The sequence below is a fragment of the Dickeya oryzae genome (assembly GCF_009372235.1).
In the GTDB taxonomy this organism is placed as follows: domain Bacteria; phylum Pseudomonadota; class Gammaproteobacteria; order Enterobacterales; family Enterobacteriaceae; genus Dickeya; species Dickeya oryzae.
Genome location: NZ_ML762925.1, coordinates 25189 through 81233 on the forward strand (window position 1 = coordinate 25189; position 56045 = coordinate 81233).

The window sequence follows — 56045 nt, forward strand, 5'->3', positions numbered from 1 at the left end:
AACAATCAACAATCAACAATCAACAATCAACAATCAACAATCAACAATCAACAATCAACAATCAACAATCAACAATCTTAACAAGGTTATAAGTTACAACTCACACTTTATGCGACGGAATATAAATTTAAAATATACCGCAATAAATTTCATCTTATCTTTTTGAACCAGATCGGTCATGAAATTACAGCAACACTGCATAAATTAAAAATTTATGATGCAAGCCTTCTTTTTTTATCATAGAATACCATGATATTTATGAGAAATGCCATTGTTAGGAATAATCATGAAACCTCTCAAACAGAGCATCATTAATAAATTTCCCGACCAACATATCTATCAAACCATCGATGAAATTAGAGATCTATTAATAAATGGATTTGATGAATCACAAAAAACAATATTTTTATGTGGAAAAGATAAAACTGATAAAAAAAGCCTCAGATATAAATTCTCAACCTTTCTTTCTCAAGAGAAAGGAATAACTCTTACCTACCCAGAAGATTTATTTGAAGACCTCCTTGAAGGGCAAGGGAAAAATAGCCTGCTATCCCTTGAAACTCAACTTGCGAACTCTGTTGACCTGATAATTCTCATACCTGAAAGTCCTGGCTCTTTCGCTGAATTAGGTGCATTTTCCATGGATAAAGCCTTAGCAAAAAAAATGCTAGTAATGAGAATGGGTGAGTTCAAGTCAGGAAAAAGTTTTATAAATCATGGGCCTGTTAGGCTAGTTCGAACTCATGGCGGTGAAATATATGACATTCCAAAAAATTTCGATGAAAAGAATTCAATACATGTAAAATCAGTACTCAATAAAATTAAGGCAACACTTCCAAGCGGAAGAAAGAAGAAAGAGTTAGATAACATCTTATTATATTCGAAGCATGTATTGCTTTTAACTTACCTGTTTGATGATTTGAATTTATTGTCAGTGTACAAAACCATGGAACTTATCATGGAGAGAAAATTCGAAAGTAGGGATAATATTGCCTGTAAAGCTGCAACGCACTCACTCATAAGGGCTGGTATGATCAACCAGCAAGAGGGTTTATTCACGATAACTCAAATGGGTTATGATTCAATAATAAATAGTTTCCACTTAAAATCATCACTCACTGCACTAAGAACAAGAATCATGAATAAACAATATGCTAGACACTGATTAGTGTTTCATCATAGAATTCCGCAGTGTGCTAGTTTTTAAGCAGGTGACTTACTGGTTCGCTAGTCAAGTTCACAGTGGATGGAGAGTCTCTCCGTTCCCGCAGTTCATCACAGAGATAGCGCGATGATCGAGTCCCCCAATTCCCGCCCGCCGTGATTTGGGGGACTCGTACATCCGCCTTACGGAAGGATGCTTCGCATCCATACCTTCCTAGGTATGGATGCTCATTCCCCTTCCTCGCTGTAGTCGTTAAAAACTAGCACACTATTTTCGAGCATATAAATACAACGCTACTATGATGAAATAAATATGAATACTCATCAAGGAAAGTATACCCAGCAACTGTTATCTCTTCCAATTCTTGAGAATGTTGACGATTTGTCACAATCCCTCAGGCTTCCGAAAGAAGTTATCTCCAAATTCAGTTTAAATAATGATAAATACTACCACCGTATAGAAATGAAAAAAAAAACCGGTGGCATTAGGCACATCGAAAGCCCTCTAAGAGAGTTGAAAGCAATACAACGATGGATTCTTAGATATATTTTAGATAAATTAGCACCATCAATTTATGCAAAAGGCTTTGTAAGAAAAAAATCTATCATTGACAATGCTAAACCACATGAAGGAAATCAATACGTATTGAATCTCGATTTACAAGATTTTTTTACCAATGTACCAGCATCTCATGTATATACATTATTCAGAAATATTGGATATAACAATAATATAGCATTTATACTTACGTCCTTTTGTACTAAAAGTGGATATTTACCTCAAGGTGCACCAACTTCACCAGCCTTATCTAATCTCGTTTGCTTAAGACTCGACCATCGTGTATCTACATATTGTAAAAAAAGGGCTTTAACTTACACACGTTATGCTGATGATCTTTGCATATCAGGAAATAAAATACTTATCTTACAGAAAGCATCTTATTTAATAAAAATGATAATTGCCGATGAGGGATTTACCGTTAACACAAAAAAAGAAAAATTCCTTGGTCCTAAGGTGAGAAGGGAAGTTACAGGGTTAACTGTAACACCCAGGATTACTATCAGTAAAAAAAATTATTGCGTCTACCGAAAAAGAATATATGACCTAGTAAGAAATGAAGTCCAAAACAAAAATGAAATTATAAGAGGCATATTGTCTTTTGTTCAAAGTATCGATAAAGAAAAAGGAAAGAAACTTTCCACATTTTACCAAAAGCAAATATCCCTCATTACAGACATTTAACACCAATGGAGACCAATTTAATGGTCTCATAATTTATAGCCAGCTAAAAAACCATTGTAAGTACCCCACCCAAGCGGACCATGCGTTTTTAGATATCTGACCTAACGTGCCGTAACGTCCGAGATGTTCGCTTCTGGCGCAGAGCGGGAGAATGCATGTCACTGTAGGTCAGCTATGAATAGACCTCAGCACTGAGGACTATTGTAGATATAGAAAGTTGGTTGAAACAAAAATTTGATTGTCTGGTTTTGGCTGGCGACTCACCTGAGAGTCGAACTCAGAGCTACTCCTTCATAAGCACCCTATTGCAAGGCGCTTATGAAGGGAGTTGCTTTACCTATTAAGCGAGTGAGTCATAGAAATTTTCTATGATTTTATCTGCCTTGTCAAGATCATAAGAGTATTGTGAATGTATATAGGTTTTAGCAACTTTTTTTATCTTTTCGTGATCTTCACCATATTTTTTCCAAGTATTGAACGGGATGCTATCAAAAATCATTTTCTCCGTAGGTTCAAGGAGTTCTGCTATTTGTTCTGTAAAGTCTAAAAGAAATTGGCACCAAAACTTAATATCATGAAATGATAAGCTGTTTGGCTCATTTGGAGCCGAAATCATGTTGTATTTTTTTTGCAAGAAGTCGAGGGAGTTTTTCTTAGAGTTATAATATTCAATTGCTTTCTTTTTGCTCTCTATACTTGGATGAGCAATTGAATTGCGTAGTAGCCTAAAATAATCGGCTGAATCAGATTCATACCGGAAGTTTGTTTTATTTAATGGCGTTTTAGTGAAATTGTTTTCTAGTATTTTCAAAGGGGAAACTTTATCTTTTTTTTCCCACTGGAAGCCATAACGATTACATTCGGATTCAATTTCTTCCAAAAATAAGTCAAATCCACTATAAAGCGATACAATTGCGAGTCTATTCTGGCTATTTAGCACTATATCAGATTTTATACCTTCAAGTTTTATACCTGCCTCTTCAGCCTTTTCACTCCAATATTTCTCATTTTCAAGTTCGAATTTTTTGGACTCTAATAACGAAATATGGACTGCAGCTGCTTCTGCTGTAAGCTCACCTATGTACAACTTAAAATTTCTTACGCTTGGGGGCCTGTATGCGCACATCAGTGATGCCCTTTCTATTCTCAATCTTAATATATTATTTTATAAATAATAATAAGTATACAGGGAATATCCGCATTTTGCACAGAACTGCCTGTCAGGCAAGGCTTAGCTCTGTATCGTGACAATACTAGATCAAGTCTGAGCTAAATACACCTAAAGCTTTGTAACACGGTCGCAGTCCTGTTCGTATTCGAAGACGTTCGATACCCAAGGTTCTGAGTAACAATTTTAAAACAAGTAATCAAGTCAGCTCATCTCTCATAACAAATGGCACGCCATAATTTGGTCTGATACTCATCGACCTCGGTACACCTCGCATCTCAAGAGGAAAGTGCCAGATATTAAAGTCTTTGTTCGGATAGGTATCATAGTGAAAATGGTCCCACCCAAGCATTGCTGCCATTCGTTTGAATGCTATTTCCTTTGCTACCGATAACTGCAACTGAGAATTGAGAAATTTAAGGTAACCAGAGTTTACTGCCCCCGTTAAAATATCTACAACCTGTAAACCCAAGTGATGTTTGGAATCATGCATCGTTACAGACGTCACCAGTTTATCTATACCAGCTTTAGCCAACATATTATTGGCGATGATCCCAGTAACCTCATCATTTTTCTTATACTTATCAATTTTTTTGTCAATCATGACATCTATTGGACTCTTAAGCTGACGTGCTGCATTCTTAACAAGGAGAGTGTAAGTCTGATAGAACGCCATTTCCCTGTTCGTTTGCCAATTGTTATAAATATTCTTCACAACTACGATAGAGTGAAAACAGCATGAATTTTTTAGCACAAGAGCCAATAATTCAAGGCAGATGTTTGCTTGCCCAGCGCTGTTCTTAATCTTTGACCATTTCAATTCACCAACGATGCCGTACTTGTCTTTCAGTTTCCGAACACGCTCATTGAATATATCCAGTGTGTTTTTTCGTATACACAATAAGCCAATACCATAACAACGGTCACTCCCTGTCGTACCGCTTTCATCACCAAAAGCCACATATTCCATGAAAAGACTCGTGTATAAGCATTATTAATAACATGGGTATTTAATGTGCAACCCAAGCAGCTGGCAATGCTTTGACTATAACCGCTTAGCCAACCGTGATCCAGTTTGTTTGGTATAGTCACAGGGGTTTCACTACCGCTCTGTAGTGCCACACTGATTTTGGTCACATAAACCAAGGTATGAAATGTCCGTGTCTGGCACAGAGCAGGCTGCCAAGTTTTTCCTCGGTACAGTTCCACTATCGGGACAGGATCAACAATGCCCTTATAGATATGATCATAAACATGTCGAGGTTTGCTTACACCAAATTTATATAATCTGCAACTATTGGTGGTCATTCTGGTGGTCTTGACAGAGAGAGCTTTCAGGTTTAGCTTAATTCTTAGCCAGTTACTGGCAAAGGCGATCCCAGTCAGAGGAGCCAAATTCAGAAAAAGCAGATGTCGAAAGGCATCTGCTTTTTGCTTTTTATTTAGCGATATAGCATGAAATATCTTCCCGATGCATTTTCAGTTTTCCCTCTGCACGGGAAGAATGTGGGGGTCAGGTTGGTTCGATGACAGAATGACCCCCGTATGTCTCTTAATGACTCAAAAATCCTCAACGTAAAACCATCTGCAAAACCCCATCCCCAACGCTGCTAACAAACCATTGAGCCGCCCCATACTTGCCGATGTACGTGCCACCATCACGAAGCTCGGACCAGGGCTTGCTGAGCCAGCGGCGAGCGCCGTTGCAATTCCAATAATCTCGGGGAGATGTTGCATAGGTCGGCTCCTTTGTGAATATGAGGAATAGAATTCAATTTTTTAAATACATCAAATTACGCGGAAGCAATAGCATTGAATCTCGAACTCATTCGAGAACGGCAACGCCTTGATTTCCTGTGCTGCGCCAGTTCCCCTGCTGGGATTATCACAAACCGACGTTATTGATATAAGCCTGTAAGCCCTCTGCAAGAATATCGAACACTGTTTTACAGGCCTTACTGTGGCGCAAGTCCTCATGCATCACCAGCCAGGTATCGAGATGAAATGCAAAGAAATCAGGCATCAACCTCGCTAATGGAACAGGAAAATCGGCCAGTTGAACCTGGCACATCCCTATGCCAGCACCTGCGCGGATAAGGTTCAATTGCGCCACATCACTGTCAGTGCGCACGGTAAGGCGTTCACGATTTAACTGGGGATAGTGTTTCAGCGCCTGTAAAATAAAGGGCGTCGTTTTATCAAAGCCCACAAGTGTATGGGTGAACAACTCGTCAATACTTTCTGGTGCGGCATGACGTGCCAGATAGGACGGTGAGGCATGCAGACCAATTTCAATACTGCCCAACCGACGCGCAATCAGTTGTTCCTGCACCGGTGTGGTCATGCGTACCGCAATATCCGCTTCCCGGTTCAATAAATCCTGCATTCGGTTAGACAGCACCAGCTCAATGGTAAGTTGCGGATAATCTTCTTTAATTCGTGCAATCAGGGGAGGCAGCACTTCTGTACCGATAATTTCGCTCGCAGAAACGCGAACCACACCATGCAACCCGGCGGTGTGGGTACTGAAGCTGGCAGCCGAACGCTCAATCATACTGGCCGTGTTTTCCATCGCTTGCGCATGGCTCTGAATTGCTACCGCCGCTTCTGTGGCCTGTAGACCAGTTTGAGAACGTGTAAACAAAACCAGACCAAGGGCGGATTCCAGCGCCGCCACGTGGCGTCCCGCTGTGGGCTGGGTAATAGCCAGTTGACGGGCTGCCCCCGACAGGGAACCTTCTTTCATCACCGCCAGGAAGGTTCGATACCATTCCCATGGAATATTTAGCTTCATACAAAAATGCATACCTGCTGTCTGATGTTATGCAATTACATTTATCTTGTGTAGGCACTACGATGTCAAGCAGACATCCGGCAAAGGTAACACCATGAAAAGCAAAAACAAGGCTCTCATACTGGGCGCAACAGGCGGAATCGGTAGCGAAATCGCCCGTCAACTTATCCGCGAAAAATGGGACGTTCATGCATTGCGTCGCAACGTCCCGCAGAATGAAGAGCACGGGAGTATGACGTGGATAAGCGGTGATGCGCTAAATGCTGAGCAGGTCGCGGCGGCGGCATCAGACTGTAGCGTGATTGTCCATGCGGTTAATCCACCAGGTTATCGAAACTGGGAACAACTGGTTTTGCCAATGTTACAGAACACCATCGATGCCGCAGAGCGAAATGGAACATTAATCGTTCTCCCGGGCACCGTTTACAACTACGGTCCGGACGCCTTTCCACTCTTGCGGGAAGGCTCTCCCCAAAATCCTGTCACCAGAAAAGGGGCAATACGGGTGCAAATGGAGAAGGCATTGTTCGCCTACGCGCAGCGTGGCGGAAAGGTGCTGATTCTGCGGACTGGTGACTTCTTTGGCCCCGACGCAGGCAATAACTGGTTTTCACAGGGATGGATCAAACCGGGGCAACACCCACGGATAATTAAAAACCCAGGCAAAGCCGGGATAGGCCACCAGTGGGCCTACCTGCCGGACGTCGCCGAAACCCTGGTTGCGCTGTTAGCGCGTCGGGATCAACTTGACCCTTTTGCCTGTTTTCATATGCGAGGACACTGGGATGCCGATGGCACGGCGATGGCCGACGCCATACAGCGTGTCGCACAACTTGCGGGTGTTAATGCGAAGGTAAAATCATTTCCCTGGTGGCTTATTCTGGCAATGGCACCTTTCAACACCACACTGCATGAAATGCTGGAAATGCGTTATTTGTGGGAACAGGCAATACAGATGGATAATGCAAAACTGATCAATTTTTTAGGCCACGAACCGCATACCCCGCTTATTGAGGCTGTGCGTATCACGTTAATCGGCCAGGGCTGCATTAATCACAAGTCATTCGCACATTTGTGAACGGATCAGAGGGGCGCGCTTCTGGCATGAAGCGGCAAATCCAGACATCGCCAGGCAGCTATGAGCCAGGAGCAGACGTTAAAGTGGGTACTGCGACGCATCACAAAACACCGCACCCAGAGCCTGCACTGGAAGACTTGCCGGTTCGCGCGTCATTACAGCGTATTCTTTGCCGTCCGACAGCCTGAAGAAAGGGGCAAGGTGCTCCGGTCGGCGGCCTGCCGGGTACTTTTCAACAGGGCGCAACGGATCACTATCCGACGATTCAACTACCCGAGAATATCGCTCGTAACATCGAGCAACAGCAGGTAAACGACGCTTTTCCCGGTATTACCGTATATGGTGAATTGCAGGGTTAAAACGTCCGGTATTCATCGCTGAAACAGCCATTTTCATCATGAAAGCGATTTAATGCGTCGATGGCATGCCTGTTCTCTTCCTGCCATTTCTTCGCTTCATAACGACGAAGCTCCGCATCAAGGGTGGCACTCAGGTTAATGCCCGCCTCACGCGACCGCACCAGTAAGGCACGCTCTACCGTCACGGTCACGACCGGTAATAAAAACACCGTTTGCAGGATGCGCCGACTCTTTGCCGCCCGCAGCCTGCAAACTTCCCTTTCATTTCTATACGGCACCACTGCGACGCAACAGGTTTTCAGCCTGTAGAATGGCTCGAATGTCTCTGCGGGGCTAACAGCCTCAGTAGACAAGGAAAAGCCGTCAATTTGTTCAACGTTAAACACGGTGAAGATTTTCAGCATCGGGATAGTATCGATTTCTCCGTCTTCGTTTTCCCTCTCTAAGATAGACATAAAAACATAATAAGATGATAATAATTATTTTTATTGATACACTCCCTTTAATTTAGTTGGTCCTAACAAGAATCCTTTTCGCCATAAAAACGAAAATTTAGAACGCCTCTGCACCCCACTATCAGTGGCGTTTTGCAATATACAAACTCGTGAGGAATCCAAGTTTATGCGCTATCTCGTACTACCTTTTATGCTTTTCATTTTATCCGGCTGCCAGGCACTCACCACTTTTGACAAATATGCTACGCTACGTCTGTACGAAGTCTATAAAATTGACGGTGTTTCTGCCTGCGATTACAAACCCAAGTTCAATGAATGTACGGACGGTAAACAAGTATTCAATCTAAAAATTTCAGATGACAAAAGCAAAGTCGCATTAGTCACATACAATAAATACGCTTACTTCGGGTTCACTCGCGACGATTATCAAAGACAAACACAGCCATTGCGTGATTTCCTACTATGGGTAAAACAGCCCAAAGCTAAAGACCAAAAAACGACTATGCTACGTAAACGGGGAAACGTTGCGGGAACAATGTTTGAAAATGAAGAGGTTGAATACCAATTTGATTACCTGCACTCTCGCTCTGATGTCCAATTGCTGGTTATTCAACCCTATAAAAATGGCAGTTCGTACGCCATGACAGAAGCAGAGGTCAGGAATTTGTTATCTGCTCTGGATGCATGGTATAACGGCACATTTACCGGACAACAGTTAGCCAACGTTTATTAGTTAACCAATATTGCCAGATAATACATAGATTATCTGGCAATAAAGTCAGAATTGCTGGAATCGGGACTCGAAGACCTTGCAGTTCTTTATTGCAAGGTCGGTCACAGGTCTACGATCATAAAACCCTTTATCCGTTTTAAAAACCTCGTAAACAGCCAGGTGACGAGACGAATATGGGCTGACTAAAACGCCAGTGACATAATAATAATTTCCGATAACCGGTTTAAATGTTATCGTGTCAGCAACACCATTTGGTGCGATCATTCTCACTGCGATATTCCCTTTGGCACTCACCCAAAATTCACGTTTCATTGGTGAGGACTCCGGAATTTCAGGAAAACCCAGTTCCTTATTATTCAACTTTGTTTGAAAACCAACAGCATTATTAGTGTACCCATTGTCAGGTGCATCTAAATTAATACATTCATGGGTATTCGGATAAACACGAATGTAATCAAGATTTCGGTTATCAAAGGTCATTCCAACACGGTCACTTCCCGAATAATCCTCTAACTTATGGCTATAGGTTGCAACAGAACATCCACTCACACATCCACAAAGCATCCCTATCCAAAACAATCGTATAAACATAATTATCCCAATATGCAAGATGAAAAAATACAACCCATTGATAAATGTAAATGAATGTTATTCAGAAATACAATAATTTTGTTCCAAACCTGTGGCATGATTATCATTACTCACGGAGGCATTCACTGCTTCAGCATTTCCCCGCCGAGCACTCGACAGCAGTATGACAGTTCTGCCGTGATGAATTATAGCTACACAAGCTGATCCTCCCCACGCAACGTCCCCCTTCCAGAGTAATCTCCCCTACTTGAGAGTGACGTCACGTGTCCACTGTTGCTGGGTAAGATCACGTCAAGTCACTATCCATTTTTAGCAAATCAACTCATTGAATATCGCCATTCTCGCAACTGGCACGCGCCTTGCTCATCAGTAACGTGATGAACACTGCACCCGTATCGCCTCGAGTGAATAAGAAGACAATGAATATGGCTGAGAATATAACTGACATTGCTAATACTGAATTGAGCTCATTTTCCCTGACGCATATCCGATCCCAGAATATTGCTGAACATGTTGTCAATATCCCTGGTTGGTCACTGCACTATAACCAGTTTACTCAGGGAAAATTCGATGGTCAGTTGACCGTTCTGGAGTTAGAAGGCATCCAACTGATTCGCGAGCGCACGACCCAAGCACTGCTAAAGGAAGGTCAGGCTGTTAAAAATCAGCTATTTACCTTTCCACTTTATACGCCGTCAGACGCCTTTTACTGTGCAGGCCATCATATTCATCGTGAAAGCCTGCTGGTTGCGCCGTCAAACTCCTTGCCAGAATTACGAGCACCGGAGTCTGTTGATCTACTTCTGATCAGCGTGGATAGCGCCTGTTTCCCTACTATTTTTGACGCCGTTGATGAACGAACGCTACGCGCACCTCTCCTCTTTCCGCTGGTTAATCATGATAACCTCATGCGCTGGCGTATGCTCAGCGACAGTATTGAAGTCAATGAAAGCAATAACAGTAATCCTACATTATTGACATTCGCAGCGGTGCGTCAGGCGATTAAAGACACCATTCTTATCTATCTATCTGAAATAATTGAACCTGAATCTGCTATCGTCCTAACCAACAGTACCAAAAAACGCATTGTGGATCGTGCTCGTGAATACATGATGGCGCACTGTGATAGCCCCCCTTCTATTCTGGATGTGTGTAAATATGCAGGGGCGAGCCGCCGTAAACTTCAGTACTGCTTTCAGGAAACCCTGGGAATTAATCCCATCAGCTATCTACGCATATTACGTCTAAATGGTGTGCACCATGACCTATTAGAGGGCGCAACAACTGTGCAAGACACTGCGTGTCACTGGGGGTTCTGGCATCTCAGCCGCTTCGCGAACGACTATCGTCAGCTTTTTGGGGAATATCCATCAACAACATTAAATCGCTCCGGCAACAATTTTGCTAATTCCGGATAACAACAAGCCATTTCCATTGCCTACTCTGGATTCACAACAAAATCAGGAGATGGCAGCATGAAGATGAATTATCGCAGAAATATCACAGCAATTACCTTCTTTTCTCCGCTTTTCCTTGCCATGACCGTAACACCGGGCATGGCAACAGAAAATGGAACTCCCTCTACTGCCGCAGGAACCTATGACTTTGGTGCGGGCTTTTTACCGCATACCACCGACTTGGGAACGTTTGGCTCCCGCGTGGCGTACTACAGCGCACATGCCAATCTCGATAACGCTGGCAACAAAAAAAATGCCCCGTTCTCTCTGCAAGTACTCACTATGAGCCTGGCCTGGCTGAAGATGACAGATCAAACGCTATTAGGAGGGCGTTACGGTTTTGGTGTGATTCAACCGTTTTTCAAAATGGACACGGACATGGTCGCACAAACACCGGTTGGTCCATTATCACTCAGCAGTGATGTCTTCCGTCAGGCAGACCTTCAGGTCATACCGCTTATCCTTGGCTGGGTCCCCTCTCAAAACCTCTCTATCAACACCCAATTTCAGGTTCAGGCACCGACTGGCGATTACGATAAAAACCGGTTACTAAACCCTGGTCTCAACCATTGGGTTTTTTCTCCGATGCTCAATGCCACCTATATAACAAACAGCGGTTTTGAGGTTTCATCGAGCTTTCAGGTTGATTTCAATACAGAAAACCACGAGACAGATTATCGCAACGGCACGGAATATCGTTACGAATATGCCGCAGGTCAGCACATTGGTAACTGGACAGTAGGTATTGGCGGCTACTACTACAACCAATTCAGCGATGACCGGAGCAACTCGCTGACAGCAGGCAACCGATCTCGAACATTTGCCTACGGCCCTGCGGTGAGTTACTTCTCCCCAACCAGCCCCTCTTTCTGGATTCACGCTTACAAAGAAGATGACAGTCGTAACCGTACCCAGGGTTACACCATCGCTTTACGTGTTGCACAAAGTTTCTGAGGAACGTGCCATGTCGATAACCACATCATTACATCGCCCTCGCGCGAGCAAAGAAGGGCTGATTCTTATTCTGGGTAGCAGCCTGACCATTATGGGATCGGTCATGATTGCTGCGGTGATGCCGAAAATAGCCGCAGAATTTGGCACCACAACGCCTGGCGCGAATATTTTAATCCCATTAACCATCACAGGGCCGGCGCTAGCCATGGCAGTGTGTTCGCCAATGGTTGGCTGGTTGGCCGACCGCTGTGGTCGCAAAAATCTGCTTATTCTTGCAACGCTACTGTATGCCGTTACCGGCATGTTGCCTGCGTTGCTCAATAATCTAAGCGGCATTGTATTCAGCCGACTGGTATTTGGTGTCTGCGAAGCCGCTATCATGACCTGCAGCTCGACCCTGATTGCCGATTATTGGCATGCTCAGGAGCGAAGCCGTTTCGTTAATTTACAGGTTGTCTCGATTGGTGTTGTCGGCGCGATATTTTTCATCGTCGGCGGTGCGCTGGGCGAACATTCCTGGAGAATGCCCTTCTACCTTTATCTGCTACCACTGCTGTTAGTCCCATTTATGATGAAGATACTTTGGGAACCGACATCTCAACATCTTCCTCAGCCTCATTCGCAATCAGAATCCCAGCCGATAAATTTGGCGGCGCTGCTGGCCAATTACCTACTGATCTTTGGCGGTATGGTGCTGGCATTCGTTGTTCCTGTACAAACCCCTGCGCTATTGGTGCAGTCAGGGGTGACATCCAGCACTCTTATTGGTCTTTCTGCCGGAGTAGGATTACTGGCTTCATTGGTGGGATCGTTACTGTGGCCGCTACTGCGTGGGCAGTTTGGCATTATGGGCGTTAATGTCTTACTACTGACGCTGACAGGAATTGGGCTGTGGTTGTTGGTTCACGCAACGGGTTATCCACACATTCTGGTTGCGGTGTTTATCCATGGTGTCGGTATCGGCATACTGGTTCCTAACACGATGCTTCCCGTTATGAACGCATTGTCTGAAAAACACCGTGGGAAAGGCGTGGGCATGTTTACAGGCTGCTTGTATATCGGCCAGTTTGTTAGTCCATTGATTGTGGCAGTATTAGCAGGATTGACACAAGGAGTTGTGGCGGCAATTCAAATTTTATCTATTGCCAGCTTTGGCAGTGCCTTGCTGTGGCTGGTAAGTGCCCTAAAAACACGCGGCCCCCAAGTGACTATCAACCGATAAAAATCATAATCGACTAAGGAGTATTACCATGAAGCCAATCCAACAAATTCTGGATACTGAAGATGGACTGGGCCTTGCTCAGTACGTCAAATGTGGCGATGTGACGCCAGGTGAACTACTTGAAGGCGTTATTGAACGTTTGGAGAAAGTGAACCCACACATTAATGCCGTCGCTGAAACGCTGTTCGAAAGCGCACGAGAGAACGCCAGACAACCTCATGTAATGACGGGAACATTTGCCGGGGTTCCAACACTAGTTAAAGATTTATTTACCGCGGTAAAAGAGGCTCGAATGGCTAACGGATCACTCGCCTTGGGCGATGCACATCCAGGATTAGATGATGAGTTAGTATCACGTTACCGTAAAGCAGGTATTGTCATTGCGGGGACGTCAACATCACCTGAATTTGGTTCGTCCTATACGACAGAATCAACACGCTTCGGCGCAACACGCAACCCATGGAATCTGGCGCATAGCGCCGGAGGCTCCAGTGGCGGTGCTGCAGCGCTCGTCGCAGCCAGAGTCGTTCCTTTCGCACATGGCAATGATGGCGGCGGCTCCATTCGCGTCCCCGCTTCCTGCTGTGGGGTGTTTGGTTTGAAACCAACCCGTGGACGTATGCCTAACGGGCCATTAGCCGGTGAAGGCTGGGCAGGAATGGGCGTATCGCACGCCATTACCCTATCGGTACGCGACAGCGCAGCGTTACTGGATATTTCTGCAGGTTCTGACCTGGGTGCCCCCTATGCTGCCCCCTATCAGGCTGCCCCCTTCCTTGATGGTTTGTCGCGACCGACCGGAAAATTGCGCATCGCTATGGTCGAACACTTATCACCCTGGACCACCAGTAAACAGGCACTGGAGAGCGTTCGCGCTACCGCAGCCTTGTGTGAACAATTGGGACACCACGTGGAGGTTGTCTCGCTGCCCGTTGATGCCGAGCAGTTCTACAGTGATGTGTTTACCATTATCGGCGTTAACACACAGACTTATGTTGACATGCTGAGTCATATACGTGGCCAGCCAGTGTCATTTGAGGAAGTAGAGCCGAGAACCCGCGTGATGTTACGGGAGCGTGGTCGCATACCCGGGACTGACTATGTGATGGCAGTGAATGCCATACACGCGCTGGGACGTCGCTTCGCCCATTTCATGACGCAATACGATCTGATTCTCACACCAACGCTGACACAGGCCCCGCCGCTTATCGGCCAACTGGATGCCTTTGATGATACGCTGAGTGTGCGTGATGTTATTGAAGGGTTTCATCGTTATTGTCCGTTTACTGCATTATTTAACGCTACCGGCCAGCCCGCCATGTCTGTCCCGCTTTACTGGACGCCGGAAGGGTTACCTATTGGTTCACACTTTGCAGCCCGTTTTGGTGATGAGCAAACGCTGCTGTCACTCGCCGCTGAGCTAGAACGAGTGAAACCGTGGGCGAAACACATCCCCTCGATAAATGCGCTAAGTTAATTCGCTCATTTTAGGGTCCGGAAAAGCAGTAAAAGGCGCTCCCTACACACCGCTGCGGGAGCGCCTTTTTCATTGCTGAAACAGAAGAAGGCAAAACACGTCTTCTGTCTTAGATTCTCACGGTACGCAGTGATGACATGTAATACCCCGCCAGCGCACAGGCCGCAATAAACCACGGAATCGTCTTCACCACCACGGAATCACTGCCGCTCAAGGACTGCAGATTGGTGACGACCAGAATAATGGTGATCGACATAAAAATCACCGACAGCAGTGGAGCCCAGAATACCTGCAGACGGCTATCGTCGGTGGACATGCGGCGGAAGAACATCACCACCGCAGCCGATACACCCAATTGCAGAATGAGAATGCACAGGGTCGCGACGGCTGAACCGATAGCAAAAATATGCACCATCGGATCCAGGCCCGCGCTTCCTATTCCAAGCAGCAATATCAACAGGATAACGCTGTGCAGATGGCTGGCATTATGCGGGGTGCCGTTAGTCAGGTGGGTTTTGCTCAGTGCTTTCCAGATCAAGCCATCACGGCTGATGCTAAAGATGTAACGCGAAATGTTGTTGTGAAAGGCCAGAGAGGCCGCGAACAGGCTGGTGATCAACAGAACCGACATACTATCGACCGCCCACTGCCCGACATACTGGCGAGTAATATTGAAAACAAAATTACCGGGGTCCTTGCTGGCAATGGCGACGATGTCATCGAAGCCATACGCCTGTACCAGTGACCAACTGGTGAAACAGAAAAAAGCGGTGATCAGCAGCAAGGCACAGAGGGTGGCACGGGGTACGGTTTTCTGCGGGTCCCGGCACTCTTCAGCGTAAATGGCTGTTGATTCAAAACCGATAAAGGAAGCGATAGTAAAAATGAAGGCGATGCCAAGGTTACCGTGCATGAACACCGAAGGTTCAAACGATTCGACGGTGTAGGAACCGGCTTTCTTTACCAGCAGCATGACGTCAGTCAGCAGTACGATGGCAACTTCAGCCAGCATCAGCACGCCCAGCAGCTTGCCCCCCACCTCAACGCGCTTGATGCCCAGCACCCAGGCAATCACCGTGAATACCATGCTCAGCATCCACCAGGGAAGATGCAGGCTGACATGCTCTTCCAAAAACAACTGTGTAAAAAAGCCGAGCATGGCAACAATCGCCACCTGGATGGAAGCATAGGCCATCAGCGCCAACACAGAGGCTGATGCTCCCCAGTGGTCACCCAACCCTTTTGAGATGTAGGTATAGAAAGCACCGGCATTATTGACGTAGCGGCTCATGGCGATAAAACCCACCGCAAATGTCATCAAAATAATGCACGACAGAATATAAAACACCGGAATGCCGCCGCCGTTGCCGGAAATAATCGCTATCGGCAGGCCACCGACCACGCCAGTCAAAGGCGATGCGGCCGCGACCACAAAAAAGACCAGGGAAAATAAACCCAACGTATTTTTGCGTAAACCATTATCGTTGTTCATCGTTAGCGTCTCCGTGAAAGAGAGTGAAATTTTTCAGACAATCTGCGTCGCCTGAAGCAGGTAACTTCACTGAATCATTTCCCCGTATACGCGGATAGAAAAAATCGGACAGGGCAACGGTGCAGGCTTGCACCGTTGTAGTGCTTAGTGGTAGCGCAGGCGATGGAGTAACGCATCGTCGGCAATGTGCCGCTGATAATCGCACGGTGTAATACTGACGAACTTCTTAAACTCGCGCAGAAAGTGCGACTGGTCGCTAAAACCAAGGTCAAACGCCAGGTTGCTAAAGGAAATATCTTCTTGTGAATGAATGCGGTGCAGTGCGGACTGGCCGCGCAGAATACGGCTAAATGCTTTCGGTGATAACCCGGTGTCCTGGCGGAACTGCCGCTGAATAGTCCGGCACGTATAGCCGGTCAACGTTTCCAGTTGGTCGATACGGATATTCCCCTTCTGCTGCACCATTGCCCGAATAATGGACGTGGTGACGGGTGAAGACTTACGCACCAGTCGTGGCGTGAAATAGGCATTAAATAATGAAATTTGCCGTGAAAAATCGCGCTGTTGCACAATTTGTTCAAACGCCAACCGGGCATCTGGCACCACGTCAAGAAAGCTGAATTCACGATTGGCGATCTCTTCGGCCATCACATCAAGAAAATCAGGAATAACACCCGGCGCAAAACGCACGCCGAAATAATGATGGTTGTGCAGCATGTCTGCACCACGAGCTTCTAGTGTGGTACCGCACACGCGACCTTTAGGATTCAGCGGATCGCAATCAAAAACGATATCAACACAACCGTCAGGCACCGCCAGCGTCATCCCTGCCGTTTGCGCTACATCGAAGCTGTAAAAGTGTGAAATTGCCGGGTTTTCTGAGGCGGTCACCGAGTAATGCTGCGCAGCATTGAGCACAAACCACGGCTGTTCCGGGAGAAAACTTCCCGCAGGGCGACAAAGGGAATTTTCAGACATAACACGCTCCGATATCGACTAAGCCTATCGCTGGATAATGCAAACCCTGTGCCACGCCGATGTCGCAAATATTCAATACAGGCCGACTACCGTCACGTATTTCTATGGTCATTCACCTGCATGCCGGTCGCACTGTGTCGACGGCAATACTGAAAATAAAACAGAAAGGGGCCAGACCATGACTGATTCAACCCGGATTGATTTTATCTACTTGTCGGAGCAGGACATGATCCGTGCGGGGGTTACCGACATGCCCGCTTGCGTCGACACCATGGAAGAGATGTTTGGTTTGCTTTATCGGGGTGACTACCGCATGGCTGGTGCGAATAACGATTCACACGGCGCGATGGTGACGTTCCCGGAAAACTCGCCATTCCCCACCATGCCGAAGCCAACGGCCGATCGCCGTTTAATGGCGATGCCCGCCTACCTTGGCGGCAGTTTTTGTACCGCCGGGGTGAAATGGTATGGCTCGAACATCGCCAACCGCGAAAAGGGGCTACCGCGCTCCATTCTGATGTTCACGCTCAGCGATGCCGACACCGGCGCACCGCTGGCGCATATGTCTGCCAACCTGCTCTCTGCTTATCGTACCGGTGCGGTACCCGGCGTTGGGGCACGTCATCTGGCGCGCAAAGATTCACGGGTGATTGGCTTACTGGGGCCTGGCGTGATGGGGAAAACAGCCGTGTCAGCGTTTATCGCCGTCTGCCCGCAGATTGACACCATCAAAGTGAAGGGGCGCGGTCAACGTAGCCTCGATCATTTCATCACCTGGGTACAAACCACTTACCCGCAAATCAAGCATATCGATGTCGTCGACACGCTGGAGGCCGTGGTGCGGGGTTCAGATATTGTCACCTATTGCAGCTCGGGCGAAGTCGGCGAGCCTGACAGTTATCCGCTGGTGAAACGCGAATGGGTAAAACCCGGTGCGTTCCTTGCCATGCCTGCGCTGTGCAACATCGACGCCGGAATGGAACAACCTGACGTGCGTAAAGTACTCGATAACACTGGCCTCTATCAGGCGTGGTTTGAAGAAGTCCCTAAACCTGCACATAAAACGATTCCGGTGATTGGTGTGCGCTTTATGGACATGATTGCCGAAGGGAAACTGACGACAGATCAACTGGAAGACATCGGTAAGATCGTGGCCGGTGATGCGCCGGGGCGTCAGAACGACGACGAAATTATCATCATGTCGGTGGGTGGCATGCCGGTGGAGGATGTGGCCTGGGGAACCGTGATATATCGCAACGCGCTGGCTAACAACATCGGCGTGAAATTAAACCTGTGGGAAACCCCGGTACTGAGCTAATTAAGGGCAACCAGCATGACACGTATCATTAAAGTAAAAACTGGCTCGAAGTTTGAGGAAATGGGCAGCTACTCACGCCTTGTCGCGGTGGATAACTGGATTTATGTCTCTAATACCGCGGGTCGCAATCCGGTCAGCCAGGAAATCCCGGCTGACGTGAGTGAACAGACGTTGCAAGTGTTCGCCAACATTGAAGCAGCACTCGCCGCCATTGATGCCTCGCTGAAAGATGTCGTGTTCTCGCGGGTGTTTATTCAGAATCCCGACGATGTGCCAACAGTCATGACCATCATCGGGGATAAGTTTCGGGGCATCAACCCGGCCACCACGGTGACCTGCCCACCGCTGGGTTCGACGGTTTACAAAGTGGAATTGGAGGTCACGGCGTATCGCGGGGCCGCCAGAGCTGACGTTCAGGAAATCACCGTTGCGCGGTAAGGCGTACCAGGAGGCGCACTATGTCACCAGAAATTACCCCCGTTACCACGTCATCTGACGCTCCTGAGTCCACCACCGTCGTCATTATTGGCGGTGGCATTGTCGGTTTAACCGCTGCCCTGACGCTGGCAGAGCGCAATATTCCGGTGGTAGTGCTGGAGAAAGGACGTATCGCAGGCGAACAGTCATCGCGCAATCTGGGTTGGATTCGTAAAACCAGTCGTGCTGTCGATGACATCCCACTGGCGCAGGCGGCTGATCGCCTGTGGGCTGAAATGGCAGCACGCGTTGGCTGCGATGTGGGTTATCGTCAGGCAGGCATTATGTTCATTGCCCGCAGTGAAGCACAAATGGCGCTACATGAAAGTTGGTATAAAGCGGTCGCACCGCTTGCGCTGGATACCCTACTGCTGAGTAAAGCAGACATTGCCGAGCGGGTACCGGGTGGAAAAGGTACATGGGCTGGGGGAATTTTTACCGCTTCCGATGGTCGTGCGGAGCCGACACTGGCAGCCAGCGCGATTGCTCGCGCGGCTATCGCCAAAGGCGCGATCATCGTCGAGCAGTGTGCCGTGCGCACGCTGGAGACGAGTGGTGGCAAGGTGAGTGGTGTGGTCACCGAGCGAGGTGAAATTCGCTGCGAGCACGTGCTACTGGCGGCAGGTGCCTGGTCGCGGCGTTTTCTTGGTAATCTGGGTATTGCGTTACCCACACTGCCGCTGATTTGTTCGGTGATGCGCACCAAGCCGCTGGAAGGGCCGACCACTATTGCAGTCGGCGCACCAGATTTCTCATTTCGTAAACATCAGGATGGCGGTTTTATCATTACCCAGCGTGGCGCACTGGATGCACCGCTAACGCTCGATCATCTGCTGATTGGTATGCGCTATCTACCGCAACTGCGCCAGGCGCGTGACAACCTGCGCATTTCACTTGGCAAATACTTCGTTAAAGATTTAGCGCTGGCGCGCCGCTGGCGCAGGGATCACCGCTCGCCGTTTGAGCACATTCGCACGCTTGATCCTGCCGCGAATACAGCGCTGAATCAGGAAGCGATGCGTAACCTGCGTGCAGCCTGGCCGGTATTTGAGCAGGCTGAGCTGGCGCAGGCATGGGCTGGCGTCATCGATATAACGCCAGATTCCAACCCGGTGATAGGGGACGTCGCGGCACTGAAAGGCCTGACGCTGGCAACCGGTTTCTCCGGCCACGGTTTCGGTACCTCGCCTGCCGCTGGGCAGTTGGCTGCTGATCTGGTATCCGGCCATACACCGTTGATTGACCCGAAGCCGTATCGATTTGCTCGTTTTTGACCGCGTGCGCGATTTATCGCGCACCGCACGTTAACAGTACGGTGCCGTCATTATGCATTATGCCGTCCTGCAAAAGAGAAGCCGTTTTACGCACGACGTTGTGTATTACTCCTGAAAGCCATTGATGCCGAAAGAGCAACGCATGATCACCCCAATCACATTAGCGAAATACAAGGATGGGCCTGTGGAGGAATACCACAATCCGGGATAACGACATAATCAATCCAGGAGCCGGGAATATCGACGCGTGGTAAATCGGTTTCGTCATCCACCAGTTCATTCACCTGTGCGATGACAATACCGTCATGGAATGCAGCGGCTTCAACCAGCGCCGGGGTGTCTTCGGTGCTGGGGCCGGTGTACAGGTTGCCTTTACGGTCGGCTTGATACCCGGCCACCAGCGCCACATTCGGGATCAAATCAACATACAGACGGGAATAGAGTTCGATATAGGTGTGAATCGCGCCCACTTCCAGCGCACCGTCTTCCAGCAGCTGAGAAATGCGCAGACTTTGCGTACCCGAGAAGGAGAAATCGAGTTTATGGGCGATGCCTTTCTCGAAGATATCCAGATGCTCGCTACGCCCAACGCTTGGCATGATCATGTGCAGGTCATGCACCACCTGCGGGTTGACTTCCGCCAGAGTGCGGGAGAGGAAATCGGCCTGCTTTTGGTTATTCCCTTCCAGCACGACCTTATCGCCGGGAGCGATCAATTTTTCCAGCATCGCGGCCAGATGTTCCGTAGGTAGCACCTTGCCCGAAACGGGTATCGACGCTTTGCGCCGTTGCTTTTCACTGCGGCGCGTATTCCAGACCCGCGGTGACGTTTGCCCAGACAACATTATTAACCTCCTGATTCAGCTCATCATTTTGATTTGCCTTGGTCTGGGGAAAAGTATGTTCTCTGGCTGAAGCGGCTTCAATCAAGCAGCCGTCACGATCATTAGCTTTAGAGTAAAGATAACTGGCGCGCCAGCAATGATTGCCGTGCCAGCCCGCGCGGAGTGCGGGTTTTCATCTCGCCGCATACATCGCGCAAATTGTGATCAGCCCGGCGCTTTGCGCATCTGTCTCGTTAATCACAATGAGGTAAGAACGGGAAAACAGAGCGGGAACATCGTTGCGGGGAGGCAGGAATATCGGCACAAACCCGATACTGCATACGCATCGGCCCCATGCTGGATAAGCAACACGGGGCCGTACGAAATCACTGACGTTATGAGGTCAATGCCATTATCGATTTGGCATTATTAGGCTAATGACACTCGTCGGTTAATAACACGCGTCGGTTAATGCCTTTGCCTTATTTCGGTTTTACACGATCCACAACCTTGTGGATGGCTGCGGCCAGTTCATTGATTTCAAATTTCGCCACATACGAATCAGCACCGACATTGCGTACGTGATCTTCGTTGGCTGAGCCAGACAACGAGGAGTGGATGATAACGGGAATATGCTTAAGCGCCTCATCACGTTTGATATTACGTGTCAGCGTAAATCCATCCATCTCCGGCATTTCCAGGTCAGTCAACACAAAGGCAATCTTATCTGAAATGGGTCGACCTTCCGCCTTCGCTTCCTCCGCCATGGATTTGATCTTATTCCAGGCTCCCAGACCGGTGATATGCATGATGTAGGGAATATTCATCACATTCAGCCCCGTTTCGAGCATCGTGCGCGCGACTTTGGAGTCTTCGGCCACAATCGCTACCGCTCCGGGTTTCAGGTGGAACGTTTTCTCTTCCACGCTTTCAATTTTAATTTCACGCTCGGTGGGAATAATGTCGTGCAGAATCTGTTCTACATCCAATACCAGCGCCAGACGGTTGCTCGCCGGATCGCTGTCCAGACGCGCGATACTGGTGATATAGCTATTGCTGACTCCCGCCTCAGCGGTATTTACCTGACTCCAGTCAAGGCGGACAATATCATCAACCGATTCGACTGCAAAAGCCTGGGTGCTGCGTGCATATTCCGTCACCAGCAGGATGTTGCGCCCGGTACTCGCCGCACACCCTACCACCGCCGGAAGATCGATAACGGGAATAATCTGCCCGCGAATATTAATCATACCAAGCATCGGTGGTGTCATACCCGCAGCCTTGGTCAAGGTTGGCATCGGAACGATTTCACGAAGCTTGAACACATTGATACCGAACAGCTCGGATGGCCCTTCACCGGTGGCCGATCCCAAACGGAACAATAACAATTCAAACTTGTTGGACGAGGTAAGATTAGTTCTCTCCTCAATCTCTTTTTGAAATTTATCCATTCTGTCCTCAATGCAAATAATTATTAATGTATGGTTACAAGGCAACATCAGTCATGCAGGTAAATCAGGCCGGTGGCCTTACCCCACTCTACGCGATTGCTGACGCGCTTCAAATAACTCTTACTTCTTATACACCATTAAAAAGAAAAATATGTGTCTCACGTCATCTGCTGCATCTTCCTGTTTTGAAAAGCATAGACCACCGGTCATTTCTCCACCATATTCCCGCAACAAATGTTCTGCATCCTGTGATGAATGGCAGATTTGATTATGTGTGTTGTTATTACCTGCCTATATAAATAGGCATCAACTTAAAATGACCGAGGCGTGAGAGTTAACAGAAATAATCAATAGAATAATAAGAAGATCATAAGAAAATGATCTTTCTTCTGACGAGGTGAAACCCGTTGTCCCCTAAATGATTCGAGCCGCATAACGCAGGTTCACGGCTGCCGCTACGATGAACTATTCCCGCCAGGGCTAGCGGGCATAGCTGTAGACGGAAGCGCGTGAAATACCCAGATGCTGCGCAATCGTCTCCATCGATTTCTTCACGTCAAGTAAACCGCTTTCCCGCAGTTCCTGCATCAGCAGACGCCGCTCCGGTGCTTTCAGTGCGCGCGGTGTGGTCGCCAGACGCGCTGCAAATTGGTCGATACGCTGACGGATCGCTTCGGCACCGGACGGTTCCAGACTTTCAGTCAGTACGCCGCTATTGACCTGATTAAAATGCGCGAAGGCGTGCTGGATGCCGCGAAACAGTGTCATATCCACATTCAGGCACAAAGAGGCGACATATTCACCGCTGGCGTCCTTGATGCCTATCGAAGTGCTTTTCACCGGGCGGCCATCGGCAAACTGATTGGCATAATTGGCCACGACACGGGGGAATTCCGGCGATGCGATACGCGCCAACCCCAGCTCAGTGGTTGGCTGCCCGACTTCCCGACCAGACAAATTGTTGTAAATCGCCAGAATCGAGTGCTCCGGTTTTTTCAGGTCATGGATCACCACTTCGCAAAACGGTGCAAAGGTCTCCCCCAGCCCTTCGGCAATGGTACTGAGCTGTTCAAGCAGTATCGAGTCTGGCAGATGTGTCACCCTGTTTCTCCTTCACCCTTTGTTGCTGGATAAATTATTTATAAATAGACGTTATGTCAAACCGGTCCAGTACGGCATTCCAACAAAAAAGCTCGCCTGCCCGCGAAAAACGGTTGGCAATGGCTACAATACCGGCTATAAAAATAAGACATTTTGTTTAAAACTGGATAAATCGTTTATACAAAGGAGCCGCCATGAGCCAGATTGTTCTGCCTTCTTATGACGACGTCGTCGCCGCCAGTGAGCGAATTGCCGGATACGCCCATCGCACACCGGTTCTCACCTCCCGTACCGCCAACGACGCGCTCGGCGCAGAGCTTTACTTCAAATGTGAAAACTTCCAGCGCATGGGGGCGTTCAAATTTCGCGGCGCGATGAATGCGCTGTTGCAATTCACCCCAGAGCAAAAGGTAGCCGGTGTGGTAGCGTTCTCCTCCGGTAACCACGCGCAGGCGATCGCCATGTCGGCAACACTGTTGGGCATCCCCGCGACCATCGTCATGCCGCAGGATGCCCCGGCGGCCAAGATAGCTGCCACCAAGGGGTACGGCGCACAAGTGGTGACCTTCGATCGTTACACGCAAGACCGTGAAGCCATCGGGCGTGAACTGGCGCAACAGCATGGCATGACGTTGATTCCCCCCTTTGACCACCCACATATTATCGCCGGGCAAGGAACGGCAGCGAAAGAGCTGTTCGAGGAGGTAGGCGAGCTGGATGCCCTGTTCGTTTGTATGGGTGGCGGTGGGTTGCTATCCGGTTCAGCGCTGTCGGCACGTCAGCTGTCGCCCGGCTGTCGGGTATACGGTGTCGAGCCTGAAGCCGGTAACGATGGTCAGCAGTCTTTTCGTTGCGGCCACATCGTACATATCGATACGCCCAACACCCTCGCCGACGGTGCTCAGACGCAGCATCTGGGTCAGTACACCTTCGCGTTGATTCGCAAGCATGTGGATGACATTTTAACCGTCAGTGATGATGAACTGGTCACCGCGATGCGCTTTTTTGCCGAGCGGATGAAGATGGTGGTCGAACCGACCGGCTGTCTCGGCTTCGCCGCCGCCCGTGCCAGCCAGCACAAACTGCGGGGGAAACGCGTCGGTATTATCGTCAGTGGCGGCAACGTTGACCTGGCCCGCTACGGCCAGTTACTGGCGGGGTAAACCGTCAGATACCGCTTACCGGCACGACACCGCCGCCCATAACCATCGAGGCGGCGTGGCGTTCAGTTTGCGAGCCGTCTCCAGATAACGGGTATCCAGCAAACTGGCTGACCAGTACAGGGCCGATGCGGTTTTAGCAGGCCAGATGCCATCAAACCCAGCCACCCCTGCTTGTCGCCGTGCGATATCAAATTTCACCGTGGTACGGGCAAACTCCTGATGGGTCTTCACGCCATCCGCATACGGACTGAGCCACGCCAGCGCGCCACGCAGGCTCTGCCCCTCCGCGCCTTTCAGATCAAGCCAGTCACGCCCTTGCGTTCGCGCCGCCAGGGCGGCACGTACCAACGGCTCCAGGTCGTACACCACATAATGCAGCGCGTCACGCTGGCTGAAATCCAGCACTTCGCCATCAGGATGGATGTTGGCATTCAACTGGTGAATAAATGCCTCTTGCGCCGCCGCCATCAGATGGGCATCCCCCAGTGCGGCCGCGCCCATCGTCACCAGCTTAACGCGGTGGCTTTGCCAGTTATTAGTCCAGGTCCCGCGCTTATCCTGCTGATGCGCCTGCATCTGTTGCAGGTAACCGGTGGTTAGCTCGTTGAGAAAACGTCGGGTGCGTGCCTGTGTGGCTGTCGGCAACGCATCGTGAGTGAGCTGATAAGCGTCAATCAATCCATCCAGACTGGTTTCATCGATAGGGTTAAAGCTCAGACGATAAGTTGTCGTCCAGGCATCAAGATAGGTTGCCAGTCGGGATAGCGATGTCGCATCCCCGGCCATATGCCACGCCAGCGCCAAATCACGCATATAGCTAAAATCGCGTCGGGCGGCGTTCGAGATATCATAAATGCCCTGATGGGGGAGCGTTCCTTCGGTATGCATAACCGGGATAGCCTGCGGCTGCGCTGACGGCGGATGGGAAACGGTCGACAGCAGTGCGGAGGCCGAAGGCGCGGTCGCCGCCAGACACAACCGGCTGTCAGCCTGCGTGGTTCCCGCCTGTACTGAAGCCATCACACCGGCAGCAAGTGCGCCCACGGCCCATCGGGTCATGCGCTTCGGCATCATGATACTCATGCGTAATACTCCTTCTAAAATAGCGTGACGGGATGCTGATGACGCAACCAGTTCAGGTACGCCGACGGCCAGGCCGCGACCGGCGAGCCAGGCTCCCCCAGTCCAAAACCGTGCCCGCCTACAGGGTAGCGTTGCATCACTACCGGTACGTTAGCGCTCTGGCAGGCCTGCGCCATGATCAGCGTATTATGCGGATCGGACACCGAATCATCCTCTGCCTGCACCAGAAAAAAGGGGGGCGAGTGCTGTGAGACATAGGATTGCACCGACCACTCAGCCTCCATCGCCGCACTGGCATCCCGCCCCACCAGGACCCGGTGCGTCGCCGTATGTTGATAGGGTTTTTCCAGTGTAATGACGGGGTAAATCAGTGCGGCATGGTCAGCCTGAATCGGTAATGCGTCCAGCGCATCCTGCGGGGGATAGAGTGCTTCTTGCCTGAGTGCGGCCATCCCCAACAAGTGCCCACCGGCAGAAAACCCCAATACCCCCACCCGGCGCTCCCGATGGCGAATCAACCGTAATGCACGCTGCGCGTCCTGCAACGCCACCCGGTTGCCGTCATGCCAGCCTTCACCGGGCAAGCGATAGGCCAGAACATAGGCCGTATACCCTTGCGCCACCAGCCAGGCGGCGGCAGGCCAGGCCTCTTTGCCCATTTCGATACGCTGATAACCGCCCCCCGCCGCCACCAGGATAGCCTGACCATTGGGTTTTTCCGGCGTAAACACCTCAAGATAAGGTGTGGCGATGTGGCTAAGCGCTCCCCGGGCACTCAAGTGCGGCAGGTCAGCCGGGCCACCGCCGCCCGGCGGGGTGTGGTCCCACAGGTTGATACGCGGGTGTGGCGTCGGCAAGGACACGCCCAAGACCCGGCCTGCGGTCAGGAGCACAGTAACTGTTGAGAGAGCGGTAAGAAATCTTCTGCGATTCATCACTGGCCGACCTCTTTACTCGCGGGAATGGTGGGGCCGTATCTTTACGACCTGAGCGATACCATCACAGCATGGGTGAAGGGTTTCTTCAAGATAACAACACCAGATGGTCGTCGCCCACCTGCCGGTAACGGCGCACCGGCGGCTGGTAATCCAGCGGGCGCAGCGGACTATGCAGTTCATCCGCCAGCAGTGAGCGGTATACCCGCCGTTGCGGGTCAGGCACCGGCACGGCAGCCAGCAGGCGTCGGGTATACGGATGTTGGGGGTTGTTGAATACCGCCTGACGCGGGCCAATCTCCACAATCTCCCCCTGATACATCACCGCCACACGATGGCTGATGCGCTCCACCACCGCCATATCGTGAGAAATGAACAGATACGCCAGCCCCAGTTGTTGTTGCAAATCGAGCAACAGATTGACGATTTGCGCTTTGACCGTCATATCCAGCGCCGACACCGCCTCATCGGCGATGATCAATTGTGGATTGAGCGCCAGCGCCCGAGCAATACATAACCGTTGGCGCTGTCCGCCAGAGAACTGGTGCGGATAGCGCTCCGCCATGTCGGCCTGTAATCCGACCCTCTCCAGCAATTCCGCCACTTTCTGCGGTGCCTGCCGGGCGGATGCCAGACCGTGACTGACCATGGGCTCGGCAATCGCGCGCCCGATGGTCATCCGTGGGTTGAGGCTGTCATACGGGTCCTGAAAAATCATCTGTGCCCGCATCCGTAACCCGGCCAGCGCAGACTTATCGGCGCTCAGCATGTTTTCACCGCACAGCGACACCGTACCGCCAGTCGGTTCCAGCAATCGCAAGATAGCGCGCCCGGTGGTAGATTTGCCACAGCCGGACTCGCCCACCAGCGACAGCGTTTCTCCGGCTTGCAGGCTAAAAGACACGTTTTCGACCGCGTGTACCCGGCCAGTTACCCGCCGTAACCACCCGCTTTTCACCTCAAAACGCTTGACCAGATCTCGCACCGCCAGCACCGGTGTGCCCGCCATTACCGTGTTTTGCAGCGGCTCGCTCACGCCCGGTTGCCCGAATAACGCGAAGCGTTGCGGAAGGGGGCTGTCTGCCATGTCACCCAGTCGCGGTACGGCGGAAAATAACGTTTTGCTGTAAGGATGCTGCGGTGCCTGAAATAGCTGACGGGTCTCAGCCATTTCCACCCCTTCACCGCGATACATCACGATGGTGCGATCAGCGACCTCCGCCACCACCCCCATATCGTGGGTGATGAACAGAATCGACATACCCTCTTCATCCTGCAACGTCTGGATCAATGACAGGATCTGCGCCTGAATGGTGACATCCAGCGCCGTCGTCGGCTCATCGACAATCAACAATGTCGGGTTGCAAGCCAGCGCGATGGCGATCACCACCCGCTGTCGCATACCACCTGAAAAGCTCAGGGGATACTCATCCAGCCGGGCCTGCGCTGCGGGAATACGCACTTTCTCCAACAGACGTACGGCTTCGGCTCGGGCACTGGCGTGATCCATCCCCCGATGGCGTTGCAGCACTTCGGTTATCTGGGTGCCGATTTTCAGTACCGGATTGAGGCTGGTCATCGGCTCCTGAAACACCATGCCGATGCGGTTGCCGCGAATGTGCTGCATCTCACGGGCGGGTAACGCCAGCAAGTCTCGCCCTTCGAACAGCACCCGCCCACGGGTTTGCACCTGTGGTCCTGCCAGCAAACGCATGATGGACAGCGCGGTGACGCTCTTGCCAGAGCCGGATTCCCCCACCAGCGCCACGGTTTCCCGCTCGCCAATCTCAAACGACAAATCCTGCACCACCTTCAGCCACTCACCGTTCACCCGAAAAGCAGTATTCAGTTGTTCAACGCGCAGTACCGACTGATTCACCCCTCACTCCTCCTGTCTGGTATTGAGCGCATCACGCAAGGCGTCACCGATCAGATTGATGGCCACAATCAGCAACAACAGCATCACGCCGGGAAACAGGCTGATCCAGTAATCACCGGACAGCAGATAGTCAAAACCGTTGGCTATCAATAACCCCAGCGACGGTTCGGTAATCGGCAGGCCGATGCCGAGAAACGACAGCGTCGCTTCCAGCATGATGGCGTAAGCAATGCGCATCGTAGCGACCACGATCAGCGGCGGCAGGCAGTTGGGCAGCACATGGCGAAACAGAATGCGCGGGGTGGAAAAGGCCATGCCACGCGCCGCATCCACATAGTTGCGGCGATTTTCCAGTAGCGCAGAGGCGCGAAGGGTTCGGGCGTAATAGGCCCACTGGGTGATCACCAGCGCCAGAATAATTTTATCCACCCCCTGGCCGAGCACCGCCAACAGGATCAGGGCTATCAGTATCGGTGGGAAGCTAAGCTGGATATCAACGATACGCATCAACAACGCATCGGTTTTGCCCCCCAGCCAGGCGCTCAACAGACCGGCGACCATACCGATACACAACGCCACCAGTGCACTGCTGACGCCCACTACCAGGCTGGTGCGGGTGCCGTAGAGAATGGCGCTGAGTAAATCACGCCCCTGATCGTCGCTGCCAAGCCAATACGTCAACCCGCTCATACCACTGGAACCCGGCGGCAGGCGGTTATCCATGATCATCAACTGGGACAAATCATACGGATTCTGCGGCGCAATCCACGGGGCGAGCAGCGCCAGTGCCACAATCAACACCAGCATAAACAGCCCCAACCGCGCCAGTCGGTCTTGCCACAGCATCAATAGCACGTGGCTCAGTGCCGAGCGTGATACCGGCAGGGTGGACGGCGTATGCACTGAACGTTGTTGTGGCATATTCATTGCCCACCCCCTAAGCGGATGCGTGGATCCACCACAGCGTACAGTACGTCTACCAGCAGGTTGATTACGCTAAACATCACCACCGTCATCATCAGGTAAGCCAGAATGACCGGGCGGTCCAACACGGCGATGGCGTCGATAATGAGCTTGCCCATCCCCGGCCAGGCGTAAATCGTTTCGGTCACGACCGCAAAGGCAATCAACGACCCCAACTCCAGACCAATTACCGTAATCAGCGGTATCAGCGTATTTTTCAGCACATGCACAAACAGGATGCGGCTTTCTGACAGCCCTTTGGCGCGGGCAAAACGCACATAATCCTGTTGCAGGCATTCCCGCACGCCTGCGCGGGTCAGGCGAATAATCAATGAAATCTTGAATAGCGCCAGATTCAGCGCTGGCAACAGCAGGTGTTGCCAGCCATCGAGCGTCAGCAGACTCAGGGGAACGCCTGCTACCGTTACCGTCTCACCCCGTCCTGACGACGGCAGCCAGCCGAGCTTCACGCTAAACAGCATGATCATCATCATGCCGATCCAAAATGTTGGCAGGCTAAACCCCAGAATGGAGACCGTCATCACCGATTTTGCCGCCAGACTGTCTGGTCGCAGACCGGCGAACACCCCTAATGGGATACCCACCAGCAGCGACAGCAAAAACGCCACCAGCGCCAGCTCCAGCGTGGCGGGCATCCGTTGCAAAATCAGGTGTAATGCGGGTTGATTAAAAATAAAGGAGTTACCCAAATCGCCCTGCAAGGCATGGGTGACAAACAGCAGGTACTGCTGCCACAGGGTTTTATCCAGTCCGAAGGCACGGATCACCGCGTCACGCTCGGCAGGCGTCGCATTGCTGCCCAGCAGCAAATCTACCGGGTTGCCAACCAGATACACACCAGCGAACACCAACACTGACATGACCGCCAGCGTTATCAGGGTTTGCAAAAAGCGGCTGAGTAAAAAGCGGGCCATGACAAGTCCTTGTGGTTAGCAGTGACGATTACACAGGAAGCTACGGGGTATCCGCCCGGCCATAACGACTGAGCACCCGCACCAGCAACGACAAAAAGCCGGGTTCATCTACCGACTGCATGACCTGCGCATTGGGTGCCTGCGACAGCTTGCCATAAAAATCCGCCCAGGTGTGCCCGGCGGTTTCACCGCAAACCGTCACCCCAACCCGCGCTTCACGACCGGCGAACAGTGACGGTTGCAGTAACCACGCTACCGTCGTTGCATCATGTATCGGGCCGCCTTCGCGCCCGAAGCGTGCCACATCACTGCGGTCAAACGCCTCCAGCAGACGCGCAATAGCCTGCCCCGGTAACCCGGCATCACGTTGCAATTGGGCGATTTCCTGCTGGGTGATCAGCGCCTGAAAGGTCATATCCAACGGCATGATAACCAACGGTATACCGCTACTAAATACCCGGCTGGCAGCGTGGGGATCGGCATACACATTGAATTCCGCCCACGGCATGCGATGACCGAGTACGCTAAACGCACAGCTCATGGTCACCACCTGGCGAATGCCCCGCGCCACATCCGGATGTTGGACCAACGCCAGCGCCAGATTGGTCATCGGCCCGATGGCGCAAAAAGTGATTGGGTTGTGTTCCTGTGCCGCCTGCCGCGCGGTACGCACGATAAACTCCACCGCGTGCTCCTGCATCGTGGCCGGACACTCGCCCCCCGGCACCAGCGCATCGCTGAACGCGCCGATATGAACATACTTGCCATAACGCTGTGGACCAACCAGCGGCTTTTCCGCGCCGCCGAAGACCGGCACATCGATACGGCCAGACAACGCCACGATCCGCCGGGCGTTCGCCAGCGCATGTTGCAATGCCACATTGCCAGCTACTACGGTGATACCCAGCACGTCCAGCTCCGGTGAAGCCAACGCCAGCCATAACGCAATCGCGTCATCGACGCCGGGGTCGGTATCAATGATAATTCGCTGACGTGTCATCGTGTCATTCCATGAGCTGAAGGCATGTTATCGATTGAAAACCGGTTATCGGTCGAAGGCGTGTCATACGCTGAAAACGTTTCATAAGCTGAAAACAAGTGGCAGAACAAGCGGATGACCTCATCGACCTCCACGCCTGTCACCACGTCAACATTTGGCGTCAGGCCAGATTTGCCGTAAAGATCCATCACGCTCTGCCCCATACACAGTTCACTCTGATGCTCCACCAGTATCCGTGCCCGCTCAGTGCGAAACAGCTCGGGGCGCAGTAACCAGGCAATCACCAGCGGGTCATGCAACGGTCCACCACGAGAGCCGTAACGTTTGATGTCATTACGATCCCAGAAGGCCATCAGTTGACGCAGCGGGTCGCGTAATCGTCCGGCATGGGCAACCAGCTCATGAACGCGTTCCGGCGTCAGGATCACCTGATGCGTAGCATCCAGTGGTAACAGCGTCATCGGTACGCCCTGAGAAAAAACGATGTGTGCCGCGTGTGGGTCAGCCAGCAGGTTAAATTCCGACGTCATGGTACGGTTACCCAGCGCCCGGCAGGCACCGCCCATCGAAACAATCCGCTCAATACCTGCGGCGATATCAGGCGCGATGCTGAACGCGCTGGCCAGATTCGTCATCGGCCCCAGCGAACACAGTGTGATTCGCTCGCCACACTGCGCCGCCGCACGGCAACGAGCGATGATAAAGTTAACCGCATGCTGCGGTTCCTCGGTTTTACGCGGCGCGGGAAAATCGCTGTCACCCAGCCCATGCTGACCATGAAACTGGCCGTGGATAGGTTCACGTAACAACGGCTGCCAGCAACCGGCAAACACCGGAATATCGGTACGCCCACCCAGCTCAACTATCTGCAACGCATTACGCAGCGTGTTGGGTAACGGCTGATTGCCATTCACGACGGTAATGCCCTGAATCGACAATTGTGGCGCGACAAACGCGCTCAGTAGTGCCAGCGCATCATCAATACCAGGATCACAATCGATAATAACGGGAATGGACCTCACAATGCGCCCACCTCTTTTAACACGCTGGCTATCTCATCGCGGGCGTGATGCGTTAACGGCTGTTGCGGCGCAATCGGATTGCCAACGGCAAACCCCTGCATTTCCAGCGCTGCCTTAATACAGGCGGCCACGGAGTATTTGGCAAAAATTTCGTTTACCCGCCACAACGGACGTTGCAGCTCCATCGCCCGCGACCAGTCGCCTTGCTTAGCCGCGTCATACAAGGCCAGGCTTTGTCGCGGAACGATACAGGCCGGGCCCGCCATCCAGCCGACGCCACCAATCAACATTACACAAGCGGGAATATGGGCAGAGGCGGAGAAAACCTGCATGCGACCACCGGTACGCTCCATGATCGATAACAACCGGCCAGTATTGGTAGAGGCATCCTTAATGTAGCGAATGTTATCCACATGGCTTAAGCGCTCAATCACCGGAAGGCTCAGATCGGTGCGTTGAAATTGTGGGTTGGTGTACAACACTACCGGTGTGGGATGGGCGGCAGCGGCAATAGCCCGGAAGTAACTCTCTACACCGGCATCGGTCAGCGGGAAATAGGCTTCCAGTATCGCCAGAATACCGTCAACACCCAGTTCCAGGTAGGTACGCGTCTGCGCGACCGCATCCTGAATCGTTGTCGCTGCCACACCGGCTATCACCGGTACCCGGCCACGCGCAGCCTCTATCACGGTACTAACTACATCAACGCGTTGTTTTTGCGTCAGATACGCGAACTCACCGGTGCTGCCAAGCGGCGTCAGACCGTGTACACCACTACTGATAAGGTGTTCGACCAGTTCAGCGAGGACAACGCGGTCCACCTCGCCATTCGCTTTTATCGGTGAAACCAGATAGGGAAATACGCCGAAGAATCCGCTCATGGAGTGATCCTGAAGGTTGCAGGCTGGGTGTCCCGCCACGGAATGCAGCGGGACACGGCCTGATGGGAGAACCCTGGTGTTAACGTAAAAATCGCACTACATTTTTCTATCCACCACCAGTATCGGGTGAAACACTCACCGTTTACTGTTTGTGAACAAAATAGGGCAATGTGTAGCCGTCTGTGCGGCCCACGTAGCTATAGCCTTTTTTCATTGCCCAGGTATTGGAAAGAAACAGCAGTGGGATCACCCCTTGCTCTTTCATCGCCAATTCGCTTGCCTGCTGCAACAGTGCATCGCGTTGCTGTTCATTCAGCGTGGCGCGAGCCTGACTCAGCAGCTTGTCAAATTCAGGATTGGAATACCGCCCCCGATTCCCCTGCCCGGCATTCGGGCCAAAGGTTTCCAGCAACGGCCCCAACACACCGGACGCCTCGCCGGTTTCGATCGCCGCCCCACCCATCACCAGGCTGAACTCACGCTGCGCCGCCTTGGCGAAGTAGACGTTGCCGGGCATGGTGACCACCTCGGTCTTGATACCCGCCTGCGTGAACATCTGCCCTAAGGCCTGCGCAATTTTGGCGTCGTTGGGGTAACGATCGTTTGAAGCATGGAACGTCAGGGTAAACCCGTTCGGGTAGCCTGCCGCCGTCAGTTTTTGTTTTGCCTGTTTCAGGTCATAAACCGGTGCGGGTATGTGGGCGGAATAACCCGGATACCCTTTCGGTACTAGCTGTGACGACGCCAGACCCTGACCGTCGAGAATGCGCTCTACCAATGCGTCACGGTTGATAGCCAACGACATCGCCTGACGTACTGCCACGTTTCGCAGCGGGTTTTTACCGTCATCACCTTTCGCGAACGGCGATATCTCTCTGTCCTGATCCGGATGCAGATACAAAATGCGGTTACCCGGTACTGATTCGGTCACAAACGCCTGTTGACGGGCAATCGTGGCGCGATCCGCCGTTGGTACGCTTTCTATCATGTCCACATCACCGGAGAGCAACGCGGCGATACGGGCACTGCTGTTTTTGATGACGCGCAGCGTAACGGTGTCCCACTCGGCTTTGCCGCCCCAATAATGATCGTTTCGGCTCAACACCACCTTGTCATCCGGGGTATAGGAGACAAATTTGAACGGGCCGGTACCAATCACGTCTTTACCGCTGTTCAATACCTCTGTCGGCTGGTCAGCCAAACGAGCCGGTAGAATAGCGATACGGCTTAAATTGTTGAGCAACAGCGCCGCCGGGCCTTTGGTTTTGATTTCAACCGTCAGCGGATTGATTTCACGGATCTCGCTGATATCCGCCACGTAAGGGGTATAGGCACTGGGGCTATTTTTCGCCGCTAGCGCGACGCGTTTCACACTGGCTACCACATCCCGGGCGCTAAAATCGGTGCCATCATGAAATTTGACGTTGGGTCGCAGTGCAAACTGCCAGGTGGTATCGTCAATGGCTTTCCACGACACCGCCAGAGCAGGAACAATCTGTTGTTTTTCGTTTTGGTTAACCAGCCCATCAAATAGATTACGGGCCATGGCGCTGTTCGCACCGCCGACATAAAACTGCGGATCCATCGAGGTCGTGGATGACGCCAGTCCAATTGTCAAATCTGCTGCCTGCGCGATGGGCATCAGCGTCATCAAACCGGCAGCAAACAACATTCCTTTCATGGTTACTCCTTTAGATTCAGATCCATCTCGCATTCGTATTTATCACGTTTTGCTCAAACCTATGACAAACTGTAACCTTGCAGATGGAGTCTACGTGTTGATTAAAATAATTAAAAATCGCATTTTGTACCGAATACATAAATAAACATTATGATTGGTAACATCTATGAGCCGTATCAACTTAAGGCAGGTTGAAGCATTCCATAAAGTGATTTTGACGGGTGGCATCACACAGGCCGCCAACATCATGAATATTACCCAACCGGCGGTTAGCCGCCTGATTAAGGATTTTGAATACGCGGTTAAACTCAAGCTGTTTGACAGGGATGGTCGCGGGTTGGAACCCCGGGAAGAGGCGCTTAAGCTTTTTCGTGAAATAGAGCGGCTCTATCTGGGACTGGATCACATTCTGCGGGTGGCGGACGATATCCGGCACGCTAAAGGCAGTGTCCTGCGCATTGGTGCGGTGTCCGCGCTAGCCAATCTGTGTACCGAACGTATTTTCCCGTCGATGCTGAAAAAATACCCGGACGTGGCGCTGTCGATGGATGTGGAAAGTACATTATCGATCACCGAAATGGTGCTCAGTAATCAATACGACATTGGTTTTATCAACAGTACACCGGCCATCAAAGGGTTGCAGGCTGAACTGCTGGGCGTTGCGCATGCGGTTGCCGTTGTCGCCCCCGGCCACCCACTGGCGGAACGTACCGGCATTATTCTGGACGACCTGAACTACCACCGTTCGATACTGCCGGGGCGTAAAACCGTGTTACGTGAGCAACTGGCGCAGGCTATCACCGCGCAAGACATCGTATTGCAAAGCCCAATTGAAACCTCGCTGCGCCACTGTTGTGTCATGGCAGGTACCGGGTTGGGGGTCGGCATTGTCGATGCCATTACCGCCCGCACCAGCGAAGCCCAGCTTTTGATCAAACCGTTTGAACCCAAAATCGATGTTGCCTATATGGCGATTTTCCCGCCTCAGCATGCCCGCAGCCTGCTGGTTGAGGAGGTCGTTGGCGCTATCCGCACCCTGATTAACGAGAGCGCATAAAGAGCGCATAAGCGGTGTCGCCTCTATAGTGGTTGTCATCATAGCGCCATCTGTACGCGACACGATGTGACCAGGCATCACACGCTGAACCACCTGGCAACGACTTATCTTGAAACGATTTATCTTGATAACAGATAGCCGTGAAAACGCTCGCCTTGCGACAATGGCACTGTCACCCATACCCCGACAGCCCCCTTTGATGGAATCGCGCTATGACACGCAACGTTATGATACGTAAAAAGTACCTTATCGGTTTGATCGTTACGTTATTGTTGGTCGCCCTGCTGCTCTATTTCTGGCAACCTTTCGCCCGGCGCGGTAACGGTAATGCCTTGTGGCAGTTCGTCAGTCAACAGTGCGTTCCCAACCAGCAGAACAACCACTCGCCCGCCCCTTGTCTGGATGTCAATCTGCAAGGTCATTACGCCCTGTTCAAAGACCGGCGCGGCCCGTATCACAATCTGCTGATCCCAACCGACCGTATCAGCGGAATTGAAAGCCCGTTACTGTTGCAACCCGGCACACCGGCCTGGTTTGCCGCCGCCTGGAGTTACCGCGACAGGCTATCGAGCCAGATGGGTAAACCGATCAGCGACGATAAGCTGGGGCTGGCGATCAATTCACTGTATGGCCGCACACAAGGCCAGTTGCATATTCATATTTCCTGCCTGAAACCCGAGGTTTACCAAACGCTGCGCACCCAAAATGCACACATCGGCTACGACTGGGTCGCCCTTGGTCAGCCACTGCTGGAGCACGACTATCTGGCCACCAGGCTCAACGGCAGCGACCTGACGCGTTCCGACCCGTTCAAGTTGCTCAATCAATATGTACAGGCCCGTGGGGACAACATGGAAAACTACGGTCTGGCGCTCACCGCCAACGCGCAGGGCGAACTGATCCTGCTGGCAGTACGGCGTGACTTTATCGGCCTGTTCAATCGGGGTTCTGCGGAAGAAATTCTGGATGTGAGCTGCGCGCTGGCGCAGTAACGCTGAAGTGGCGGTGAAGCGGGATACACCGCATCAATAATTACCCTGTTAACGAGTCCCGGCCGGGCATCGCACCTGTTCTCTGCATCAGGCAAAAAACAGACGATGACCAGCCGGGGGAATAAGGGGGCCAGCCCGAGAATACCGTTTCAGTTATCTGTTCACACTATAACTGACTCCCTTCAGTGGCTGGCATAATGCTTTTCTAATTAATAAATACTATTCTGTTTTAGCCGGGTTTGATATTGTCGGTGTCGATTCTTTTTTCTCATCGGTGGTATTTTTCTTTTTCTCTGCGGTTATTTTATGCTCCGCTGTTTTTTCTTTTCCCGCTTTTTCTGCTGCCGTTTTTTCTTTTTCCTCTGTCGTAACTTTTTTATGCGTCACTTTTTTATCGCTATGCTTATTGAGCGATTTATCCGTTGCTGTTTGCTGCGCCGTTAGCGCTTTGTTGTTCGCCTCCTGACTCGCTGTAGCGTTTGCGACGGGTGTGGTTTTCACTTCCGCGCTAGTGGCCGTTCCGGTTACCGGTTTGGCGCTCACTTCAGTGGATGCAGCGTGAGCGTAAGAAGCAGCCAGGATAACGCCTAAAAACAGAGGTTTCATATTCATTATGAATTTCCTTTAACAAGTCATTTGCGATTAACCAGACATAACGTTTTATATTCTGGTTAATAACCGAAGCGTTCAGGTAACCGCCTCGTGAGTGATTAAAGCAAAGCTGGAAATAAAAAGAATATGGAATACTCCTAGAAATCACCAGACTCATCCGACCTGATTATTTTATATTCTCCTCCCTGCCGGGATAAATACCCTGTGCGTTGTTTGTTTTATGCAATTCCTACTCTCACGCAGTGGATAAACCCGCTACCTAGCTCAGGGTTATTCATAGCCAATCGATTGGATGCCAGCAATATCGTGGATAAGATAAAAAGATTACCGTCGGTAGGCCAGCCGACGTACCAGCCTGTCGCCCAGCGACTGCACCAGTTGCACCAGCAACACCAGTACGATCACCGTGCCCGCCATCACCTGTTGATTAAAACGCTGATAACCGTAGCGGATAGCCAAATCCCCCAGCCCGCCGCCGCCAATCACCCCCGCCATTGACGAAAAACCGATGAGCATCACGACCGTCAACGTCACGCCTGCCAGAATCGACGGCAACGCTTCCGGCAATAGCGCTTTGGTGATCACATGCCAGACGGTGCCCCCCATCGATTCAATGGCCTCGATCCGGCCGCTATCCACCTCGGCCAGCGCATTTTCCACAATGCGGGCGAAGAACGGAAACGCACCGACGGCAATGGGTACTACCGCCGCCGTACTACCCAACGTGGTACCTACCACCCAGCGGGTAAACGGGATCAGGGCAATCAACAACACGACAAATGGCAGCGAGCGTCCAACGTTGATTACGCTTCCCAGCACCGCGTTGACACGCGGCAGCGGCAAAACACCGGACTGTCGACTGATAAACAGCAACACACCGGTCGGCAAACCGACCAGCACGGTAAACAACGCCGCCAACCCTACCATATAGAGCGTTTCCAGCGTCGCGTTCAGCATAATCGGGAAAAACTCGTCCCAGCTCAGGCGACTTTGCATAATCCGTTCTCCTCAATGCCATGACGCCGTAGAAACGCGCGCTCAGCGGCTAAATCCGGCAGCAGCGCGTGTCGCAAACGGGAAGTCGGATCCGCCAGCAAGGTCCGTAACGCGCCGCTTTCCGCCACACGCCCTTGCTCCAGCAACGCGGCATGGTCGCAGATAGCTTTAACCACCTCCAACTCATGGGTAATCAGCACTATCGTCAGGCCCAGTTGTTGGTTGATCTCCGCCAGCAACGCCAGTATTGACGCGGTAGTCTCCGGGTCAAGCGCACTGGTGGCTTCATCACACAGCAGATAACGCGGTCGCGCCGCCAATGCGCGAGCAATGCCGACCCGCTGTTTCTGACCACCGGACAACTGCGATGGATAAGATTGCGCCTTGTCGCTTAACCCCACCAACGCCAACAATTCCGTCACCCGTTCCTCACGTTCGAGCTTGCCAACCCCGGCAATTTCCAGCGGTACTGCCACGTTATCCCGCACAGTGCGGGCATGCAGTAAATTAAAATGCTGGAAAATCATTCCGGTACGCTGGCGTTGCTGGCGTAGTTCTCGCGGCGACAGGCTGGCGATATCACACTCATCTATCAGAATACGGCCCGAGGTGGGCCGTTCCAGCAGATTGAGACAACGGATCAACGTACTCTTGCCCGCACCACTACGCCCGAGAATGCCGTACACCGCCCCTGAGGGAATCGTCAGCGACACATTCTCCAACGCAGGTTGTGCACAGCCCGGATAGCGTTTTCCCAACCGTTCGATGCGAATCATGCGTTATTGCCCCGCCACCGCAATCACCGACCCTTTATAATGCTGGCTGATGAAATCCGCCGTCGCTTTAGACTCCAAATCCTTCGCCAGTTGTTTAATGCGCGGATCGTCTTGCAACGCAGGTGTCGTCACCAGAATGTTGGCGTACGGGTTATGGCTGGCGCTTTCCAACCCCAACGCATCACGGGATGGAACCAACCCTGCTTCCAGTGCGTAGTTACCATTGATAACCGCCAGGTCGACGTCATCCAGCGAGCGGGGGATTTGTGCCGCTTCGATCTCTTTAATCTTCAGTTTTTTCGGGTTTTCGGCGATATCTTTCGGTGTCGCCTGATCTTTCGCCGGGTCGTTATAACCCGCCTTAAGTTTGATTAACCCCTGCCCTTGCAGCAAGTACAGTGCCCGACTAAGGTTAGTGACGTTATTTGGCACCGCCACGGTGGCATTCTCTTTCACCTCGTTAAGCGATTTGTATTTGCGGGAATAGATCCCCAGTGGTTCGATATGCACGGTGGCTACCACCACGAATTTTTTGCCCAACGCTTTTTCCTGATCGCGCAGGTAAGGCACATGCTGGAAGTAGTTAGCGTCAACATCGCCGCTGGCCAGTAACTCATTGGCGTTCACGTTACCACTGAGTTCCACCACCTTCAGTTTCAGTGACGGATCCGTCTTTTGAATCTGGGCCAGAATTTCTGCATGTGGCACCGGGTCCGCTGCCACCCGCAAGGCATCAGCCGCCTGAGCCGATACCGATAACCCCATTGCCAATGCCATTGCTGTCAGAGAAAAAAATTTATTATTTTTCATGTTGTTATTCCTTATTAATGGTAATTATTTTACGTCTCAGACGGTCTCTGCCTGCTGTTGTGCCTGCAATACATCGCCGTAATAGCGCTTCGCCACCTCTGGGTGGGAACGTAAGCGCCCTTTCAGGTAATTCCAGCCGACGTCACGCAACAGCGGGTTGTTCGGGTCGCTGGCAGGTCCGCGCGCCAGTGTTGCCAGCGCGGGTGACAGTGGAAATACCGGTACCACTGCATCCAGTTGCGCGCCAAGAAAGAACGCGATGGAGAGCCGCTCCTGACCTGGCGGCGGCGAGACGACCCGGTGCACCGTGGCACGCAGATAGCCATCGGTCGCCAGTTCCAGCAACTCGCCGATGTTGACCACAAATGAACCCGGCAATGGACGCGCGTCGACCCAACTATCCGGTTCAAGCTCCACCTGCAAGCCGGGCTGATCATCTTGTAACAGCAGCGTCAGAAAGCCGGAGTCTTTGTGCGCGCCAACCCCTTGCTGGTTGCCTACCACTGGTTGCCCGGGGTAGCGAATCAGCTTGATATGCTCGTTGGGTTTATTACCGTACAACGCATCAAACGCGGTGACCGGCAACCCCAGAAGCTCAGCGAAAGCACGCAACAGGCGCAGTGAAATTCGGGTCAGGGTTTGCTGCCATTCCAGCAGTGTACTTCTCAGCGCGGGTAGCGATTCAGGCCACTGATTCGGCCCCTGCAGTCGCCGCCAGGCCGGGTCGCCCGACAGCAGGCGCAGCGCCGGGCGCTCTGCCCCAATATCAAACTGCTCACGCCAGTCCGGCGCGCTGCGGGTTCGTTCGGCACCTGCCAGGGTATACCCCCGAAAATGGGGAGAGCGAATCATCGCCACGCGCTGTTTTTCATCATCCTGCAGAGAGAAAAAAGCTCGCGATACGCGCTGAACGCGTTGTTGCAATTCCGGCGAGACGCCGTGGTGGGTGAGATAAAAGAAGCCGGTTTCACGTGCGGCGTGATTCAGGCGTTGCAGAAACTCGGCGCGTTGCCGGGCACTGCCTTCAAGCAGAGAAAAATCGAGTACGGGCAAGGTTTCGGTGTGACTCATGGCTAACTCCAGTAATGAAATGTAGAGATGTCGTGGCATTCAACATGGAGCAAGCGCAACAAGACGAAGGGGACATGGTGATTCCTCATGGTCGATAATCAGGAAACCGGCTCGTAAAACGAACCTAAAACATGACATCATCACGCCATAGCAGCGAATGACGGCTGAAATGTATTAATCCTGATTTTCCCACGCAGGTAAAATATCAATAACGGCAAAGGTAAGACGAAAATCGGCACAACCATTGACGTCGATTTGCTGTAATTGGTAACAAATTTGTAAGCAGCTTTACCTGACAATCCATGTATTCGCCTGCGGGAACACAGTAGGATGACGGCGAAGGGTGTGATAAAACAGCCGCAGAACCGCCCACCGTGTGCCCGGTCTGCACTCCAATATCTCTTGAGGTAATCCTATGCAATCTGAAGAACAACGCCTTATTGATGGTCTGTTTAGCCGACTGAAGACAGCCGAGACCAACACGGGCCCTCGGGATCTCAAGGCAGAACAGCAAATCAACGACTATATTCGCCAGCAGCCTGCCGCACCTTACTACATGGCGCAGGCGATGATTATTCAGGAAGCGGCGCTCAAACAACTGGATCAGCGGGTGAAAGAACTGGAAGCCGAGGTTAACCGGCTCAGACAAGAAGCCGCTGCGCGCCCACAACAAAGTAGCGGTGGTTTTCTGGCCGGTCTGTTTGGCGGCGGCAGCCGTAACAGCGCGCCACAGCAACCAGCCCAGCCTTCTCAACCGGCGGGTTATGGTCAGCAGCCTGCGGGCTATGGCCAACCTGCCGGTTACGGCCAGCCGATGGGATACACTCCGCCGCCAGCAGGTTACGGCCAGCCAGCGCCAGGTTATGCCCAGCCAGCCCCTTCCCGCGCGGGTGGTTTCCTGAGTGGCGCGCTGCAAACTGCGGCTGGCGTGGCAGGCGGCGTCGTGCTGGCGGATATGCTGACGGGCATGTTCCATCGCTCACAGCCAGAAGAGATCGTCAATATCATCAATGAAACACCGATGATCAACGACAATCCGTTGGGCAATGCCAGCGATAATTTCCGCGATTTCAGCGCGAATAACCTGGATACCTTCAACGGCACTGGCAACAACGACCAGTGGACCAATGTCAGCAGCGAACCGCAGGGTAACGACTACGACGATTTCTCTGCCGACGACTCCTACGACGACGACGATTCTTACGTCTGATACCCCGTTTTTCCCGCCATCTGGCCGTCCCTTGTGTCGTCGTGCTGACTCAAGGGACGGCCAGATAAATAGATATGGATTATCCTGGCGCCGGTTTCAGGCTATCCTAAGCGCTCAGAAATCGGTGACGACTGGATAGCAGCCCCCTGTGGCAACGGCAGACCAATGTTGATTGCCCGCATCCGTTCGTAACGAATTGAAAGAAATAGAATAAAAGAGAAACAATGCGGAATGGGCTTTTTTCATATCATTTATCAATAACACTGTATGATACCGGCTCTACGTGTGAACCGTTGCAGCCAGATAGCGACAGAATCACAACGATTAGCGCCAGGGGAAGGCTCTGAAACCTGAAAGTGGACTGACGGCATGCATCTGAACGTAGCTTTATTTAAAAAAGGCAGCACCGGGCTGAACAGTTTGAATGTCTTCATGGTGACGCTGGTGGGTTGCAATATCGGCGCGCATGCCCGGTTATCCAACATTGATTTATCGGTATTCTGGCCGGTTAACATCATCATCGCAGCCTTGTTTTACCGCTGCCAATACCTGAATAACCCCTGGTACTATCTCGTCGCCTACGCCGCGATGATTCTGCAAGATACGATGTTCTACGGCTGGGGTGTCAGTGCGTTGACCATCAACTCCGCCAACATCGCGTTTATCGTTGTTCTCACCCAGTTGCTCAACTGGCCGGGACTCCTGACACGTCGGGAAACCGACATGGTCAGTTCACTTTATGTCTTCGCCGCCTGCATGATTGCCGCCGTGGCCTGTGGTTTTGTCGGTGCCCTGGCGCAACAGCCATGGCCTGCCTTCCCGGCTGCGGTATTTCGCAGTAATTTTCTCAATTGGTTCAGCGACCAGTTCTACACCGCGGTGCTGTTTCTGCCACTGCTGTTAACCCTGCAAAGCCGGATCCCGCTGCATCTCCCGGCTTCGCTGCAACTGGCGGACGCCCTGCCATTATTGTTACTGCTGTTGTCTATCTGCGTTGCTCCGCTGCTCGGCCCGGTGGCGATCATCGCGTTTCCTTTGCCGGCATTAACCTGGTGTGCGATTGTCTACCCGCTATGGTTGATTCGGCTTATCACCTTATGCGTCGGCGCGACTGAGTTAATCATGACCGCTGAGCATGTTTACGCGCTCTATAGCCCGCAAGACCCGATGTTTATGCATCAGGTCGTGATTGCGCGCATCGGCATTGCCGCCACCATCTTCAGCCCGCTGATGATGGCAACCAACGCACGAACCATCCGCCAGTTAAACGCCCGCCTGCTGCGACAGGCCAGCCATGATTTTTTGACCAACACCCTGTCGCGCTACGGGTTTACCGAAGCGCTGTCCACGCACGATCAGAACATCAAATCACAACAGGATGCGGTCAACATCATGTTGATTGATATCGATAACTTCAAAAACATCAACGACAGCTTCGGGCATGACTGCGGCGATGAAATCCTGCGGCAAGTCGCCAATGTGATACAACGGACGGTTTCTGCACAAGGGCTGGTCAGCCGTATCGGCGGGGAAGAGTTTGCCGTCGTGTGCTTTAACTACAGTCCATCTGCATTTTATCGGCTGGCCGACGAACTGCGTCAAACCATCCAGCACACCGTATTTCTGTTCAACCAACAGCACGTGCCGGTCACCGTTAGCATTGGCATTGCCCATGCGCAGGTAGCGGGTAAACACCTGGTGGATACGGTGCATGAGCTCTTTCCGCTGGCAGATAAAAACCTCTATACCGCCAAACGCGAAGGGCGTAACCGTACTATTCAGTAAAACGGCACTCAGTAAAACAGCACTACTCAGTAAAACCATCGCCGAAGGACATAGGCAGGACATCGCCCGGTAACTGTACTCTGGCCTGACGATATATTCAGCATGTTGACCCTGGGTAGAATCTGGCAAGGTGCAGGATACGCACATTGCTGGTTGGTATTATCCGTCCGGACAGCGGCCGGTATGCCGTGGCCATTCTCAGTGCGAAAAACCCGGCACAAGCCTGGCACGACTTTGAATTGTCAAACGGGAAAACCGTGCCATCGTTCCCGGACACTACACCGCCCGATGTCGTGAAAAAGCTGCAATACAACCAGCAGTTGCTTGAAGAACTGGGGGCTAACGTTACCCCGGCTATCTACTACATGAACGCCGACAGCGCCCTGCAACAGGTCGTCGGCCTGCCCGATGAAAAGCAACTGGCCGACATGATGGGGAAATAAACCGCTCCACCAGGAAGTACAAAAGTGGGTGCTCAGTGGCGCGCCATCAGCGTCTGGACCGTTGCCTGATTACGCCATCGCCTGCGTCATCAGTGTCCAGGCCTGCATACCACCCGCCTCTGGCTGCCACGGTGTGCCCCGGATCATAGTGACCGGCGCATCGACCGGTTGCAGCCCGCACTCCACCAGCCAGTGCCCGAGTCCGAGAGCAGCGTCTGTGTCGATACGAACAAACTCACCGCCAACCTCGCTCATCAACGAACTGATCAACAAGCGGGCATGTTCGGCGCTGTCGGCAATCACCGGGCCGATAACATACCCACGGCCAAAAGGTCGCAACGCGCCAAACCCAGCGATACGGCCATGCTGCTCGAGCACCTGCATCGACGTTGACTGCCGCAATAGCCAGGCGATCAGCGCCGGGCGTGCTAACCCATGCGCCTGTTGATCCAACGTCGAGAGGTGAGAGGCATCCGCCAGCGTAGCAGCTCGCAGCCGTTGTCCATTATCCAGACTCGGTGCAGCGATTGTCGGTAACTGCGGGCACTGATACTGATGGATTTCACCCACCGGCGTAAATCCCAGCCGGGTATATAACCCCTGCCCCGCCGCCGTGGCGTGTAGTCGCACCTGATATCCCTCAAGGCCAGCCAGCAGCCCTTCCATCAGCCGCCGACCGATGCCACGCCCTTGCTGCTGTTCATCCACCACCACCAGTCCGATAGTGGCCCAGCGTTCTCCCCAGCGCCAGCATACGGCGGTTCCCAACGGTTGCCCGTTTTCTTCCGCCAGCAGCCCGTCCCCCAGTTGCAACGCGTCCAGCCAGTCCTGTAGCCGATGCGGCCAGTTCGTCTGCTGGGTTAGCGACCAGCCAAAATCAGCATCCGCTGCCGTCATGGCGCGTAAGGTTATCGTCATCTCATGTTCCTCACATCATGCCCGGCGCTTTCAACCCGGAACCGTCTACCAGTCGGGCGTAGCGGAACGGAGTTGGATCCACGATCGGGGAATCCCCCGTCACCAGATCTGCCGCCAGTCGACCGGCTCCCGGCCCGATACCGAAGCCATGCGCGCTGAACCCGGCAGACAGCACCAGCCCCGGCAGGCTATCCACCGGTGAAATGACCGGAATCGCGTCCGGCGTGCTGTCGATCATCCCTCCCCACGCCTGTACAGCGCGGATGGCGGCAAGCGCCGGGTATTCACGCCGCATCGCCGCCAGCCCGTCGCTCACTATCGCCATATCCGGTAACGGGTCGAGAATACGGGTTTTCTCAAACGGTGACACCCCATCGAATGACCAGGCTGCCCGTGATTCCGGCCCGCACAGAAAAGGTTTAACCCCCGGGCGGAACGACAAATTTTTACGCCGCGCCCGAAAAGTCGGATAAAACTGTCGGGCATACCGCAGGCTCTGGAAGCCCGGTTCCAGGCGACCGCGCCCGGACACCGACACGGTATAGCTGCCGTCTGACTGTGGACGACAGGCAAACCCTGCGGTGTAAAACGGCAGGCTGATGACCTGCTCGATCGGTGCGGTGCGAAACGCCGTACCAATCACGTTGCCCAACGGTAGCTCGATACCGTGACGACGGCAGAACAGCGAGCTCCAGACACCGCCAGCGCAAATCACGGTGGAGGTTTTTACCCGGCCACGCTCGGTCCACACGCCGCTGACCCGTCCGCCGCTGATATCCAGCCCGCGCACCGCGCACTGTTGGATAACACTGGCACCAAGACGTTGCGCGGCGATAGCCAGCCCGGCGCAGGCCAGCGCGGGTTCGGCATGACCATCCGTCGGCGACGACACGCCCCCCAGCCACGCGGTGGTACTACCCGGCGTCATCGCTTTGGCCTGCTCGGCATTGAGAATATCGCTGCGCACACCGTAGGCTTTCGCCATCTTGCCCCAGTTGTCCCAGGCATCGATTTCCGCCTGATCCAACGTGGTGTATAGCAGCCCGGAACGGTGAAAGCCCAGATCTTCACCGGTCTCCTGTTGCAGTTCTTCCCAGCGACGCAACGCGTAGATGATCAGCGGTAATTCGCGTTCATCACGGTTTTGCTGTCGGCACCATCCCCAGTTGCGGCTGGATTGCTCTCCACCCACCAGCCCTTTTTCCAGCAGCAACACGCTGACGCCTTTTTTCGCCAGCTCATAGGCTGCCGCCGCGCCAGCGATACCAGCTCCAATCACCACCACGTCTGCCTGATCCGGCAACTGTCTACTGTCCTGAACATATCTGATCGGTGCAGGCATGTTGTTCCTCTGTGATTGCCTAAGAATAGAAAATGTATCTCTAACGCCAGTGCGCTTACCAATAGCCTGGCTTCTTCATGGCATTATCGCACATTTGATAGCAGCCTATCGTAATCAGCAACGGCACTGGCGTCACGGTCTGCCTGCCAGCATCAACCGCCTGTTGTGCTGCCGACGGCGGATTGGCTGCCAGTCGCGATAACACCGCACTCACATCCTGCAACAGACGATCATCAGTCAGTCATCTTCTCTCAACCCATTCCGATAGCTGAATACCCCCCATCGCCGACAATGGACAGGAACCCTACCATCAGGAGAGCAATGCTATGTTAACCAAAAGACGTAAATCCCGACTGGGCTACATTCCCGATACCCCAGACATTCGTGACCACCACTACACGCCAGACCCCAGCGTGTTGAAAGTGCTGCCCGCCAAAGTGGACCTGACGCCGACGTTTGAGGTCTACGATCAGGGCCCTATCGGTTCATGTACCGCCAACGCGCTGGCAGGCGCGGTGCAGTTTGAACGATTAAAAATGGGTGAGCGACCTAACTTTATACCGTCACGGCTGTTCATCTACTACAACGAGCGTACCATTGAAGGCGATGTCAAGTATGATGCGGGCGCTACGCTGCGCGATGGCATCAAAACCCTGCATAAACTGGGAGTCTGTCCGGAAGAAGAGTGGCCCTATGTAGCAACCCCCGCGCAGGAAGAAGGCGGTGAGTTTCCTCCCGGTGCCCCGGCTGCAACCCGGCCACCGGAACGCTGTTATCAGGACGCATTGAAATACACCATCACCAACTATCAGCGTTTGCATCAGGATTTGTCACACTTACAAGGCTGCCTGGCCTGCGGCTTTCCATTTGTGTTCGGTTTTACGGTCTATTCCAGTTGGATAGACCTGAAAAACCTGCCGGTGGTGGTACCGCTGCCCTGCGGCAAAGATAAACCAGAAGGCGGCCATGCCGTTCTGTGCGTCGGGTATGACAACGCCACCCAGCTCTTTAAATTCCGCAATTCATGGGGGAAAAACGTGGGAGAAAACGGCTATTTCTATATGCCTTACGCCTATCTGCTCGACCACCGGTTGGCGCAAGATATCTGGGCTATTAATACCGTTAAAAGTTAGTGCCGTTAGCCGCTAGCGCACTTAAAAATGATGAGAAGTGAGATAAGTGAAACCAAACCTGTGAGATAAATTATGGGATAAACCGGGTCGAAGTGGGAAGAATGAGGACGGTTAGTGTAATTCTCTTTCAGCATGTGAAAAAATCAGGCCGTCGAAAAATTCAGAGAAAATTTGTGTTCGGCCTGTCGTGAATGTTATTCCGCGTCCTGGTCATCGTCAAACAGCCTGCCTTGCATCCGCGCCAGTTCTTCTTTTCTGACACGTTTCACAACGCTGTATACCCATTGCAGCGAGCATCCGAATTGACGCGCCAGTTCGTGATGGTTATGGCCATTGAACGCAGCGAAAATCTGGCGGTCGCGCTGGCTGACTTTCCATGCCATCCCCATAGGGAAATAGACATTTTGCCCGCCCCACACCTGCATCATCTTGCTTGCTACAGCCTCGCCGATCTGCTCCGCCACTTCAGGGCTGATTGTATCAACGACTTCACGAGCCGTGATTGCTGTATGCTGCGCCAGTTCAATCAGCAATTCTGGCCCCTTGCTGCGGAAGTTGTTATCACCGTTCATGATACTTTCCTCGCGTTGAGTTCCCGATGTTGCCACTTCTTCAGCTTCTCAATTACATGGCTGGCCTGTTCTGAATTAAGCCATTGCAAACCATCAATACCTGTTTCCCGTCGTACAAACGCCGCCAGGGCGGCCTCAGAGCGATCTCGGACAATGCCCTTATCTGCCATTTCCAGCCACAAAGACCGGATTTTTCGAGACTGGGGCGCATCGTCCAGTTTGCGGCCAGTTACAGCCTTTTTAGCGGGCTTAACCTTGAAACCACGTCTTTTCATCGCTTCAAGTACCACAACTAACTGCGGGACTGTCATGTCCCGCGTAGAGTTTTTCTTTGTCGTGTTGGCCAGTAACTGGCGATAGGTATCATCGTCCAGTTGCAGGTCGCGCTTTGCGATGTGGATGAGCTTGATCAACTGGTTCTTATTCATGGCCTACCGCCATCCGCATCCGCACCGGGCGGTCATCACAAATCTGGTAGCCGTCCTTATCCATGCGCGGTGTGATGCCAGAACCCCCAGCACTGATGTACTGACAGCCCGTTGCTGCGTCGGTATACAGCGACAAACCAGAACGGTTCACACCGTCCGTATCATCGCCAGTCAGGCCCGCTTTAAATGCCAGCCAGGAAACCGAGGTGACAGCTACAGCGCCGACAGTCAGATAAATGCAGGCTTTCTTTGCGGCTTTGCGACCAGCGCTGATCAGCCCGGCGTAAATACATTCAGCTAAGTAGGTCATGATTTAACCACCGTGATTTCAATCGGTACTCGTGGCGCGCACCATTTCAGCCATGTTTGCAAGGCTTCCAGTGCCTTATCGCTGTCCGATGCCTCTGGTATGCCAGGGACGAGCAACTTTCCCTCACTGTTTCCTTTCCCGTGCCTGGCAACAACTTCAAGCCAGGTTCTCAACGCATATTTTGGGCCTGTTGCAATCTGAATAACGCCAGAACCATCGGCATCATTTGCTGGCAGAGCATCACCAGTCTCGATCAGGCCACTGGCCCAGCACCATGCAAATTGCGGCGTCAGGTCAGAATAACTTTTGCAACCACAACGCGGACAAACAGAGTTATATACACGCAAAGAGCCTTTGTATTTAGGGTCACGTTTTTCTTTTCTGTTTGACTCGTAATGTTTATGGCGACACCGTGTGCACTGAATATAGAGGCCTTTATTACTTTTCTTCGGCATATTCCACCCCCAATCTTCTTGCCAACCTATCCAGCTTTACTTGTTTGGCCAGTTCAATCATTCGATCCATACCATTAAGCCGGAACTGTTCGATCATGATTTCGACGTCAGCGAGTTCTTCCGCTAAATCGACCTCATTGCCTATGCCATTCATGTTCCGAGCAGCGGCAGCGGCGAGTTCAGCGGCTTCTTCCATTAATTTCAGTGACTGAGCATCTGGGCCGAATTTCTTCAAGACTGTGCGATAAAGTTCAGCACGACTATTAATAATCAGCGCCATCAAACCACCTCCTGCTCAAAAGGAATAATAGAAAAATCCTCCACATCTTTTTTGATGGTGATGCCGGGAATATTTTTTACTGCTGTCGGTTCATTCAGAATGGCATCTTTATTGATTTCCTCTTTCACGCGGATAAAGCGATCTAATTTCAGGCGCTTCAAAAACTCGATAACAGATTCAACACCGCGAATGCTGACCGAGGGCGGGCGGTTGCGCCACTGCACCTCACCGGTAGTCAGGTTGGCGAACTTGACCTTGCCGCCGTTGGTCAGTTCATCACGGTGAGCCTCGCACCATGTCTGGATGCCGCTTTGCAGCTCCTCCATTTTGGCTTTCAACTGCTCAATAGTCGGGGAATGACTGGCAGTAATCTCGGCGATTGAGTCATTCATTTCTGTTTCAACACGGATTAATTCACGCTGAATATCGCCGAGCTGTTTAATTCCCGCGATAACCTCGTCTTTCGTCTGCGCGACGTACGGGGCCGCCGCAGCTTTAAGCCGCTTTTTACCTTTCATGTTTATTTACCTTATTACTGATGACTTAATTAATGGCTTCTTTCTTCCCACACGACGCGGCAATTATTCAGATGACACTGATATTTCTGATACCTCCCGTTGTTATCAATACCCGTTGAATAACGAACCGCCTGACCGTCATTCACCATTTTTCTGCACGCCGGGCCTGATTTAACAAGGATGGTCGGGCGTTTACCAAACTCAATAGACAACCCTTCTACCGGGATTTGCAGCGCTGTCAGTCGCGCTATTGCTGCCTGTGTTGCAACGATAGCTGCTTGTAATTCCGGGTTAATATCAATCGCTATTCGTTTACTGAGGCCCATATATTTACCTCGCTCAGTGATAATTTTTCCTGTCCGTTTCTGCTCCGGTTTCTGTTACTAATTTTACTGACTGCACCTGGCGCAATAACTGTGCATTGGCAGCGCGAGTGAGCGCGGGCAAGCCTTCGTGAATCAGGCACATCATGAGCAACACCAGAGCGTTGTCATTTTTCGCTTCTTCTGTTGTGGTTGTAATAGCGATATCTACATCCATCATGCCGTTCGCCAGAATGTCTTCGCTTTTTTGCTCAATACTGATGACGATTTTTCCCATGATTAAATTCCTTTCACTACGTCCGCATTAACCACAGGAACACCGATATCGGCAGCCAGATTCATCGCTGCAATCACGAGATTGCTGACGGCCAGCGGATACAGCAAGCTGACGCTTTTGCGCCCGCCGAGCTGATTACTCAGTCGTGCCCGGATGGCGTCGATAGCGCTGGCATCGATAATGTCAGCCAGTTTTTTCCCGGCCCGTGCAAGCTTGAATGTCAGGAACTCTTCCAGGCTGTTATCCAACGGCAGCAGTTCAACAACTTCACAGCGCTGGACGACTTCACGCACCTCCATATTGCGTTCAGAGAGCTTTGTAGCCAGTTCGGGCTGACCAATCAGCACGATTGACAGCAGTTTTTTAAAGCCAGACTCCAACTCAAAGAAACGTTTGAGATGCTTCAGCGTCGGGATAGGCAGGCTGTGGGCTTCTTCAATCACCAGAACATGGCTATAACCCGCATTGCTGCTGTCCTTCAGTACACGGTGTAACTGACGATAGCGTGCCTCCTGCGACCGCTTGACGCCCTCCAGCGGGGCGATGGTGTTGATAATCGCTTCTGCAATGGCGGCGGCCTTCAGTGTTTTGCCTTTAACGTCGTTGTCTTCCATTGCAATGATGTACGGCTCGACCACGATAACTGGCGCATTCTCGCGGTTGATGCGTTCGATAAGGTCACGGCGCAACGTTGATTTACCCGCACCGGATTCACCGATAACCGCCATAAATCCACCGTGCCTGGCGGTCTGGTAAAGCGCTTCGCGCACATAGCGGATATCCGGTGTGGTAAATACGTCGTCGGCACCTTGCATGGCATCGTCTGCGAACGGGTCACGGAACAGCCCGAATACCTTTTTTGTTGCTGGAAACAGCACTTGCTTTTTGAGTAACATATTCTCCTCCGTTGTATCTGTGGTATCAGCAGTGCGGGGTGTGTCCGCATCCTGCACTGCGTCAAAACTCCTGTTCGTATCAATCCCTTTTGCTGCCAGAAATCTGGTTAATCTCTGGCGAACTTCCCCGGCGTTGGTGCGTGGCCACGTATTGTGATTAACAATCTGTGCCAGTGTGGCTTCTGACACGGCGATTCCTCTTGCGACAACGGCCTGCGGCAGTCGCGCATCCTTCAATTGTTCTTTCAGTACCAACATGCTCACCCCTTAATTGCCGTTGACGATGTTGATAACGTTGGATGCCGGAGTCATCAGTGATGACACAACATCATCCAACTGGTCTTCAGGTACGCCGTCCGGCCAGCGTGAAGCCATCAGGCGGAAGTGCTCGGCTGTCCACTTTTGTCCGCGTTCAGTAAAGCGTTCTCGCAGAATTTTGGCGGCTTCAACGTGGGTCAGTGGGCGTTGCTCAATACGCGGCCCGCGTACCTCTGATGCCTGGCCACGACGCGGCATAAATGTCGGTAGCGTGGCGTCGTCGATGTGTTTATACGGGTCAAGTTTTCCGCCGAACGGCAGCGCCTTCGCCTTGCGTGCTGCTGCCGCGTCGGTAGCGTTATCTGTACCTGTCACCAACTGTTCCAGCTCCTTGGCTGCGGTCTGGGCGGGCGTGTCAGACTGGGCTTTGTAGCGCTCGCCGATAACGGCAGCGGAATCAGCGAAACCGAATTCGTTCTTGGTGACTTCATCAACCAGGAAAAACGTTTCATGGCCATCTGCGCCAGTCAGCACCACCTGAGCAGCGTCAGTGCGCCACGGGTTGCGGGTGATCAACAATTTTTCGCCAACCATTACGCCGGGCACGGTAGACACGTCGTATTCAATGCCCCGGAATGAAACGCGAAGTTTTGGCGTGACTTTGCGCTCTTCCGGCGTTGCCACGGCAAGCTCCCGGCAGACTTCGACGGATGGTGCTTTGACCAGTTGCTCTGCGGTGATTTTTAGCCAGACGTCGGTGCGGGTTCTGTTGTGCCTGCTGTGCTCCACCGTGGCGTTAAAGTGTGCACGCCACTTTGCTGCCAGTTCGTTCAACTCTTCCAGGCTGTGTACTGGCTGGAACTTCAGGCCCGGCTCAAGCTTGCGCTCGATAATGTCACGCGCCTTCTCAACACTGCCTGTCGAGCGGGCCGCATGGGCTTTGTGCGCTATTAGTTCAATGCCCAACGCCCGGCACAAATTTTTGGTCATCCCAGCGGTGTTGGCCGAGCCGGGGTCGAGGTAGAGGATTTTCGGTACGCCGTGCAGCACATCGGCCCCGCCACGCTCCTGCATGGCGTTAATCAGCACAGAACACAGGTTCTCGCCAGATTCAGCGCCCATCACATACTCGACGTAGATCCAGCCGCTGGTGTGGTCGGCTATTTCGTAGCTCCAAACCCGGTCACTGGCGATGCGTGCCAGATTTGCGGGTTTGTTCTTGTAGAACCTGGCGCTATCCATCACTTGCAACCCTTTACTGCCGTTGCTGAGGTAGTACAGCGTGCAGAGCGAGGCGTCGATTTGCCATACGTGGTTGGGATGGAGGCTGGCCAGCTCCGTGACCGGTGCTGGCTGGCTTAACTGATCAGGGTGCAGTCCATAATTGCGCAGTGCACGGCTGATGGCGGTTTCGGACAACGGGAGAAATTCACCGGTGGATTCATCCAGGCGGCCTGCCGTAATCATGCCGTTGGCCCGCAGGGCTTCAACGGCATCCGCGATGGAATAAAGCCGCTTGCCGTTTTTACGTGTGGCTTCCCTCAGCGTAGTGGATATCACGGCGGCATCGTCACGCGTCAGCGTGCTTTGCCCGGCATCAGTGCGCTTTTTGCGTTTATCCGTCACTGTGACCTCCTTCAGCTTGCGTAACAACGTGGCGCGGGACATGCCCAGTTCCACACAGGCAGCGTCATAAATAGCGCCACGTCCACCGTGCCCCGCCTCGCGGGCGGCGCGGGCGATGGCGACCAATCTTTCGGTCAGGGCAGCACTCATTTATGCGTCCTCGCCATTCATCCAGTCCGGTTTTTGTATCTGCGGTTCGGGTTCATCAAGAAAGGCAGGTCTGTCAGTACCTGTCGGCAAATCGTGCAGGTCAAACGTTTCCCGCAGAGAGCGCACCTGCATTTCCAGCTCGCAGAGCAACCCAGACATAAAGTTTTTGGGGACATCAATAAAGTTTTCAGCGCAATAAGCGACCAGCGTTTCAAACGCATTGGCCAGTCGAACGGTAATCGCCGATTCGGCATCGGTAGCAACGCCTGCAACCTCGGTACGCAGGCGCTTGACTTCCTCGTCAGGCTTGGGGGGCTGTAGACGGGATTTCTTTTCCAGCTTTGTTGACAGTGTGTCAATTTTCTCGTTTTTATCGGCCAGCACGCGCTGCTGTGCAGCGTTGGTTTCACGGGCTTCGCGCAGAGCGGCTTTTAGTTCCCGGCTGGTCATGCGGTCGATATCGTCGAGAGTCATACCTGCAACAGTGCCACCATCTGCTAATGCCGCTAGTTCCTCGTCATCTTCTAACATCAGCTCATACAGTTTTGTCTTCCCCAAATGCGAAAGCGCTTTCGCATTTGATGCCAGAGCGGGAGAAAGAAACTTTAGTGAGGCTTGCATCATTTTTTGAGCGATACGAGGCGCAATGCCTAAGCTATCCTCAACGATTTCGATAAAATCACCGTGGGGTTCATTTTCTTTGAGAATAACCAAACGTTTACCAGCTTCCAGCATGGCTTCAGCTGATTGCGCCATATAAAAACGCGCTTCGTGAACGATGCGATCACGTTCATACGGCAACCCATCACCAAATTGCTGCATCACCTGCATCCGGTGTTCGGTCATTGCATTCAGTTTTACATTCAGTTCGCCCGATAACGGAGCATCTTCCACTAATTGAGACGGTTCTTGTTTTGTACGTGCCATCGTTCTTGATCCTTATTAGCGGCTGCCAGCGAGAAGGCGCTGGTTCATTTCGTTGATTCTGTCCTGCGCACGCGCCACTTCGCTGGCGTGCGCGTGGGCTATTTGCAGTGTCTGCATGGAGAGGGCAAAACGTCCGTTGTCCAGTTTTTGCGCTAACCCTTCCTCGATCAGCGTATTCAGTGCGCGGTTAATATTGGCTGGCGAGTCGTCTAACGCAGCGGCTAACTCGCTGTTTGACAGCCCTGTGAGGGTGTGGCCCTTGAGAGCTTTAAACACCTTGAGAATGCGGGTGCCAGCGCTGGAAACGTTCAGTTTGCTCATACATTCCCCTTTTTCTAATATGTGATAATCTGTTTCCTATAATGAAAGGTTGGTCAGGCGGCGGGCTTTAGGCCGAGCTTGACGGCAATCTCGTGTGACTTGCCGTAGCGGGCTTTTACGAAGCCGTTGAGAACGCGGTATACAGCTTCGCGTGAATAGCCGTTTTCTGCGGCCCACGCGGTGACTGTGATGCCGTGTTGCTGAAAGCGTTGTTTCACCTGTTCGGGCGTCATGTTATGGCCTCCGATTGTGCAATGATTGTTGATTGATATGTGTTAGATTATGCGACCGATTGGGTACATAGTCAAGGGACCGAATGGGTATCATGGATAATTTAGAGCTTGCTTCGATTGGTGTGCGAATTCGTCAAGTGCGTGGAAATCTTTCTCAGACTGAGTTTGCATCAA

General features: G+C 52.1%; 59 protein-coding genes, 1 tRNA gene and 4 pseudogenes (1 of these 64 running past the window's edge). 20 read left to right on the forward strand and 44 right to left on the reverse strand.

Annotation, left to right across the window (positions count from 1 at the left end):
- Nucleotides 1-286 precede the first annotated feature (286 nt).
- Nucleotides 287-1165 carry a retron St85 family effector protein gene (locus FAZ14_RS11395; protein WP_153508562.1) on the forward strand — a complete coding sequence of 293 codons (879 nt, stop codon included), beginning with the start codon at nt 287-289 and terminating at the stop codon, nt 1163-1165.
- A gap of 312 nt (nt 1166-1477) precedes the next feature.
- Entirely contained in the window at nt 1478-2407 is a 930-nt protein-coding gene (locus tag FAZ14_RS11400; protein ID WP_153508563.1) for a retron St85 family RNA-directed DNA polymerase, read from the forward strand.
- 253 nt (nt 2408-2660) lie between these two features.
- On the opposite strand, the gene FAZ14_RS11405 is transcribed toward FAZ14_RS11400, so the two are convergent.
- The 3 genes from FAZ14_RS11405 to FAZ14_RS11415 form a co-directional block, all read right to left on the reverse strand.
- A tRNA-OTHER gene (locus FAZ14_RS11405) sits at nt 2661-2762 on the reverse strand.
- Entirely contained in the window at nt 2748-3494 is a 747-nt protein-coding gene (locus FAZ14_RS11410; protein WP_201765541.1) for a hypothetical protein, read from the reverse strand. The genes FAZ14_RS11405 and FAZ14_RS11410 overlap by 15 nt, the downstream gene beginning before the upstream one ends.
- A 280-nt stretch (nt 3495-3774) precedes the next feature.
- The gene (locus tag FAZ14_RS11415; RefSeq protein ID WP_153508564.1) at nt 3775-4545 is read right to left on the reverse strand and encodes a DUF3800 domain-containing protein; all 771 of its coding nucleotides are present in this window, start codon (nt 4543-4545) and stop codon (nt 3775-3777) included.
- Between the two features lie 294 nt (nt 4546-4839).
- Here FAZ14_RS11415 and FAZ14_RS20470 point away from each other — a divergent pair, with 294 nt between their 5' ends.
- Entirely contained in the window at nt 4840-5034 is a 195-nt protein-coding gene (locus FAZ14_RS20470; RefSeq protein ID WP_153508565.1) for a hypothetical protein, read from the forward strand.
- Nucleotides 5035-5135: 101 nt separating this feature from the next.
- Here the strand turns inward: FAZ14_RS20470 and FAZ14_RS11425 are convergent, their stop codons facing one another.
- Both FAZ14_RS11425 and FAZ14_RS11430 read right to left on the reverse strand, forming a co-directional pair.
- Nucleotides 5136-5312: a hypothetical protein gene (locus tag FAZ14_RS11425; protein ID WP_202959046.1), complete on the reverse strand. Its 177-nt coding sequence runs from the start codon at nt 5310-5312 to the stop codon at nt 5136-5138.
- A gap of 148 nt (nt 5313-5460) precedes the next feature.
- Nucleotides 5461-6369 (reverse strand): LysR family transcriptional regulator, encoded by a 909-nt coding sequence (locus FAZ14_RS11430; RefSeq protein ID WP_153508566.1) that lies wholly within the window; start codon nt 6367-6369, stop codon nt 5461-5463.
- 94 nt (nt 6370-6463) lie between these two features.
- Between FAZ14_RS11430 and FAZ14_RS11435 the strand changes: the two genes are divergently transcribed.
- On the forward strand, nt 6464-7447 hold the full coding sequence (locus FAZ14_RS11435; protein WP_153508567.1) for an NAD-dependent epimerase/dehydratase family protein: 984 nt from the start codon (nt 6464-6466) through the stop codon (nt 7445-7447).
- Between the two features lie 78 nt (nt 7448-7525).
- On the opposite strand, the pseudogene FAZ14_RS20295 reads toward FAZ14_RS11435, so the two are convergent.
- From FAZ14_RS20295 to FAZ14_RS11450, 3 genes and pseudogenes are all read right to left on the reverse strand, one after another.
- Nucleotides 7526-7800, reverse strand: a pseudogene (locus FAZ14_RS20295) (CcdB family protein).
- 2 nt (nt 7801-7802) lie between these two features.
- Nucleotides 7803-8027 (reverse strand): type II toxin-antitoxin system CcdA family antitoxin, encoded by a 225-nt coding sequence (locus FAZ14_RS11445; RefSeq protein WP_050544616.1) that lies wholly within the window; start codon nt 8025-8027, stop codon nt 7803-7805.
- A 52-nt stretch (nt 8028-8079) separates the two neighbouring features.
- Nucleotides 8080-8267: pseudogene (locus FAZ14_RS11450) on the reverse strand (DNA primase); the annotation flags it as partial.
- A gap of 160 nt (nt 8268-8427) precedes the next feature.
- Here FAZ14_RS11450 and FAZ14_RS11455 point away from each other — a divergent pair.
- Nucleotides 8428-8994 (forward strand): hypothetical protein, encoded by a 567-nt coding sequence (locus tag FAZ14_RS11455; protein WP_016942654.1) that lies wholly within the window; start codon nt 8428-8430, stop codon nt 8992-8994.
- Nucleotides 8995-9039: 45 nt separating this feature from the next.
- Here FAZ14_RS11455 and FAZ14_RS11460 read toward each other — a convergent pair whose 3' ends face one another.
- Nucleotides 9040-9585, reverse strand: coding sequence for a hypothetical protein (locus FAZ14_RS11460; RefSeq protein WP_029456491.1), 546 nt, complete (start codon nt 9583-9585; stop codon nt 9040-9042).
- A 425-nt stretch (nt 9586-10010) separates the two neighbouring features.
- Between FAZ14_RS11460 and FAZ14_RS11465 the strand changes: the two genes are divergently transcribed.
- From FAZ14_RS11465 to FAZ14_RS11480, 4 genes are read left to right on the forward strand one after another with little or no spacing between them, the layout of a single operon-like run.
- Entirely contained in the window at nt 10011-11003 is a 993-nt protein-coding gene (locus tag FAZ14_RS11465) for a helix-turn-helix domain-containing protein (protein WP_020477056.1), read from the forward strand.
- 57 nt (nt 11004-11060) lie between these two features.
- Entirely contained in the window at nt 11061-11996 is a 936-nt protein-coding gene (locus FAZ14_RS11470; RefSeq protein ID WP_016942657.1) for a SphA family protein, read from the forward strand.
- A 10-nt stretch (nt 11997-12006) separates the two neighbouring features.
- A complete protein-coding gene (locus FAZ14_RS11475) occupies nt 12007-13218 on the forward strand; it encodes an MFS transporter (protein WP_153508568.1) in 1212 nt (403 codons plus the stop codon).
- Between the two features lie 28 nt (nt 13219-13246).
- Complete coding sequence (locus tag FAZ14_RS11480) at nt 13247-14695, forward strand: amidase (protein WP_016942659.1); 1449 nt, start codon at nt 13247-13249, stop codon at nt 14693-14695.
- Nucleotides 14696-14804: 109 nt separating this feature from the next.
- Here FAZ14_RS11480 and FAZ14_RS11485 read toward each other — a convergent pair whose 3' ends face one another.
- Complete coding sequence (locus FAZ14_RS11485) at nt 14805-16187, reverse strand: APC family permease (protein ID WP_016942660.1); 1383 nt, start codon at nt 16185-16187, stop codon at nt 14805-14807.
- 144 nt (nt 16188-16331) lie between these two features.
- Entirely contained in the window at nt 16332-17165 is an 834-nt protein-coding gene (locus tag FAZ14_RS11490; RefSeq protein WP_016942661.1) for a helix-turn-helix domain-containing protein, read from the reverse strand.
- A 178-nt stretch (nt 17166-17343) separates the two neighbouring features.
- On the opposite strand from FAZ14_RS11490, the gene FAZ14_RS11495 reads away from it, so the two are divergent.
- Genes FAZ14_RS11495 through FAZ14_RS11505 form a run of 3 tightly spaced genes read left to right on the forward strand, consistent with a single transcriptional unit; the run spans nt 17344 to nt 20234 of the window.
- A complete protein-coding gene (locus FAZ14_RS11495) occupies nt 17344-18483 on the forward strand; it encodes an ornithine cyclodeaminase family protein (protein WP_153508569.1) in 1140 nt (379 codons plus the stop codon).
- A 15-nt stretch (nt 18484-18498) separates the two neighbouring features.
- Complete coding sequence (locus tag FAZ14_RS11500) at nt 18499-18921, forward strand: RidA family protein (RefSeq protein WP_153508570.1); 423 nt, start codon at nt 18499-18501, stop codon at nt 18919-18921.
- Between the two features lie 20 nt (nt 18922-18941).
- A complete protein-coding gene (locus FAZ14_RS11505) occupies nt 18942-20234 on the forward strand; it encodes an NAD(P)/FAD-dependent oxidoreductase (protein WP_038926386.1) in 1293 nt (430 codons plus the stop codon).
- A gap of 200 nt (nt 20235-20434) precedes the next feature.
- On the opposite strand, the pseudogene FAZ14_RS11510 reads toward FAZ14_RS11505, so the two are convergent.
- The 3 genes and pseudogenes from FAZ14_RS11510 to FAZ14_RS11520 all read right to left on the reverse strand — a co-directional run.
- Nucleotides 20435-21079: pseudogene (locus tag FAZ14_RS11510) on the reverse strand (malonate decarboxylase subunit alpha); the annotation flags it as partial.
- A 461-nt stretch (nt 21080-21540) separates the two neighbouring features.
- Entirely contained in the window at nt 21541-22509 is a 969-nt protein-coding gene (locus tag FAZ14_RS11515) for a chemotaxis protein (protein ID WP_016942666.1), read from the reverse strand.
- 480 nt (nt 22510-22989) lie between these two features.
- A complete protein-coding gene (locus FAZ14_RS11520; RefSeq protein ID WP_153508571.1) occupies nt 22990-23610 on the reverse strand; it encodes a helix-turn-helix transcriptional regulator in 621 nt (206 codons plus the stop codon).
- Nucleotides 23611-23804: 194 nt separating this feature from the next.
- Here FAZ14_RS11520 and FAZ14_RS11525 point away from each other — a divergent pair, with 194 nt between their 5' ends.
- On the forward strand, nt 23805-24773 hold the full coding sequence (locus FAZ14_RS11525) for a threo-3-hydroxy-L-aspartate ammonia-lyase (protein WP_153508572.1): 969 nt from the start codon (nt 23805-23807) through the stop codon (nt 24771-24773).
- A 15-nt stretch (nt 24774-24788) separates the two neighbouring features.
- On the opposite strand, the gene FAZ14_RS11530 is transcribed toward FAZ14_RS11525, so the two are convergent.
- The 9 genes from FAZ14_RS11530 to FAZ14_RS11570 form a co-directional block, all read right to left on the reverse strand.
- Nucleotides 24789-25856 (reverse strand): alginate lyase family protein, encoded by a 1068-nt coding sequence (locus FAZ14_RS11530; RefSeq protein ID WP_016942670.1) that lies wholly within the window; start codon nt 25854-25856, stop codon nt 24789-24791.
- A gap of 14 nt (nt 25857-25870) precedes the next feature.
- Nucleotides 25871-26791 carry an alpha/beta hydrolase gene (locus tag FAZ14_RS11535; RefSeq protein WP_153508573.1) on the reverse strand — a complete coding sequence of 307 codons (921 nt, stop codon included), beginning with the start codon at nt 26789-26791 and terminating at the stop codon, nt 25871-25873.
- 88 nt (nt 26792-26879) lie between these two features.
- A complete protein-coding gene (locus FAZ14_RS11540; protein WP_153508574.1) occupies nt 26880-28670 on the reverse strand; it encodes an ABC transporter ATP-binding protein in 1791 nt (596 codons plus the stop codon).
- Nucleotides 28671-28673: 3 nt separating this feature from the next.
- Nucleotides 28674-29597: an ABC transporter permease gene (locus FAZ14_RS11545; protein ID WP_153508575.1), complete on the reverse strand. Its 924-nt coding sequence runs from the start codon at nt 29595-29597 to the stop codon at nt 28674-28676.
- Nucleotides 29594-30568: an ABC transporter permease gene (locus FAZ14_RS11550; protein WP_016942674.1), complete on the reverse strand. Its 975-nt coding sequence runs from the start codon at nt 30566-30568 to the stop codon at nt 29594-29596. The genes FAZ14_RS11545 and FAZ14_RS11550 overlap by 4 nt, the downstream gene beginning before the upstream one ends.
- A gap of 40 nt (nt 30569-30608) precedes the next feature.
- Entirely contained in the window at nt 30609-31568 is a 960-nt protein-coding gene (locus tag FAZ14_RS11555; RefSeq protein WP_038926393.1) for a nucleoside hydrolase, read from the reverse strand.
- Nucleotides 31565-32590 carry a nucleoside hydrolase gene (locus FAZ14_RS11560; protein WP_153508576.1) on the reverse strand — a complete coding sequence of 342 codons (1026 nt, stop codon included), beginning with the start codon at nt 32588-32590 and terminating at the stop codon, nt 31565-31567. Before FAZ14_RS11560 ends, FAZ14_RS11555 begins: the two co-directional genes overlap by 4 nt.
- Nucleotides 32587-33471, reverse strand: a complete 885-nt coding sequence (locus tag FAZ14_RS11565; RefSeq protein ID WP_038926395.1) for a dihydrodipicolinate synthase family protein — start codon at nt 33469-33471, stop codon at nt 32587-32589. Before FAZ14_RS11565 ends, FAZ14_RS11560 begins: the two co-directional genes overlap by 4 nt.
- 142 nt (nt 33472-33613) lie before the next feature.
- Nucleotides 33614-35152 carry an ABC transporter substrate-binding protein gene (locus FAZ14_RS11570; protein ID WP_153508577.1) on the reverse strand — a complete coding sequence of 513 codons (1539 nt, stop codon included), beginning with the start codon at nt 35150-35152 and terminating at the stop codon, nt 33614-33616.
- Nucleotides 35153-35318: 166 nt separating this feature from the next.
- On the opposite strand from FAZ14_RS11570, the gene FAZ14_RS11575 reads away from it, so the two are divergent.
- Entirely contained in the window at nt 35319-36209 is an 891-nt protein-coding gene (locus FAZ14_RS11575) for a LysR substrate-binding domain-containing protein (RefSeq protein WP_016942679.1), read from the forward strand.
- Nucleotides 36210-36421: 212 nt separating this feature from the next.
- Nucleotides 36422-37201, forward strand: a complete 780-nt coding sequence (locus FAZ14_RS11580; RefSeq protein ID WP_153508578.1) for a CDP-diacylglycerol diphosphatase — start codon at nt 36422-36424, stop codon at nt 37199-37201.
- A 219-nt stretch (nt 37202-37420) separates the two neighbouring features.
- Here the strand turns inward: FAZ14_RS11580 and FAZ14_RS11585 are convergent, their stop codons facing one another.
- The 5 genes from FAZ14_RS11585 to FAZ14_RS11605 all read right to left on the reverse strand — a co-directional run bounded on the left by FAZ14_RS11585 (nt 37421) and on the right by FAZ14_RS11605 (nt 41466).
- Complete coding sequence (locus FAZ14_RS11585) at nt 37421-37813, reverse strand: hypothetical protein (RefSeq protein WP_153508579.1); 393 nt, start codon at nt 37811-37813, stop codon at nt 37421-37423.
- A 324-nt stretch (nt 37814-38137) separates the two neighbouring features.
- Complete coding sequence (locus tag FAZ14_RS11590; RefSeq protein WP_019846024.1) at nt 38138-38809, reverse strand: methionine ABC transporter permease; 672 nt, start codon at nt 38807-38809, stop codon at nt 38138-38140.
- The gene (locus FAZ14_RS11595; protein WP_012885200.1) at nt 38794-39585 is read right to left on the reverse strand and encodes a methionine ABC transporter ATP-binding protein; all 792 of its coding nucleotides are present in this window, start codon (nt 39583-39585) and stop codon (nt 38794-38796) included. Before FAZ14_RS11595 ends, FAZ14_RS11590 begins: the two co-directional genes overlap by 16 nt.
- Nucleotides 39586-39588: 3 nt before the next feature.
- Nucleotides 39589-40395 (reverse strand): MetQ/NlpA family ABC transporter substrate-binding protein, encoded by an 807-nt coding sequence (locus tag FAZ14_RS11600; RefSeq protein WP_016942684.1) that lies wholly within the window; start codon nt 40393-40395, stop codon nt 39589-39591.
- A 36-nt stretch (nt 40396-40431) separates the two neighbouring features.
- Nucleotides 40432-41466: an isopenicillin N synthase family dioxygenase gene (locus tag FAZ14_RS11605; protein ID WP_194287075.1), complete on the reverse strand. Its 1035-nt coding sequence runs from the start codon at nt 41464-41466 to the stop codon at nt 40432-40434.
- A 415-nt stretch (nt 41467-41881) separates the two neighbouring features.
- Between FAZ14_RS11605 and FAZ14_RS11610 the strand changes: the two genes are divergently transcribed.
- The 3 genes and pseudogenes from FAZ14_RS11610 to dsbG all read left to right on the forward strand — a co-directional run.
- Nucleotides 41882-42676, forward strand: a complete 795-nt coding sequence (locus FAZ14_RS11610; protein ID WP_016942686.1) for a DUF2076 domain-containing protein — start codon at nt 41882-41884, stop codon at nt 42674-42676.
- Between the two features lie 369 nt (nt 42677-43045).
- Entirely contained in the window at nt 43046-44461 is a 1416-nt protein-coding gene (locus tag FAZ14_RS11615) for a GGDEF domain-containing protein (RefSeq protein WP_016942687.1), read from the forward strand.
- Nucleotides 44462-44570: 109 nt separating this feature from the next.
- A pseudogene (gene dsbG / locus FAZ14_RS11620) lies at nt 44571-44904 on the forward strand (thiol:disulfide interchange protein DsbG); the annotation flags it as partial.
- 69 nt (nt 44905-44973) lie between these two features.
- On the opposite strand, the gene FAZ14_RS11625 reads toward dsbG, so the two are convergent.
- Genes FAZ14_RS11625 through FAZ14_RS11635 form a run of 3 tightly spaced genes read right to left on the reverse strand, consistent with a single transcriptional unit; the run spans nt 44974 to nt 47387 of the window.
- Nucleotides 44974-45822, reverse strand: coding sequence for a GNAT family N-acetyltransferase (locus FAZ14_RS11625; protein WP_153508581.1), 849 nt, complete (start codon nt 45820-45822; stop codon nt 44974-44976).
- Nucleotides 45823-45832: 10 nt separating this feature from the next.
- Nucleotides 45833-47164 carry an NAD(P)/FAD-dependent oxidoreductase gene (locus FAZ14_RS11630; RefSeq protein ID WP_153508582.1) on the reverse strand — a complete coding sequence of 444 codons (1332 nt, stop codon included), beginning with the start codon at nt 47162-47164 and terminating at the stop codon, nt 45833-45835.
- Between the two features lie 55 nt (nt 47165-47219).
- Nucleotides 47220-47387, reverse strand: coding sequence for a hypothetical protein (locus tag FAZ14_RS11635; RefSeq protein WP_153508583.1), 168 nt, complete (start codon nt 47385-47387; stop codon nt 47220-47222).
- A 103-nt stretch (nt 47388-47490) separates the two neighbouring features.
- Between FAZ14_RS11635 and FAZ14_RS11640 the strand changes: the two genes are divergently transcribed.
- The gene (locus FAZ14_RS11640; RefSeq protein ID WP_153508584.1) at nt 47491-48297 is read left to right on the forward strand and encodes a C1 family peptidase; all 807 of its coding nucleotides are present in this window, start codon (nt 47491-47493) and stop codon (nt 48295-48297) included.
- Nucleotides 48298-48491: 194 nt separating this feature from the next.
- Here the strand turns inward: FAZ14_RS11640 and FAZ14_RS11645 are convergent, their stop codons facing one another.
- From FAZ14_RS11645 to FAZ14_RS11705, 13 genes are read right to left on the reverse strand one after another with little or no spacing between them, the layout of a single operon-like run.
- Nucleotides 48492-48869: a Mor transcription activator family protein gene (locus FAZ14_RS11645; RefSeq protein WP_016941478.1), complete on the reverse strand. Its 378-nt coding sequence runs from the start codon at nt 48867-48869 to the stop codon at nt 48492-48494.
- Nucleotides 48866-49297 (reverse strand): gp16 family protein, encoded by a 432-nt coding sequence (locus FAZ14_RS11650; RefSeq protein ID WP_016941479.1) that lies wholly within the window; start codon nt 49295-49297, stop codon nt 48866-48868. Before FAZ14_RS11650 ends, FAZ14_RS11645 begins: the two co-directional genes overlap by 4 nt.
- Nucleotides 49290-49607 (reverse strand): hypothetical protein, encoded by a 318-nt coding sequence (locus FAZ14_RS11655; RefSeq protein WP_016941480.1) that lies wholly within the window; start codon nt 49605-49607, stop codon nt 49290-49292. Before FAZ14_RS11655 ends, FAZ14_RS11650 begins: the two co-directional genes overlap by 8 nt.
- Nucleotides 49604-50062, reverse strand: coding sequence for a hypothetical protein (locus FAZ14_RS11660; RefSeq protein ID WP_071526206.1), 459 nt, complete (start codon nt 50060-50062; stop codon nt 49604-49606). The genes FAZ14_RS11655 and FAZ14_RS11660 overlap by 4 nt, the downstream gene beginning before the upstream one ends.
- Nucleotides 50046-50342 (reverse strand): nucleoside triphosphate pyrophosphohydrolase family protein, encoded by a 297-nt coding sequence (locus tag FAZ14_RS11665; protein ID WP_016941481.1) that lies wholly within the window; start codon nt 50340-50342, stop codon nt 50046-50048. Before FAZ14_RS11665 ends, FAZ14_RS11660 begins: the two co-directional genes overlap by 17 nt.
- Entirely contained in the window at nt 50342-50860 is a 519-nt protein-coding gene (locus FAZ14_RS11670; RefSeq protein WP_016941482.1) for a host-nuclease inhibitor Gam family protein, read from the reverse strand. Before FAZ14_RS11670 ends, FAZ14_RS11665 begins: the two co-directional genes overlap by 1 nt.
- Before the next feature lie 29 nt (nt 50861-50889).
- The gene (locus FAZ14_RS11675) at nt 50890-51186 is read right to left on the reverse strand and encodes a hypothetical protein (protein WP_016941483.1); all 297 of its coding nucleotides are present in this window, start codon (nt 51184-51186) and stop codon (nt 50890-50892) included.
- 13 nt (nt 51187-51199) lie between these two features.
- Nucleotides 51200-51460 carry a hypothetical protein gene (locus tag FAZ14_RS11680; RefSeq protein WP_016941484.1) on the reverse strand — a complete coding sequence of 87 codons (261 nt, stop codon included), beginning with the start codon at nt 51458-51460 and terminating at the stop codon, nt 51200-51202.
- A 2-nt stretch (nt 51461-51462) separates the two neighbouring features.
- Nucleotides 51463-52614: an ExeA family protein gene (locus FAZ14_RS11685; protein WP_016941485.1), complete on the reverse strand. Its 1152-nt coding sequence runs from the start codon at nt 52612-52614 to the stop codon at nt 51463-51465.
- A 9-nt stretch (nt 52615-52623) separates the two neighbouring features.
- On the reverse strand, nt 52624-54390 hold the full coding sequence (locus FAZ14_RS11690) for a DDE-type integrase/transposase/recombinase (protein ID WP_016941486.1): 1767 nt from the start codon (nt 54388-54390) through the stop codon (nt 52624-52626).
- Complete coding sequence (locus FAZ14_RS11695; protein WP_153508585.1) at nt 54391-55317, reverse strand: DUF3102 domain-containing protein; 927 nt, start codon at nt 55315-55317, stop codon at nt 54391-54393.
- Between the two features lie 15 nt (nt 55318-55332).
- Entirely contained in the window at nt 55333-55638 is a 306-nt protein-coding gene (locus tag FAZ14_RS11700) for a helix-turn-helix domain-containing protein (protein WP_016941488.1), read from the reverse strand.
- A gap of 53 nt (nt 55639-55691) precedes the next feature.
- Nucleotides 55692-55871, reverse strand: coding sequence for a DNA-binding protein (locus FAZ14_RS11705; RefSeq protein ID WP_016941489.1), 180 nt, complete (start codon nt 55869-55871; stop codon nt 55692-55694).
- A gap of 83 nt (nt 55872-55954) precedes the next feature.
- Here FAZ14_RS11705 and FAZ14_RS11710 point away from each other — a divergent pair, with 83 nt between their 5' ends.
- A protein-coding gene (locus FAZ14_RS11710) for a helix-turn-helix domain-containing protein (RefSeq protein ID WP_016941490.1) crosses the window boundary here: on the forward strand, nt 55955-56045 show its beginning. It continues 341 nt past the right edge of the window; only the first 91 of its 432 coding nucleotides appear in the window; its start codon is at nt 55955-55957; its stop codon lies off the right edge, out of view.

Excerpts from the sequence above, each read along its gene's own strand:
- FAZ14_RS11675 (WP_016941483.1), bottom strand. The coding sequence starts at position 51,186 with ATGGGCCTCAGTAAACGAATAGCGATTGATATTAACCCGGAATTACAA.
- FAZ14_RS11460 (WP_029456491.1), bottom strand. The coding sequence starts at position 9,585 with ATGTTTATACGATTGTTTTGGATAGGGATGCTTTGTGGATGTGTGAGT.
- FAZ14_RS11395 (WP_153508562.1), top strand. The coding sequence starts at position 287 with ATGAAACCTCTCAAACAGAGCATCATTAATAAATTTCCCGACCAACAT.
- FAZ14_RS11705 (WP_016941489.1), bottom strand. The coding sequence starts at position 55,871 with ATGACGCCCGAACAGGTGAAACAACGCTTTCAGCAACACGGCATCACA.
- FAZ14_RS11500 (WP_153508570.1), top strand. The coding sequence starts at position 18,499 with ATGACACGTATCATTAAAGTAAAAACTGGCTCGAAGTTTGAGGAAATG.
- FAZ14_RS11650 (WP_016941479.1), bottom strand. The coding sequence starts at position 49,297 with ATGAATAAGAACCAGTTGATCAAGCTCATCCACATCGCAAAGCGCGAC.
- FAZ14_RS11690 (WP_016941486.1), bottom strand. The coding sequence starts at position 54,390 with ATGAGTGCTGCCCTGACCGAAAGATTGGTCGCCATCGCCCGCGCCGCC.
- FAZ14_RS11535 (WP_153508573.1), bottom strand. The coding sequence starts at position 26,791 with ATGAATCGCAGAAGATTTCTTACCGCTCTCTCAACAGTTACTGTGCTC.
- FAZ14_RS11425 (WP_202959046.1), bottom strand. The coding sequence starts at position 5,312 with ATGCAACATCTCCCCGAGATTATTGGAATTGCAACGGCGCTCGCCGCT.
- FAZ14_RS11570 (WP_153508577.1), bottom strand. The coding sequence starts at position 35,152 with ATGAAAGGAATGTTGTTTGCTGCCGGTTTGATGACGCTGATGCCCATC.
- FAZ14_RS11670 (WP_016941482.1), bottom strand. The coding sequence starts at position 50,860 with ATGAAAGGTAAAAAGCGGCTTAAAGCTGCGGCGGCCCCGTACGTCGCG.
- FAZ14_RS11625 (WP_153508581.1), bottom strand. The coding sequence starts at position 45,822 with ATGACGATAACCTTACGCGCCATGACGGCAGCGGATGCTGATTTTGGC.
- FAZ14_RS11610 (WP_016942686.1), top strand. The coding sequence starts at position 41,882 with ATGCAATCTGAAGAACAACGCCTTATTGATGGTCTGTTTAGCCGACTG.
- FAZ14_RS11640 (WP_153508584.1), top strand. The coding sequence starts at position 47,491 with ATGTTAACCAAAAGACGTAAATCCCGACTGGGCTACATTCCCGATACC.
- FAZ14_RS11495 (WP_153508569.1), top strand. The coding sequence starts at position 17,344 with ATGACTGATTCAACCCGGATTGATTTTATCTACTTGTCGGAGCAGGAC.
- FAZ14_RS11400 (WP_153508563.1), top strand. The coding sequence starts at position 1,478 with ATGAATACTCATCAAGGAAAGTATACCCAGCAACTGTTATCTCTTCCA.
- FAZ14_RS11545 (WP_153508575.1), bottom strand. The coding sequence starts at position 29,597 with ATGAATATGCCACAACAACGTTCAGTGCATACGCCGTCCACCCTGCCG.
- FAZ14_RS11525 (WP_153508572.1), top strand. The coding sequence starts at position 23,805 with ATGAGCCAGATTGTTCTGCCTTCTTATGACGACGTCGTCGCCGCCAGT.
- FAZ14_RS11630 (WP_153508582.1), bottom strand. The coding sequence starts at position 47,164 with ATGCCTGCACCGATCAGATATGTTCAGGACAGTAGACAGTTGCCGGAT.
- FAZ14_RS11550 (WP_016942674.1), bottom strand. The coding sequence starts at position 30,568 with ATGGCCCGCTTTTTACTCAGCCGCTTTTTGCAAACCCTGATAACGCTG.
- FAZ14_RS11465 (WP_020477056.1), top strand. The coding sequence starts at position 10,011 with ATGGCTGAGAATATAACTGACATTGCTAATACTGAATTGAGCTCATTT.
- FAZ14_RS11435 (WP_153508567.1), top strand. The coding sequence starts at position 6,464 with ATGAAAAGCAAAAACAAGGCTCTCATACTGGGCGCAACAGGCGGAATC.
- FAZ14_RS11600 (WP_016942684.1), bottom strand. The coding sequence starts at position 40,395 with ATGAAAAATAATAAATTTTTTTCTCTGACAGCAATGGCATTGGCAATG.
- FAZ14_RS11615 (WP_016942687.1), top strand. The coding sequence starts at position 43,046 with ATGCATCTGAACGTAGCTTTATTTAAAAAAGGCAGCACCGGGCTGAAC.
- FAZ14_RS11530 (WP_016942670.1), bottom strand. The coding sequence starts at position 25,856 with ATGAGTATCATGATGCCGAAGCGCATGACCCGATGGGCCGTGGGCGCA.
- FAZ14_RS11595 (WP_012885200.1), bottom strand. The coding sequence starts at position 39,585 with ATGATTCGCATCGAACGGTTGGGAAAACGCTATCCGGGCTGTGCACAA.
- FAZ14_RS11515 (WP_016942666.1), bottom strand. The coding sequence starts at position 22,509 with ATGGATAAATTTCAAAAAGAGATTGAGGAGAGAACTAATCTTACCTCG.
- FAZ14_RS11555 (WP_038926393.1), bottom strand. The coding sequence starts at position 31,568 with ATGACACGTCAGCGAATTATCATTGATACCGACCCCGGCGTCGATGAC.
- FAZ14_RS11685 (WP_016941485.1), bottom strand. The coding sequence starts at position 52,614 with ATGTTGGTACTGAAAGAACAATTGAAGGATGCGCGACTGCCGCAGGCC.
- FAZ14_RS11580 (WP_153508578.1), top strand. The coding sequence starts at position 36,422 with ATGACACGCAACGTTATGATACGTAAAAAGTACCTTATCGGTTTGATC.
- FAZ14_RS11485 (WP_016942660.1), bottom strand. The coding sequence starts at position 16,187 with ATGAACAACGATAATGGTTTACGCAAAAATACGTTGGGTTTATTTTCC.
- FAZ14_RS11605 (WP_194287075.1), bottom strand. The coding sequence starts at position 41,466 with ATGAGTCACACCGAAACCTTGCCCGTACTCGATTTTTCTCTGCTTGAA.
- FAZ14_RS11645 (WP_016941478.1), bottom strand. The coding sequence starts at position 48,869 with ATGAACGGTGATAACAACTTCCGCAGCAAGGGGCCAGAATTGCTGATT.
- FAZ14_RS11480 (WP_016942659.1), top strand. The coding sequence starts at position 13,247 with ATGAAGCCAATCCAACAAATTCTGGATACTGAAGATGGACTGGGCCTT.
- FAZ14_RS11590 (WP_019846024.1), bottom strand. The coding sequence starts at position 38,809 with ATGCAAAGTCGCCTGAGCTGGGACGAGTTTTTCCCGATTATGCTGAAC.
- FAZ14_RS11470 (WP_016942657.1), top strand. The coding sequence starts at position 11,061 with ATGAAGATGAATTATCGCAGAAATATCACAGCAATTACCTTCTTTTCT.
- FAZ14_RS11415 (WP_153508564.1), bottom strand. The coding sequence starts at position 4,545 with ATGGAATATGTGGCTTTTGGTGATGAAAGCGGTACGACAGGGAGTGAC.
- FAZ14_RS11455 (WP_016942654.1), top strand. The coding sequence starts at position 8,428 with ATGCGCTATCTCGTACTACCTTTTATGCTTTTCATTTTATCCGGCTGC.
- FAZ14_RS11655 (WP_016941480.1), bottom strand. The coding sequence starts at position 49,607 with ATGACCTACTTAGCTGAATGTATTTACGCCGGGCTGATCAGCGCTGGT.
- FAZ14_RS11565 (WP_038926395.1), bottom strand. The coding sequence starts at position 33,471 with ATGAGCGGATTCTTCGGCGTATTTCCCTATCTGGTTTCACCGATAAAA.
- FAZ14_RS11475 (WP_153508568.1), top strand. The coding sequence starts at position 12,007 with ATGTCGATAACCACATCATTACATCGCCCTCGCGCGAGCAAAGAAGGG.
- FAZ14_RS11660 (WP_071526206.1), bottom strand. The coding sequence starts at position 50,062 with ATGCCGAAGAAAAGTAATAAAGGCCTCTATATTCAGTGCACACGGTGT.
- FAZ14_RS11585 (WP_153508579.1), bottom strand. The coding sequence starts at position 37,813 with ATGAATATGAAACCTCTGTTTTTAGGCGTTATCCTGGCTGCTTCTTAC.
- FAZ14_RS11700 (WP_016941488.1), bottom strand. The coding sequence starts at position 55,638 with ATGAGCAAACTGAACGTTTCCAGCGCTGGCACCCGCATTCTCAAGGTG.
- FAZ14_RS11575 (WP_016942679.1), top strand. The coding sequence starts at position 35,319 with ATGAGCCGTATCAACTTAAGGCAGGTTGAAGCATTCCATAAAGTGATT.
- FAZ14_RS11665 (WP_016941481.1), bottom strand. The coding sequence starts at position 50,342 with ATGGCGCTGATTATTAATAGTCGTGCTGAACTTTATCGCACAGTCTTG.
- FAZ14_RS11680 (WP_016941484.1), bottom strand. The coding sequence starts at position 51,460 with ATGGGAAAAATCGTCATCAGTATTGAGCAAAAAAGCGAAGACATTCTG.
- FAZ14_RS11490 (WP_016942661.1), bottom strand. The coding sequence starts at position 17,165 with ATGTCTGAAAATTCCCTTTGTCGCCCTGCGGGAAGTTTTCTCCCGGAA.
- FAZ14_RS11695 (WP_153508585.1), bottom strand. The coding sequence starts at position 55,317 with ATGGCACGTACAAAACAAGAACCGTCTCAATTAGTGGAAGATGCTCCG.
- FAZ14_RS11430 (WP_153508566.1), bottom strand. The coding sequence starts at position 6,369 with ATGAAGCTAAATATTCCATGGGAATGGTATCGAACCTTCCTGGCGGTG.
- FAZ14_RS11505 (WP_038926386.1), top strand. The coding sequence starts at position 18,942 with ATGTCACCAGAAATTACCCCCGTTACCACGTCATCTGACGCTCCTGAG.